This window comes from Corynebacterium vitaeruminis, from assembly GCF_001054325.1.
Classification (GTDB): Bacteria; Actinomycetota; Actinomycetes; order Mycobacteriales; family Mycobacteriaceae; genus Corynebacterium; species Corynebacterium vitaeruminis_A.
The window spans coordinates 1-57,671 of the sequence record NZ_JVVM01000002.1 but is presented as its reverse complement, the minus strand read 5'-3'; the positions used below and the strand labels follow the sequence as shown (position 1 = coordinate 57,671).

The following is a 57,671-nucleotide window of genomic DNA, read 5'->3' as shown; positions in this document are numbered from 1 at the left end:
TGAGCCCGGACGAAGAGCTCACTCGCGAGATGCTCATCGAGAAACCAGAGGGAGAACGCCCCGACCTCGTCGTAGTTGTGGTCGACGCTACGGCTTTGGGGCGTGGTCTCTATATGGCTGCGGAATTGGCGGAACAGCCACAGCGCATCGTTCTGGCCCTGACCAAACTCGATGCGGCTGAGGCCAAGGGCATCGATGTGAATCCGGACGCATTGCAGTCAGCTATGGGTATGCCGGTGGTGGCGCTAGATCCCCGTCGTAAAGCGGGAATGACACGGTTGGCCGACGCAGTAGCAGCAGCTCTGGACGGATGTAGTTCGGTGCTGTCGCCGATTCGTCAGGCGGATGGCGAATCGATTGAAAGCTTGGACGAGGCACGCTTTGCCGCTATCGATGCAGCCGTCGCGGCCTCAACAGGCGGGGTAGAGGATCGCCAGACGTTCTCCGACCGCATTGATAACGTGGTTCTTCATCCGGTGCTCGGACCGATTGTGTTCCTGGCGGTCATGTGGGCAGTCTTCCAAATCACGACCACGGTAGCGGCTCCGCTCCAGGACGGTTTGGAAACCCTTATTACCGGTAACTTCGCAGATTTGGTTACCCGCGGCTTGGAAGCGATGGGATGGAATCATCCGATTGTCACGGGGCTGCTTGTCAACGGCATTATTGGCGGTGTCGGTATGGTACTGACCTTCATTCCGCTGATGGCGCTGATGTTCCTGTGTCTCGCGGTGCTGGAGGATTCAGGATACATGGCGCGTGCGGCCGTGGTGGCCGACCGTTTCATGCGTGCAATTGGGCTTCCGGGCAAGGCATTCATTCCGCTCATTGTCGGCTTTGGTTGTAACGTGCCGGCGATTTCGGCGACACGTGTGTTGAGTAACCCGCGCCATCGTATCTTGACGGCGCTCCTGGTGCCGTTCACTTCCTGCTCGGCACGGTTGACCGTTTATGTCATGTTGGCAGCAGTGTTCTTCCCGGATCACGCGGGCACAGTCGTCTTCGCAATGTACGTAATCTCGATTCTGCTGATTATTCTGACCGGCCTTGCACTGCGTAAGACTCTGTGGCGCACCATGCCATCGGAACCGCTGGTCATTGACCTGCCGACCTACCAGTTGCCGACCGCACGACTGGCACTATCTGTGATGTGGATGCGACTGAAGGGCTTCCTGCAGACCGCTAGTGGAATTATCGTCAGCACCGTTATCGTCGTCTGGTTGTTGATGTCTATCCCGGTTGTCTCTGGACATACGTTTGCCGATGAGGACTTGGCACCACAGGACTCCGCATATGGTGCGGTCAGCACAACTATCGCTCCGGTGTTCAACCCGGCCGGTTTCGGCACATGGTCCCTGACAGGTCCGTTGGTGACGGGCTTTGTGGCCAAGGAAGCCGTCATTTCTACCTGGGCGCAGACCTACGCAGTGGAGGACGTCACCGATTCTGAGTCGAGCGAACAGGCATCCAGCCCCCTGGCGGACAATATTCGACGTGACTTCGACAATGCATCGGATGGGCATGGTCTGGCGGCGGTGTGGGCATACATGATTTTTCTGCTCGCCTACACACCTTGTGTGGCCACACTGGCGGCGCAGCGCCGAGAGATTGGCCTGAAGTGGACCGGCTTCGGCCTAGCTGCGCAGCTGTTTGTCGCATGGGCGCTGGCCGTGGTCGTGTTCCAGGCACTGAAGCTGTTCCTGTAAAACCTCGTAGATTCCTCGTGGTTTCGGTAAGACTGCTAAGTCATATTTGCTAACTAGAAACCCAAGCCAATTAGAAACCCGAGCTAACTAAAAACCAGGCACTGAAAGGAGCTATCGCCATGGGACTCTTTAATGCTGGGAAGAAAGCTACGGTTACTCGTCAGCCTTCGGAGGCGGTTCAGGACGCAATCGCGCAGGGTATTAGCTCCCGACGCAAGATTTGCGAAATCACAGGCCTGCAGCGTGCAACGGTAGACCTCATTCTCGACCGCATGGAACATACCGGCCAATTGCGGCGGGAGTCCCTCGGCGGTATGTGTCCGGGTGGTGGCTGTTCCAACTGTGGAATGTCCGACAGCGGTACGTGCACCGGTGGTAGTTCAAATAGTGGCCCAGTTGCGCTAGTACTGACACGCAGGCCACATTCGGCAGCCTAGTTCTCAGCCTGGGTTCGGTGTTCTCCGCATGCAATGCGGAGAATTTGGCTTGTCATGCGACAATGGCAGCTAGTATGACGAATTTTTCCAACAACTTTGATGAGGTCAGCGACGAAATGTCGCAGCAAGCAAGCACCTCGCACGAGATGGACGATTTTTTCACTGACGCTATCGATGCTGGCAAAGCCACTGATAGTGCCTCGGGGGATGGGTTCGCGGCGAACGTCGGCACGCATGGGGAACCTACTGTCGGTGATTTGGATCTGGAAGCGCGTTCCTCTCTGCGCCGCCTGACCAGGTCAGCAACACATACCGAGTCCGAAGAGGTGATGGTCGAGTACCGTCAGCTCCGACTGGAACGCGTTGTGCTGCTAGGTGTCTGGACATCCGGGACCCTGCAGGAAGCCGAAGTGGCGATGGAAGAACTCGCTGCACTGGCGGAGACCGCAGGTTCGGAAGTTTTAGAGATGGTGCTGCAGCGCCGCGATAAGCCAGATCCTGGTACTTACGTTGGATCTGGCAAGCTTAATGAGCTGCGCGACATTGTGGCCTCCACCGGCGCCGATACGGTCATTTGCGACGGTGAGCTGTCACCTGGCCAATTGGTGGCGCTGGAGGACCGGCTTGATGCCAAGGTCATTGACCGCACCATGCTGATTCTGGATATCTTCGCTCAGCATGCGAAGTCCAAGGAAGGTAAGGCACAGGTCTCCCTGGCACAGATGCAGTACCTGTACACGCGTCTGCGCGGTTGGGGTGGCAACCTGTCACGTCAGGCTGGTGGTCGCGCGGGTTCCAATGGCGGCGTGGGGCTGCGTGGTCCGGGTGAAACCAAAATTGAGACCGACCGTCAGCGACTACGCCAGGATATGGCGCGGGTCCGCAAGGAATTGGCCGGTATGAAGACGGCGCGTGAAATCAAGCGCGCCCGTCGTAAAGCTGGACACCTGCCGCGCGTGGCAATTGTGGGCTACACCAACGCGGGTAAGTCTTCGCTGCTTAATGCACTGACAGGCGCTGGTGTGCTGGTGGAAGACGCGCTGTTCGCAACGCTGGATCCGACGACTCGTCGCACCAAGCTTCGCGACGGACGCACGGTGATTATGACCGATACAGTCGGATTTGTCCGCCACTTGCCGACGCAGCTTATTGAAGCTTTTCGCTCGACCTTGGAAGAAGTACTCGAAGCTGACATCATTATGCACGTCGTCGACGCTTCGGACCCATTCCCGCTCGAGCAGATTAAGGCCGTCAACAAGGTCATCAACGAAATCGCGGAGGAAGAAAAGACTGAGATTCCACCCGAGCTGTTGGTTGTCAACAAGGTGGACAAGGCCGATGGCATCACTCTGGCGCAGCTGCGCCACCAGCTCGATGACGCGGTCTTTGTCTCTGCTCGGACCGGTGAGGGGATCGGTGAACTGGAGACCCGCCTCGAGCTTGCGCTCAATGAGTTGGAATCCCACGTGCAGATGTTGATTCCCTATGACAAGGGAAACATTGTCTCCATGCTGCACGAAGATGCGACCGTGCTTTCGGAGACGTGGACCGAACAAGGAACGCAGATGGACGTGCGTTTGCCCACTAGCCTCGCTGATGAACTGTCGACCTACCACATCGAACCGTAGCGGGAACTGTGGTAGGTATCCACTAGCATTACAACCATGAATTCCTCTTCTGACGCGGAGGCCCAACAGGAAACCTCCGCAACCGCTCCTGCTGAAAACACCGAACGCGGTCGCCTTTTCGGTTGGGATATCCACGGCGATGGTCGAAAGATTGCACCGGGAGCCGTGGTGGCTCCTAACGAACGCCTAGATTGGCCTCGCACGATTGGCATTGGCGCACAGCACGTCATCGCGATGTTTGGTGCAACCCTACTGGTTCCGCTGTTGACAGGGTTCCCCGTCAATACCACGCTGCTGTTCTCCGGTATCGGCACGATTGTCTTTCTGCTGATTACCCGGAATCGCCTGCCTTCATACCTGGGATCGTCGTTTGCCTTCATCGCACCGCTGTCTGCGACGCAGGCGCAGGGCATTGGCGTTCAGCTCGGTGTCGTGCTCTCCGCAGGTATCGCGCTCATGTTGGTCGGCTTCGCAGTAAAGTTCGCCGGCAAGCGTGTCCTCGATGCCGTGATGCCGCCTGTCGTAACCGGCAGTATCGTCGCTCTCATCGGCCTTAACTTAGCTCCCGCTGCCACCGAGAACTTCGCCACCCAACCGTTGGTCGCCTTTGTCACGATGGCATCCATTGTCATCGCCACCGTGGCCGGCCGCGGTATGGTCAGCCGCTTGGGCGTCCTCATCGGCGTGCTGATTGGCTGGATATTTGCCGCTGCCACCGGAAACCTCTCGCCCGAGGCTACGGAGACTGTCAGTAATGCCGCATGGATTGGGCTTCCCGCATTCCATGCGCCGGAGTTCCATTTCAACGCCATGTTGATTGGTTTGCCCGTCATTGTGGTGCTAATTGCGGAGAATGTCGGGCACGTTAAGGCTGTCGCAGCCATGACCGGCCGAAATCTCGATGACATTGCTGGTGATGCGCTTATTGCAGACGGCCTTGCCACCACCATTGCCGGTTCTGCTGGTGGTTCCGGCACCACTACCTACGCTGAGAACATTGGCGTTATGGCTGCTACTCGCGTGTACTCGACTGCCGCCTACTGGGTCGCCGCTTTCACCGCGATTGCACTGGCTTTCATTCCAAAGTTCGGCGCACTGATTCTGACGATCCCCACCGGCGTGCTCGGCGGAGCAACGATGGTGCTCTACGGCTTGATTGGTCTGCTCGGCGTGCGCATCTGGATGGACGAAAAGGTCGATTTTAACAACCCGGTCAATCTCACCGCCGCTGCCACAGCGCTGATTGCGGGTATCGGCAATCTCACCCTCGCCATCGGCTCGCTGACGCTGGAAGGTATTGCTTGGGGTTCGGTCGGCATCATCGTCGGGTACCCAATTTTGAACTGGCTCTACAACCACATCGGCGAGAACCGCTCGTAACCCACGCGCTCGGGGCAGGGGCATGCACGAATGCTTAACGACGAAGCTCTGTGGTCGTAGTCACGATGTTTCGTCGTTAAGCTTTTTGCTTTAATCGCTCAAATCCTGGGCGATGAGCTTTGCAATCTTTTCGACCGCAACCGCGTTGGTGCTGGTCACAGTGACTTCGTCACCGAATTCTGCGCCAAGTGCCATCAGCATCAAGGTTGAGGAGGCATCAGCTGGTTCGTTGTCGGGTTCGGGTGAGTCAATGAGTTCGACCAATATTTCTTCCTGAAAACGGGAGGCACGCTCAGCGATAACTGATGCGGGACGGGCGTGAATACCCACCTTGGAGCCGACGTGGACGTGTTGCGTAACCAAGGGCGGCACCTTGCCTTTCTGCTTATCGATTTCCTCGATGCCGGTTCAGAGCTTAATAGCTTCTCAATGCGCTCGAAGGAACCTTTGGTGAATTTCGACAAATGTGGCATCACGAGAGCGTAGGAGGAGCCAGCTTAAACGCTATAACTACGATTCGACTGAAAGAGCTGCGGTTGATTCTTCTTCGTCGATAACTGTCTTGCGTGGCCACATGCTCTTTGCTGCCACGATAAGAGCCGCTGCCACGATGCTGCCCAAGCCGATTGCAGCGAGCCATGCCATCTGATTGTCAATTGCAAACAGCACGAAGACACCTCCGTGAGGAACGCGCGTGGCAGCGCCCAACGCCAGCGAGGTGCCACCGGTGACAGCTCCACCGACCACAATCGACGGAATCACACGCAGCGGATCGGCGGCCGCGAAAGGAATCGCGCCTTCGGAAATGAACGCTGCACCGAGCACCCAGCCCGCCTTGCCGTTTTGACGCTCCGCCGAACTGAACAGCTTTGGCCGGAGCACAACTGCCAGCGATGTCGCCAACGGCGGTACCATGCCCGCTGCCATCACTGCGGCCATAATCTTCCATGATGCTGGATCTGCTGAGGCGGCGTTTGCGACAGCAAAGAGGTAAGCAGCTTTGTTGACCATTCCGCCCATATCCACGCACATCATTGCGCCGAGGAGACCGCCGAACAAGAACGCCGCTGTCGTATCCAGCGACTGCAGCCACTGCTGCAAAGCCGTCATCAGCCACGCTAACGGCATACCGAGTAGCAGATACATGGTGAGGCCAACGGCCATAGCTCCGAGCATGGGAATCACGACAACCGGCATCAGCGGTTGCAGCCAGTCCGGGACTTTCATTCTCAACAGCAGTGCCACAACTAGGCCTGCTAGAATGCCTGTCACTAGTCCACCGAGGAAACCGGCGCCAACGGTAACTGCAATGGCGCCCCCGATGAAGCCTGGTGCGATGCCGGCTCTGCCAGCCATACCGAAGGCGATATAAGCACTCATCACAGCCACAATGACCTGCATGCCGTGATCGCCAATGGCAAAAAGAGCAGAACCGAGATACAGCCACAGCCCACTTCGATCAATTAGCACGGTGCCGAGATCCTGCGTCGGAACAGCAACCGGCGCATCGAGCCCAATAATCTCCGATGGTTTCAGATTCCGGGTCACCGCATCAGCTACTAGGCCAACCTGATGTCCGCCGACGAGGAATCCCAGCGCAATCAATAACCCGGATGCGGCCACAAACGGCACCATATAGCTGACGCCGGTCATAATCGCGTCACGAATCCAGTGTCCGAAGGATTTCTCACCGCTTAACGACGACCTACGCGCCCTGTTCTTATTAACTACCTGCGGCCCCTCGGATGCAGTGGCTGCGCTGGCGGTGCCAGTTTGCGAATTGGTTTCCTGGCCGTTGTCATCCTTAGGTGCCGACGCCTTGCGGTCGTATCCGCGAACACGCGCTTGTTCTGCAATCGCTTTCGCTTGTTCAATAACCGCAATTGGTTCATTTACCGCCTTCCGAATAGGCACTTTAAGCTGCGGCATATTGTTAAAACGGTTAAGTCCCGTAACTCCGATATCGGCTGCGATTACTAGGACATCGGCACGCTTAATCGCATCTGCAGGGGCTTCCTTCGTACCTGCCGAGCCCTGTGTTTCTACCGTGAGCGCGACATCAGCCATGCTTTGTGCCGCGTCAGTGAGCGCTTCGGCCGCTAAGTACGTGTGGGCGATGCCCGTGGGACATGCCGTAATGGCGACAATACTTGTCTTCGACGAAGGTTTTTTCGCCTTCCGACGAGGTGCCGTGGTGATGTGTTCACTAATAATGCGAGCAGCCTCTTCATCATTTTCAGCGCCTCGGAGGACCGCGCGAAAACCCTTATCTTGGAGTGCTTTGGCGAGGGCGGCGAGAATATCAACGTGGATCGCGCTGTTACTAGCTGGCACACCGATGAAAAAGAGTAGATCGGCTGGCCCGTCGGGTGTAGTAAATTCCGTAGCACTGTTGAAGCGGGCGAAAATTAATGTCGGTTGAGTCCACCCATCATGACGACAATGGGGGATAGCAATCCCGCCTGGTAGACCTGTCGGAGCTTTTTCTTCGCGTTCGAGGGCAGCAGTGACGATGCCCTCGCGGTCTGTTGCGCGGCCGGCTTCTACGGCTTTAGCGATGAGGTAATTTAGAATCTTCTCTTTTTGTGTACCTACATCGAGGTCAAGGAATACCGTCGACTCATCGGCCAACTGTGATGCAATAGCGGAAAAATCAGCCGAAGAAGACATGGTTCTCTAACGTTCCTTATCTAGGTGTCGAAAAGCTAAGCGTCGAGCTGCCATGACTGGCCGGCCTCAGGGTGAACCTGCTCTGGATAGGGGATAGTAGTGCCAGGAAGACTGGTTGCCGCCGCGCCGTAGGCCACGGCGTTGATTAGTGCATCTTGATAGCTATTACCGCGCTCGCGGGACATAACGTAACCGGCCAAAGCGCAGTCTCCAGCGCCAACCGTTGACTGAGCGACAATCGACGGTGAGGTGGCAGCGAAACAACCACCCGACTTCACTGAAAGCACAGCCCCGGCTTCGCCGAGAGTGGCGAGGACTTCGGAAACCCCAAGTTCGTTAAGTGCACGAGCAGCCTGAGCGACGGGGAGATAGTTACCTTCCGCAGCAGCGGCCTCAAGCTTCTCGCCGTCTTCATCAATGATTTGGCCGAGTTCGTAGGCATTTGGCTTCATTAAAAAAGGCTGTACTTTCGGAAAAGCGCGAACGACCTCAGTCAGTGGACCGTCGCTGGTGTCCATAGCGACACGAATATTCGGATTTACCGAATACACGGCTTCGGTGCATTGAACGTAAAAATCCCTGGGGACCCCAGGGGGCAGTGATCCAGCGAAGACTACCCACGTTGCGCGCTTGGCATGATGGATGAGTTTCTCCAGCACGCGCCGACGATGCGCCTTCGTCAATGTCATACCGGGGGAATTGAGCTTTGTCGTCGTCCCATCTGGCTCTGCGAGTGTGAGATTAACTCGAGCTTCATTGGTCGTGTTGATGGCTTCATGGGGGATGCCAGAGACTTCCAGGAGACGAGTAAACTTACCGGAGTCTGAAGCCGGATAGAGCGCAAGGGTTTCCACGCCCGCGTAGTGAAGCGCTTTTGACACATTAATGCCCTTGCCACCGGCCATGTCCTCCGACATTGGTAGACGGAACACACCACCACGCTCGAGCTGTGTATCAAGTCGAGCAAGTCGATCGATCGACGGATTTACAGTCAGCGTCAAGATCATGAGGCCACCACGACCTCAACACCGTGCTCTCTCAGGTCGTTAACGAACTGTTCCGGTGCGGAGGAATCTGTAATCACGACATCGATATCTTCCAATGCTGCAAAGCTGACAAGGAAGTCACGTCCGAGTTTCGTCGAGTCCGCCATGACGATGACCTTGCGCGCGTTCGTAATCATTGCGCGCTTTACCGCTGCTTCCTGGGGATCTGCGGTAGAAAGTCCGTGGTCAATTGTTAGGGCGTTAGAACCGATAAAGGCGACGTCAGCGCGCATAACTGCGAGAGTGCGGAGTGCTGTGTCGCCAGCGACCGCCTGGGTAATGACGCGAACTTGGCCACCGAGGAGTTGAAGCTCAATGCGGTTCGAGCCAGCCAGCGTGATGGCGTTGGGAAGAGAGTTTGTGACCACCGACCAACGGCGGTTATCAGGGGAGTGAACCATCAGCTCTGCAAGAGCCTCAGTGGTTGTTCCGGCATCGAGAAAAATGCCGCCACCGGAGTCAGGGAGGAAATCAGCAGCATGACGCGCAATAGATAGTTTCGCGTCCTTTTGTGCGTTCTTTCGCGCGGCCACTGAAAATTCAACAGTCTGAAAAGAACGAGTAGCTACGGCACCACCGTGTACGCGGTGAACTGCGCCTTCGGCATCCAACTGAGCCAAATCACGGCGAATTGTTTCTGCCGTGACATCGAAAGCTTCCGCAAGATCAGCGACCGTCACGCGCCCTTCGACTGCTGTTAGAGACGCAATCTTTCGGCGGCGTTCCTCTGCGTACATTCCCCGCTCCTTAGCTGTTGAAAAATATCAGCTTTACTACCTGTTTCAAGTATGCCCGTTTGTGTCTGTTTCGGGCAATGAAAATGTGGGAAATTAGAGGCTGCGTAGGACGCTGACGACCTTGCCAAGAATCCTGGCATGTTCCGCGGGCAGTGGATCAAAGGCACGGTTATGGGGCATGAGCCACTTGCCAGCAGCGTCCTCGTGCCATTCCTTGACTGTTGCTTCATCCTCAAAAAGCGCAGCAACGAAGTCACCCTGCTCGACCACTTCTTGGGAACGGACTACCACCCAGTCTCCGTCGAGAATGCCCGCGTCAACCATGGAATCACCCACGACCTTGAGTAGGTACAGCTGGCCAGAGCCCGTAATCTCCATTGGAAGTGCCATGTGACTTTCAATATGCTGCTCCGCCAAAATGGGGTTGCCCGCCGCAATCTGTCCAACGACAGGAACGAAGATTGGCTCAGGCATGTCCTCCGGTATCTCGGGAGTTTGGGTGCCGCCAGTAGCCTTGGGTCCCGGTTTTACCGGGGTAAAAGTCCCAGCGGAGGACTTAGAATCCCTTACGTTTACTGCACGCGGCTTGTGTGGGTCCCGGCGGAGAAAACCCTTCTTCTCCAGTTCCTTCAGCTGGTATGCCACGGACGAGGTGGAATTCAAGCCCACGGCATCTCCAATTTCTCGAATGCTTGGTGGGTAACCGCGAAGGACTACGGCATCCGAAATGACGTCAAGAATGCGACGCTGCCGATCGGTGAGCGTTTTAGCATTCGCTTTCTTCTTTTGAGCCATGGAACATCCCTTCTCAAACTCTTTCGAATGAATCATAACCCAAAACTGTTCGAATCGTCGAGTATCGAACGCTGTGCGTCATGCAATCTTGTGAAAGGATTTCACGTTATATGAGTTCGGGGTAGTGGTGACATGTAAATTCGAAAGTAATTCCGCATAGCGGTAGACATCATTCGAACATGGTGCTATAAATCAGACATGGCAAGTTAGTCGAACAGTCGTTTGATGGAATCATTATGACGGATTTTCCGCATCCGCCCTCGGGCATAGTCTCCACAGCGTCGGGAAACGGTCGTACAACACATATGCTCTCTTGGCCGGAGACGGTGCGAGAGTCAACGTTGGAAAAAGGAGAAAACATAATGTCTACTGTTGCAGCCGCACTGAGTGGTAACAGCGCATCTAATACTGACTTTTCTCAGGGATCCGAGCTCTCGACTCGGTCGACACACAAAACTCCGTTGGTGTGGGGTGAACGTAGTGCGTCTCGCACACAGCACACTGTTCGGCCCGGTCAGCGCGCACGTATTGCAGAGCGCAACCACAGTGTGACTTCGTTGGCGCGTGTGCGGTTAGATAGGTCGCGGCCCAGTCATGCCTCGGTTGACTACGGTCAGCCGTCCCTGTCCATCAGCAAGGCGCAGCAGCCCATTCGCCGTGATGTATCTGCAGGCGCTAACCTGACTCGGTTGATGGCGGTATGGGCACTGGGCATCGGGGCTTTCTTTGGAATTTTTGGCAGCGTGGTCTTCGAACAGGGACAGAGTGAGGCTGTCGAAAACAACTTCACGCCTACGTACGCTTCCTACTCCGCGCAATAATCGTTCCAACTTGCAGCTTTGAGGCTAGACGTAGACTGAGAAGCGTGCATTGCCAGTTTTGTCATCATGATCAGACACGAGTCTTGGACTCACGGTTAATAGATAACGGTATGGGAATCCGCCGGCGCAGGGAATGCCTGAATTGCGGTAAACGTTTTTCCACGATTGAACGCTCGCAGTTGATGGTCGTTAAGCGGGATGGAATTCCGGAGGAATTCAACCGCGAAAAAGTTATTCAGGGCGTTCGCCGCGCGTGCCAGGGGCGTGAAGTATCAGAGTCTCAGCTCAAGAAACTCGCACAAAAAGTGGAGGAGAGCCTTCGCGAAAAAGGCACGCCCCGAGTGGACTCAAACGATATCGGCCTTGCCATCCTTGAACCTCTGAAAGAATTGGACGAGGTCGGCTATCTTCGTTTCGCTTCGGTGTACAAGTCCTTTTCCTCTGCGGATGACTTTGCCGAGGAAATCTCAAGCATGCGCAAGGGCAAAGAGCCAGAAGTCAGCGGCAATGAGACAGAAAAGAACTAGCGCAATTTATCCACACGCTTTTTTACTCGGGTTAGGGATACACTCTGTGAGGTTCCCAAACGCTGAGCAAAAAGACTGACGCGTAGTTCTTCGATAAGCCACTGAATATCCCGCACCTCGGCAGAATGAGCACGTGCTTTAGGCAGTTGCTCAAGTTTTGCTGCCAAGTATTCCCGAGCCTCAGTCACCTCATCTTCACGATCCGCATCACGGTCCGGATCGCGGTTCATTTCCTCAAGGCGGATCTCCATCGCTTGTAGGTAACGTGGCAAATTACGCAGGTGTTGCCAGCCGTGCTTGGCCACGGCCCCCTTGGGGAACATGAACTCCAGCTGACGACGCATATCGTCAATAGCGTCGCCTTCCCACTTGTTCAGCTGATTAGTCACCGAGACATAGCGTGGCATTGCCTGAGCAATGCCGACGACCAATTGGCGCACTTCTGAGGCGACACCAGAACGAACCTGTTCAAGTAGCTTGTCGAATTCCTTCGGATCACGTACCGGGCCACCAGCAGCCATCATACGGTCGCGGATTACGGCGACGCGGCAGTCCTCGACAAGCCCATCGGCGCCACCATGTGGCCATGCATCCACGCCAACGCGTTGCTGCAGAGGAAGACCTTTAGTCATTTGTGCACCGTTTACCGGGCACTCCCGCAATAACATCGTCAAATTTGTGGTCGCCAACGCCGCCTCGGCCTGAGCCTTAGTTGGTTTGACCTCGACGGCCACGCCATCCTTAGTGGTCACCAGCGTCGGATACATTGTGACGGATTGCCCATCGACGGTGCTCTTGACGGTCTCAGCGACAGCGCCCAAATTGTCTGAAGTCCACTTCTTCACAGCTTCGTGAGCTGCAGATTTTGCACGCTTCGAAACAGCAGTCGAGACAGTCGCAGCATGCTTGGCGCGAAGCGCCGCGAGATCCCGGCTCTGATCGACAATATTCCCGTGTCGGTCCACAACTGCGTAGTTAAAGCGCAGGTGTGCTGGCAGCTTCGACGGGTCAAAGTCTCCACCATTGATGCCGGAGCCTCCAATTCGTCGTAAAGCATCAGCAAAGACATCGACGAAGCGCCCGGAGTACGGGGTCATTGTCTCTAGCGCGCGGCGGGCGAAGTCTGGCGCGGGAACAACGGACTTGCGCAAAGCCTTCGGCAGAGTGCGAATGTAGGCTTCTGCCAGCTCAGCGCGAAGACCTGGCACTTGCCAGTCGAAGCCGTCTTCACGCAGACCTGCCAGGAGGGGAACGGGGACACGGAGCGTAACGCCGTCATCAGGGGCGCCCGGCTCGAACTTATAGGACAGCGAGAAGTCGACTGAGCCCTGTTGCCACATCTCGGGGAAAGCGTTGTCATCGATGTCTCCGGCTTCGGGGTTGAGCAGCTTATTCGGATCGAAATCGAGGAGATTCGGTTGCTTCGGTTTAGTCTTCTTCCACCAGCGGTCAAAATTGGCGGCCGTTGTAATAGAGGCGGGCAGCTTGGAGTCGTAGAACGCGTAGAGCACGTCGTCATCGACGACAATGCCGCGCGAACGCTGCTTTTCCTCGATCTTCTCGGCTTCGGCCAGTTTGTCCTGATTGTTCTTGAAGAACTCGTGATGAGTGTTCCACTCGCCGTCGACAAGTGCGGAGCGGATGAAGATAGAGCGCGCGGCGTCCGCATCGACGCGGTGATAAGGCACCAAGCGGTCAACGACTACGGGAACGCCATAGAGCGTGGACTTCTGGTAAGCCATCGCCGCACCGCGCTTAGCCGACCAGTGGGGTTCCGAGTACTGGTGTTTCAGCAGGTGAGGAGCTACCTTCTCTACCCACTGAGGCTGAATAGTGCCGACATTGCGCGCAAAAGTGCGCGAGGTCTCGACGATTTCCGCAGCCATCACCCAGCGAGGTGGTTTCTTTGCCAACGCGGACGAGGGGTGAATGAGGAATCTAGTGTTGCGAGTGCCGGTGAATTCCTTGCCCTCACCCTCGCGAGTACCAATCATGGACAAAAGGCCTGGTAGCAGCGACTTTGCAACTTCGTCGAGATTGTCGACACCGCTGGTTGAGCTGCGGGCCGAAAGACTCCAGCCCAGCTCAGCCGTTGCCTGATGCAGCTGACGCACCAAGTCCTGCCACTCACGAACACGGAGATAGTGGAGGTATTCGCGCTTGCACAGCTTGCGGAACTGGTTGCCGCTGAGCTCACGGCGCTTTTCCTCCAGGTACTCCCAGAGTTTCAGAAGGGAGTTGAAGTCGCTGGTGGTGTCTTTAAATCGGGCATGCAGCTGATCTGCCTGAGCCTGGAACTCAAGTGGACGTTCGCGGACATCCTGCAGCGACAAAGCAGCGACGATGACGGTCACAGCACCAAGCGTGGTGTTTTCGTAGCCCTCAACCAGCATGCGGGCAAGCCGCGGGTCGACTGGAATCCGGGCAATCTGTCGGCCAATATCGGTCAGCTCGGGAGCACCAGAGCTGGAGCCAGAACCAGATGTACGTCCTCTTCCAGAACCCGACGCCGTGGTAATAGCCTGAAGCTCGGTAAGCAGGTTGATGCCATCGCGCACTGCCTTGTGCTCTGGTGGCTGGACAAAGGGGAAGTCCTCAATCGCGCCAAGCCGCAGCGAAATCATTTGCAGCACAACCGATGCGAGATTGGTGCGCAGAATCTCCGGATCCGTAAACTCCGGGCGAGAGAGAAAATCCTCTTCGCTGTAGAGACGAATCGCCACACCATCAGCCACGCGACCACAGCGGCCCGAGCGCTGATTAGCGGACGCCTGACTGATGTCCTCGACTGGCAAGCGCTGCACCTTCGTGCGGGTGGAGTAGCGCGAAATGCGCGCGGTGCCAGTATCGACGACGTACTCGATACCCGGCACCGTCAGCGACGTCTCGGCGATATTGGTCGCCAGCACAATGCGGCGCCCGGAGTGCGGGGTGAAGATTCGATGCTGCTCTGCATTAGATAGCCGACCGAACAGCGGGACGGCGTCTACACCCTTCCAGTGTTTACCCTCGATGGCTTCGGCAGCTTCCCGAATCTCTCGCTCACCCGAAAAGAACACCAGGATATCGCCGTCACCAAGCCGCATGAGCTCTTCACACGCAGCAATAACACCATCGATTTGCTCGATGGCGACTTCCTTTTCCTGACCATTTTTCGCAACGACGGTCTGCACCAGTGGGCGATAGCGAATTTCCACCGGGTAGGTGCGTCCTGACACCTCGATGATGGGCGCAGGGTGCTCGTCGTCAGGCGCGAAATGACAGGCGAATCGTTCCGGATCAATCGTCGCCGAGGTGATGATGACCTTCAGATCTGGGCGCTGCGGCAGAATATGCTTCAAATATCCCAGCAGGAAGTCGATGTTGAGGCTGCGTTCGTGCGCCTCGTCGATGATAATCGTGTCGTACTCACGCAATAGGCGGTCGCGGCCAATTTCGGCCAGCAGGATACCGTCGGTCATCAGTTTGATGCAGGTATCCTTGCCGACACGGTCATCGAAACGCACCGCATAGCCGACGTGCTGACCAATCTTTTCGCCCAGCTCATGAGCAATTCGCTCCGCCACCGAACGCGCCGCAATACGACGGGGCTGCGTATGGCCAATCTTGCCGCGCACACCGCGTCCCAGTTCTAGGCATATCTTCGGGATTTGGGTAGTTTTACCAGAGCCAGTCTCACCAGCAATAATGACGACCTGATTGTTCTCAATCGCCTCTGCAATATCGTCGCGGCGGGCGGACACCGGCAACTGCGCCGGGTAGGTGATGCGAGGAATCGCTTTACGACGCTCTTCCAACCGCTCCAGCGCAAAGTCGAGGTCTGCGGAGATGGCAGACAGCGCCTTCGGCGCGGATGCTCGCTTCAGCCGACGACGGAAGGACTGAGCCTCTCGGATCGGTAGTTGATCAGCGAGCTGGTAGAGCTCCTTCTTACGCGCGTCTTTAACGGGCTTGCCAGAGCGCTGCGGTCTGGCGGAAGTTCGGTTTCCAGAATTGCGGTTTCCGGACTGGTGACGTGGAGCTGGTTTCTCAGAACGGCTAGGAGTAGTCATGGTTGCCTACTAGATTAGCTGTGTCTGTGTAGACAACCCACATCTACGTCGATTGCGCGGTGCTCGAGCTAGATCGGGGCAGTGAGGGGCAGCCTACTTCGCTGCGGCGATCTCTTCTGCAACTTCCTTGCAGTCCTCGCGGCCACAGTGCTGAGTCTCGGTGTGCTCCCAACAGTCGTCGCAGATAAGCACCTGACGGCGGCACGTGTCTTCGTTGATGCAGTTCTGGAAGGTGTTTGTGGGCTTGCCGCAGTGGACGCAATGGCCGAGTTGCACGTAGTCCTCGTCTTCGATGCCATCGCCGAACTCCATGTGCATGCGCTTGTCGAAGACATAGAGTGAGCCTTCCCACAGACCCTTATTGCCAAACTTTTCGCCGTAGCGGACGATACCGCCGTCGATTTGGTAGACCTCTTCGAAACCGCGGTTCTTCATCAATGCGGAGAGAATTTCGCAGCGAATACCGCCGGTGCAGTAGGAAATGACGGGCTTGTCCTTCATCCAGTCGTATTTGCCGGATTCCAGCTCGTCGATAAAGTCGTGCGTGGTCTTTACATCCGGGACGACGGCGTTTTTGAACTTGCCAATTTCGGCTTCCATGGCGTTGCGGCCGTCGAAGAAGATGACATCGTCGCCGCGCTCTTCGACGAGTTTATTGACCTCTTCTGGCTTCAAATGTGTGCCGCCGCCAATGACACCATCGGTATTGACTTTGAGCTCGCCCGGAGCACCAAAGGCGACGATTTCGTCGCGAACCTTGACGGAGAGCTTTGGAAAGTCATCAGCACCGCCTTCGCTCCACTTAAACTGCATGGAGTGAAAAGCGGGGTATTGCTTGGTTTTCTTGATGTACCTCTTGCATGCATCGAGATCACCGCCGACGGTGCCGTTGATGCCGTGCTCGGACACCAGAATGCGGCCTTTGAGTCCTAACGATTCGCAGAGATCGCGCTGCCACAGCATGATGGCACGCGGATCGGACAGTGGGGCGAACTGGTAGTACAGAAGAATCTTGCTGATGCTCACGGGGACTATTCTAGTCGGCGCACGCAGTTATCCTATTTTGGCCGTGAGCTGCTGGTCTGGCTCAGTGCTTCTGGTAGAGAGCCTTCTTCTGGTACTTAGGCTCCGAAGTCACTAAGACACCGAGGTTGCGGAAGATTGTTTCGTCCACGCTGCCGAGAATAGTGGTGGTGTGGACATCGCAGTTACGCAGGTTCTTCAGCTCCGCGAGGGCGGCGCGGGCATCGTCGCTGGTTGCCGCAGACACGGAAAGGGCGATGAGAACCTCGTCGGTATGCAAGCGCGGGTTGCGGCTGCCCAGATGGTGCGTTTTGAGCGTCTGAATTGGCTCGATGGCAGCAGGGGAGAGCAGGTGCAAGTCTGGGTCGATGTTGGCCAGCTTCTTGAGAGCGTTAAGTAGCATCGCTGCCGAGCAGCCAAGCAGCGCAGAGGTCTTGCCAGTGATGATTGTGCCGTCATGCAATTCGATTGCGCTGCCCGGCGCGCCAGTGGCTTTCTCAACTTCAAGCGCAGGTGCCACAACGCGGCGGGCGGCTGTCGACACGTTGGCCTTGCTCATAATCATGGCAATGCGCTGTGAAACTTCGTCGTCTGCGCTGTTCTTGTGCTCGTCGACAAGCGCCTTGTAGTAACGGCGAACGATTTCCTGGTTAGATGCCTCGCGGCACACTTCGTCATCATCGATGCAGTAACCGGCCATATTGACGCCCATGTCGGTCGGCGACTTGTACGGTGACTCGCCTGCGAGTTTCTCCAGCAGCGTGCGCAGCAGCGGGAAGACCTCGACATCGCGGTTATAGCTGGTGACATTGGTGTCGTAGGCGGCCAAATGAAATGGATCGATGAGGTTGATGTCATCGAGATCTGCTGTTGCCGCCTCATAGGCGAGGTTTACCGGGTGTTCGAGTGCCAGATTCCAGATGGGGAAGGTCTCGAACTTCGCGTAACCAGAGCGAATCCCGTGTTTGTGGTCATGGTAAATCTGCGACAGGCAGGTCGCCAGCTTTCCGGAGCCTGGGCCCGGCGCTGTGACGACCACCAAGTCGCGGGTGGTTTGCACCCATTCATTGATTCCAAAGCCGGCCTCGCTGACAATCTTTTCCGTGTTCGTCGGGTAGCCCTCGATATTGCGATGGCGGACTACGTTCAACCCGAGTCGCTGCAGGCGTTCAAGGAAGTTGTTTGCCAGGGTGTTGTCGTCGGAAAGCTGCGTGACGACGACGCTGCCGACTACAAACCCGCGCTCACGGAAGACATCGACGAGGCGCAGCACATCGTCTTCATAGGTGATGTCGAGGTCAGCGCGAACCTTGTGGCGTTCCAAATCCTTGGCATTGATGCACACCATGATTTCCAAATCGTCTTTGAGCCGGTCGAGCATAGCGATTTTATTGTCAGGCGTGAAGCCGGGAAGCACACGCGAGGCATGCATATCGTCAAAGAGCTTGCCGCCCATTTCGAGATAGAGCTTGCCGCCTTCACCTGCGATGTCTGCGCGCCGCTTCTTAATGTGAGCGGATTGCATTTCGATGTACTTCTCGCGGTTAAAACCGACAGCCTGAGCCATGGTGCCCTTTCTGAAGTTGTGTCTGTGGGGGAGCGCGCTAGGGACTGCGAAATTCTACTGTGTCCATGGTAGTGATACTGCATTGTGAATGTCGTATCGGTTACTACTGTCGGAGAAAAATCTTTGGAAAGTTCGGCTTATTAGGCCACGCGCAGGGGATTGTCTGATTAAAGTCCTAATCATTGCTATCCAAAAAGAAATATGAAGAGGATGTGACATGCTCGATCCCCAGATGGCATCGTCGAATTCGGCAGAACCAACCGTACGCGCCCCGTACCAAGTGGGCAGGCGAGGCTTTCTCGTCGGTGCAACTGCCGTCTCAGCTGCGGGTATGATGCCTGCCGTAAGTGGTGCACCGAAGGCAAACGCTGCTCCTGCAAATGGGAGTTCTGCTGCGACGGGGAATTCGACCACGAATTTGAATGTCGGACGGGGAATGGCCGACATGACAGGCGAGCCGCTTGGTGCTGGCATGAACGGGTATGCGGTCATGGATCAGACCACCTCGGGTCTGCGCTTGCGCCAGATGGCACGTGCATTCATTTTCGGCGATGACAACGACAACCGTGTCGTCCACGTCACCGCAGATATGGGGCTCATGTTCCAGTCCATCCAGATGGAGGTTCTGCGACGCCTCCGGGCTCTCTTCGGAGAGCTCTACCATGAGGGAAATGTGCTTATCTGTGCCTCCCACACGCACGTTGCGCCGGGCGGCACATCGGGTCATCTCATGGTCGATCTGACTACTCTCGGATTCCGTCCCGTCACCTTCGAAGCTGTAGTCGTCGGTGTGGTCAAGGCTATTGAACGTGCACACGCTGATTATCAGCCGTCGACTATTCACCTGACCAAGGGGATTGCTAAGGATGCAGGTATCAACCGCTCTTTGCAGGCATTCAAGCGTAATCCGGAAGAAGAGCTGCGTCGCTTCCCCGACGGAGTCAACCCGGAAAGCCATACACTGCACGTGAGTCGCGGTGGCCGCGAAGTCGGATTCATTAACTGGTACGGAATTCATCCCACCACCTTCGGCCCCGAGCACACCATCATCGACGGCGACAACAAGGGCTACGCGGCTTGGAAGGTCGAGGTCGACCGTGGCGTCACCCACCGTGAGCCGGCCGATGCCCCTTTCGTCGCTGCATTCACCATGTCGTGCCCGGGTGACATCAGCCCGAACATGGGGCTCGTGCCAAATTCGGGCCCAGGCAACGGAGACGAAGCAGAATCCGCCCGCATTCTCGGTCAGCGTCAGATTGATGCCACCCAAGGCCAGACCATTGCACTGCCAGGAGGCGGTATCTCTGCCGTCCACAAGTGGGTCAACCTTGGCGATGTCGACATCGACGGCCAATTCACGCCCGACGGCCAGCCGCACCGCACTGGACCTGCAATCCTCGGTGCGGCCTTCGCAGCCAGCAGCCAGGAGGATGGCGGTGGAGAACCCGCCCTCGGGTTCAACGAAGGCGAGCGCGGCGGTACGCCGTGGGTGCACCAGCTCAATAATGTAGTGCTGCCGAAGAACATCCGGGAGATTCAGGGCGACAAAGAGTGCCTGCTGCCAGTCGGCTACATCGATGGTCTTCTCCAGCAGACCCACATGTTCTCCATCACCCGCATCGGTGGCTTCACCTTGATCACCAATGGCCTTGAGCCCACCACAATGTCGGGCTACCGCATGCGTCAGCACGTCGCTGAAGTCCTCGGCGTGCCAATCGATACCGTCATCTGCCAGGGCTACACCAACAGCTATGGCCACTACGTCGCTACCCCAGAGGAATACGACCAGCAGGACTACGAGGGCGGCGCAACGGCCTTCGGCAAATACACGCTCAGTGCGATGATTTCCATCTATCACGATCTCGCTCACGCGCTTGCCGACGGCATGACTGTCGACCCGGGAAGCGCTGCAGGTGACCTCACTGGCATCATCCCGCCGTCGCCAGCAGGGGGAAAAATTATCGATTCTGCACCAACGGGTAAGAGCTTTGGTGACGTGCTTGAATCCACGGCAAGCGTCACGATAGGGCGGAAGGCTATTGCTCAATTCGTGGCGGCTAACCCGAATAACGACCTGCGACTGGAAGACGGCTACCTACTTATTAAGAACAACCGAGGTGAAATCGTCTCCGACGACTGGGATCAGGCAACTGTCATTGAATTTGCCAAGGACGGTGTCTACACAACAGCCAAGGTCACCTGGGAGACCGGAGGAGTCGCGCCGGGCAAGTATGACATCATCGTGCGTGGTAGCGCGTTGGGTGTCGGTGATTCATTGAACGAATTCGAGGGCGTCGCTTCGGTGGAGCTCGTGTGAGAACGTACAAGTAAATACGTCCAAGCGCACACTGTGACTAATACTTTGGACCTTTAAAAACTCATCAAAGGCTAGCCTCACGTATAGTCCGTTGTGCGCATTAGGCGTATCTATCCGTCAATTTGGTAGGAGTAATTTGGTTCATGAGCAACCCAAACGATCCATATAGCCACGGCGATCCTTACGGTGACGGCGCTCGGGACGATGAGTCTAAGGACTACGATTCCCAAAGCCATAATTCTCACAGCAATGGTCCACAGGACTACGACCCCTACGGGGTCGACTCGGACGCGCAACGTCGTCCGCGTGGGCCAGAGGATTCGCCCCATTGGAATCAGGCTTACGGCCGTGAACAGGCATATGGCGAAATTCCGACCTACGGTACTGGTGAGCCGGGTGATAGCTATGGTGGTCAGCCCTATGGTGCGGCATCGAGCTACTGGCAGCAACAGTCCGGAGAAAATTCTGCAGCCGGAGTACTTGCCCCTGGAGTCAGCATGCCAGGTGGTGATGAGCCACCGGTGAAGCCCGTGGCACAGGGTCCGGCGAAGGTAGACATTGGAAGTGCGTTTTCTGCGGCGTTCCGTAGCTTAAACAGTAATTTTGCCTCTTGGCTTGGCATCATGCTGACGTTCTTCGCCGTACTAGTCGCCCTGATTGTTGGTGCAGCGGCAATTCTCTTTGCCTCTGGTGACGTCGATCCGGAATTTGAGCCGAACTATCCAGGCGATGTTCCGTTTGAGGATCTAGGGTCAATGTTCGCGACTGTCGGCGCGATGGCACTACTATTTGCCGTGGGCATGTTCGCGATGCAGGTATTTATGATGCGCGGCGCATTTGAAGCCATTGATGGTCGAGTACCGAAATACGGCACTTTCTTCCGTGTCAGCCGGTGGGGGTCTCTTATCGGGGTTTACATCGTCACCTTCTTGGTGGGGCTGCTCGTCATGCTTCCAGGAATGGTACTTTTCATCGCTGGTGCAGCTCTGTCAGCCAATGGCAGTGAGGCTGCTGCGGCGATGATTCCAGTGGGCTACGTGGTTTTGTTGGTGATGTCGATATTCATCATGCCAATCACGGCGACTATGCCGCTTCTTGTTTTTGACGGTCGAGCGACTGCATTAGAGGCACCGGTCGTCGCGTGGCGCCTGGTGAAGCCTCAGTACTGGACGATGCTCGTTGCATTCATTCTGACATCGATCATTTCTTCTGCTGGTGCACTGCTCTTCTACATCGGCATGCTGTACACAATGCCACTGGCTGTCTTGGTTCAGGTTCACATCTACCGTCAGCTCATTGGCGGCCGTCGAGTTGTTAATGAATCGCAGGAAAACCCGGGCTATTACCCTCCACAGCGATAGTTGTAAACAGCAATAAGAGCCGCAAAGGGAAGAGCGCCCGAGGAACCAGTACAAATTGGTTCCTCGGGCGCTCTTGCTTCAGCAGGAAAACACGTTTGGGAGTGTCCGGCCATCAAGGCCGAGCTAAGGCACCGAATATTTAGCGGGTAGCCTCAGCGAAGACAGCCTGTGCAACACCAGAGACGGTGCCTGCAATCTTCACAGCTTCCCAGACCTGCTCCTTGGTCAGACCAGCATCGCGGACGACCTTCGCGTGGGAGGTTACGCATGCTTCACAGCCGTTGATGGCAGAAACTGCCAGAGACCACAGCTCGAAGTCTTCCTTCTCGACACCAGGATTGGAGATGATGTTCATGCGCAGGCCGAACTTGACCTGTGCGTAGTCATCACCGAGCATGTGGCGAGTGCGGTAAGCGACGTTGTTCATGCCCATAACGGTGGCCGCACCAAGCGCAGACTCGAAAGCCTCGTCAGACAAGTGCTCCTTGGCTTCCTCAGCAATCTCGGAGAAAACGGTCTCGTTGCGGGTTGCAGCAGCGGATGCAAGCAGAGTACCCCACAGCTGCTGCTCGGAGAGTTCCGTAGACCGGGTGAGAGTGCCAAGGTTCAGCTTCATGTCCTTGGCGTACTCCGGAAGACCGGAACGAAGGTTGTCAATGCTCATAAGGGTTACTTCAGCTCCTGCTTCAGAACATCCATCTTGTCGATGTTCTTGGTCGGGTCATTCTTCTGCCAGTTACATGCGCAGACCTCTTCAGACTGAAGAGCATCGAGAACACGCAGAACCTCGTCAACGTTACGGCCGACAGCGTCCGGGGTAACGGAAACGAACTGGATGATGCCGTCCGGGTCGATGATGAAGGTTGCGCGGTCTGCAACACCGTCAGCGTTTTCGACACCGAGTGCGCGCATCAGGTCGTGGCGGATGTCGGAGAACATCGGGAACGGAATGTCCAGCAGCTCTTCGTGGGTTGCACGCCAGTTGAAGTGAGAGAACTCGTTGTCGCCGGAGCCACCGAGAATAACGGTGTCGCGATCCTCGAATTCCTCGTTCAGCTTGCCGAAAGCAGCAATCTCAGTCGGGCAGACAAAGGTGAAGTCCTTCGGGTAGAAGAAGACAACCTTCCACTTACCTTCGTAGGACTCGTTGGTCACCTGCTCGAAGTAGTCATCCGGAGAAGAAGCGTTTGCATCACGCAGGTTGCCGCCCTTGAGCGCGGTGAGAGAAAACTCGGGGAACTTGTCGCCAACAGTCAAAATTGCCATGGAATCCTCCTGAATGTATTCCTTCTGGGGTCACTGACCATTATGCCTATGGATCCACAAAGCGTCAAGAGGAAAAAGTTAATAAGCTCGTGTAGGCTTATAGGTATGCGTAATAGAGATTATCGGCCCACTTTGCCTCAGTTACGTGCCTTTGTCGCGATTGCCGATACCGGTCACTTCGGTCAAGCCGCTGCCCGCCTCGGTATTTCACAGCCCAGCCTGTCACAAGCTCTTTCCACCCTTGAGCAGGGACTGGGGGTGCAGCTTGTGGAGCGGTCGACTCGCCGAGTGTTGGTGACGCCACTCGGTCGCGGTCTGATCCCATATGCACGCCAAGCATCTGAAATCGTTGACGAGATTGTCGCTCGCGCCTCTGGCCGTACAGATGATTTGTCCGGGCCGCTGTCCATTGGTGTTATCCCTACGGTTGCTCCTTACGTGCTGCCCAACTTCCTCCGGTTGGTTCGTGATGAGTTGCCAAATCTGAAGCCTCGGATCGTCGAGGAACCGACCGAGCGCCTCGTCGAATCACTTCGCTCCGGCACTATTGATGCCGCCATCATGGCACTGCCGTCCGATGTGCCCTCATTCGAGGAGATTTACCTCTATGACGAAGAGTTTTATATCGTCGTCCCCGAGGATCATCCGCTGGCCGGTAAGGAGGACGTCAAGCTCGAGGCCATCAGGGACTTGGACTTGCTCCTGCTTGACGACGGCCATTGCCTGCGCGACCAGGTCTTGGATATCTGCCGTAAGGTCGATGCTCTCCACGGTGAGGCCTCCAGCATGGAAACCCGGGCGGCATCTCTATCGACTGTTGTGCAGTGCGTCGCCGGTGGGTTGGGGCAGTCGCTTGTACCGGAATCAGCTGTCAAGATTGAAGCTAACCGACCGGGTCTGGCCGTTGCGCGCTTTGAAGGCCCGACACGTCCGGGGCGCACCATTGGGCTGGTTCACCGGGCATCCTCGGTACGCGGTGGCGAGTTCAATCGGATTGCCGAACTGGTACGGCAGGCATACAAGGACGCTGTTGCCTAAATTTTTCGTGGCGGAAGTAAGTACTAGCCCACGAAACAAGCAGAAACCGGGCTGGAACCACCAGCCCGGTTTTTGCGTCTAGCCCTGAACAATCCGCAGCGATGCCAACCTGACCTCGCCGTATTCATCAGATGCAGCCAAGTCAACGTCCGCTTCAAAGCGCCAACCGTGGTCGCCCGCGGGATCGTCGAGTATCTGAATCACACGCCACATTCCCTCATCAGCCTTGCGGTCAATCGAAATCATATCGCCGCCGCGAGCCTTCGCATCGATGCCGATGTCGTCGTATTCATCGAAATAGTCATCCATCGCAGCAGGCCAATCTGGTGCCTCATCGAGGTAATTGTCCAGGTCGGCCAGCTCATCCTCCTTTTCAAAGGCAAAGAGCTGTACGTGGCGGAACATAAGGTTGCGCACCATCCGGGTAAATGCACGCTCGTTGCCGGTAAGGGGCCGCGACTCGTCGTTGCCGAAAGCTGCTTCCTTGAGGGTTTCCTCGTCCAATGGCTTGTCTGGATCGGCCATCTGGGCCCATTCATCAACCAGAGAGTTGTCCACCTGAACGACGAGCTCGCCGAGCCATTCCACAATGTCGCGCAATTCCTCGTTAGCGGCTTCCGGTGGGAGGGTATGACGCAGGGTGCGCCAGGCATCGGTGAGGTAGCGCAGGAAAATTCCCTCGGAGCGGGCGATCCCGTACTCGGATACCACATCCGAGAACGTCATGGCCTTTTCCACCATTTCGCGTACTACCGACTTGGGTGACAGCGAAAATTCACGCACCCACGGGTGGCCTTGAGCATAGGTGTCGAACGCGCCCTCCAACTCGTCGGCAAGCGGCATTGGCCACGTGATGTCTTCGACGATATTCATACGCTCGGTGTAATCGACGCCCTCGGCCTTGAGCGCGGCGATTTCCTCACCGCGAGCCTTTTTCTGCTGCGCGATGAGCAGTGGGCGAGGGTCCTCGAGAATCGACTCGAAGACGCTGATGACATCGAGTGCGTAGTTCGGGCTGTCCTTATCCAGCAGTTCGAGCGCGGCGATGGCAAAAGGCGACAGCGGCTGATTGAGCGCGAAGTCACGCTGCAGCTCCATTGTCAGTTCGGGGCGGCAGTCATCGCCCTCGCCATGCGTGACGACGATCCCCGCGTTGACCAAACCGCGGTAGAGCTCAATCGCGGTCAGAATGGCTTCATTTTGCTGATGGCGGGTGTCATGGTTGGTGCGCAGCAGATGACGCATATGTTCATAGGTATCGCCACCACGGGCAATGACGTTGAGCAGCATACCGTTGGTAACTGCAAAGCGGCTGGTTAGCGGTTCTGGTGGCTGAGAAACAATTTTGTCGAAAGTCTTTTCCGACCATGTCACTTCGCCCTTGGGAACGGACTTCAGTCGCAACTTCTTCAGTTTGGCCTCATCCTGGCCCGCACGGCGACGCAGCTTGGCGTTTTCAATCTCGTGTTCAGGCGCTTCGACAACTACGGTGCCCTCGGTGTCGTAGCCAGCACGGCCGGCGCGTCCAGCAATCTGGTGGAACTCGCGTGACTTGAGAATTCGGCTACGACGACCATCGAACTTTGCCAAGCCGGTAATCAACACCGTACGAATAGGCACGTTGATGCCCACACCGAGGGTATCCGTGCCACAGATGACCTTCAGCAGGCCGGTCTGCGAGAGGCGCTCAACTAGACGACGGTACTTCGGTAGCATTCCCGCGTGGTGCACGCCGATGCCCTGGCGCACCAATTTTGAAAGAACTCGACCAAACGCTGTCGTAAACCGGAAATCACCAATCTCTTCGCGAATCCGCTCCTTTTCCTCCTTCGTCAGCAGCTTCAAGCCGGTCAATGCTTGCGCCTGCTCAGCCGCTTGACGCTGGGAGAAAAAGACAATGTAGATTGGGGCTTTGCCAGATTCCAACAGCTCTGCGAGCGTGTCATGAACTGGCGTGTAGACATAGTGGAAATCCAACGGCACCGGGCGCGTCGTACCCGTGACGAGGTTTACGTCGAGCCCTGTGCGTTCCTTCAGATCCGTCTCAAACTTCGAAGTATCGCCGAGAGTGGCGGACATCAACAGGAATTGGCAACGGGAAAGCTCGAGCAGTGGCACCTGCCATGCCCAGCCTCGATCAGGGTCAGCATAGAAGTGGAATTCATCCATGACCACCTGGTCAATATCGGCATCGGCGCCGTCGCGCAGAGCGATATTAGCAACAATTTCCGCAGTTGCGCAGATGATGGGGGCGCCGCCGTTGACGGTGGCGTCGCCGGTCATCATACCGACGTTCTCAGCGCCAAAAACCTCGCAGAGGGCGAAAAACTTCTCGCTGACCAAGGCCTTGATTGGCGCCGTGTAAAAGCTGCGCTGACCGCGGGCGAGCGCGCAGAAATGGGCGGCGATAGCCACCATCGACTTGCCCGACCCCGTCGGGGTGGCAAGGATGACATGGTCGCCACCAGCCAGGCCAATAGCGGCCTCTTCCTGCGCCGGGTAGAGCGTGATGCCCTGATTCCTGGTCCAGGCAATGAACGAGTCCATAATCGCATCGTCGAAAAGGGACTCAGGAACCTCGGCTAGGTCGGGAAGCATTTCAGATAGTGACACGCTTCCCACCCTAGCGGTAACCCCGGATTAGAAGCGGAACCAGGGCTTCCAGCCGCGCCGACGACGACGCTTTTCCGGTTCACCGGATTCTCCGCTTTCGGCCTGATCTTCCTGCGGCTGTTCAGGCTCAGGCTGTTCGGCATCAGATTGCTCAATCTCAGCCTGGGCATCCTCGGACTGTCCCGCCGAAAGCTGCTCAGCTTCTTCCGAGTGCGCGTCAGTGTCCTCCGGTGTAGTTGCCGAGGAATCGGCGTTGGCCGGGGGCTGCGCCTCGTCGTCAAGCGAGGAAGAATCCTCTACTGGACGCAGCGGTTGAGAAGCGAGGAACTTCTCGAACTCAGCGCCAATCTCGTCGGCGGACGGCATCTCACCGTCGGGTCCGAGCAGAGGGGACGTTTCCAGCTCTTGACGACGTTGAGCTTCCTGGTCGTATTGTTCCTCGAGAAGATTGACCAGCTGAGAAACCTCGCCGGAATCATTCGTCTGCGTATTGAGCAGCTCCGCCACCCGTGCAGATTCCTTCTCCAACGCCTCAAGCGGAAGCTCAAGCTTGGCGAGTCTTGCTACCTCCTGCAACAGCCGCAGTGATGCTAGCGGATACTCAGAGGCCGCGACATAGTGTGGCACCTGCGCGGTGAAGCCGAAGGCATCACAACCGCGGTTCGCGAGTTCATACTCAATGTTCAGGCTCGCAGCACCCGGAACCGTGACGCGGTTGCCCCAAGTATGCATATCACTCAGTTTCCGCTTATCTGTGCCGTGGGCAATGATGCCCAGCGGGCGGGTGTGCGGAACCGTCATCGGCGCCGAGTAAAGCGACACAGTCCGACCGACATCGTAGCGCTCCGCCAAATCTGCAACGGCAGTCGAGAAGGTCTCCCACCGCATGTCTGGCTCAGGGCCAGAAAGCAGTAAGAACGGCTTTCCGACGTTGTCGCGAACGACATTGAGCGACAGGTTCAAATCGGATACATCCACAATCTGGTCGTGGTTCATCGTCACAGCGGGACGGCGGGAACGATAATCAATCAGCTCGTCGATAGAAAAGTTCACCAAAGGGCGGTGCTCGAGAGCATCCAAGAGGAAACTAGCCGATTCCGAAACGGCATTACCGGCATCTGCATAACCGCTGAGCGCAATGACCAGGGTCAGATGCCCCTCGCTTCCCGTTACGTCAGGAACCGGGAAAACTACCTCGTACATATTGTCCTGAGGCTTGTCGGTCGGATCATTCACGTTCGACTACCTCCTGCATCACATTTTTCATCATCTGAAGTAAGCAACCAGGATACCGCAGAAAATATTCCAGTTATCCACAAGTTGAAAGTAGTCCACAGCTAGGCCGGTTTTTAGGGGCGTGGATAAGCAGGCCTGACGTGGGTTCGATAACAATGAGAGCCACCAGGCGGCGAGTGCACTTCATGCCGCCGGGCTAATCCGATGGGGGAAAAGGGGAAAAGAATCAATGGGGAACAAAGAAAACTTTGGTACTGGGCCGAGGCCTGAGATTGAGCCGAGTGTCTTTCTGACGAACCTGCCGGGAATCGTTGGATTCTATCCACGGGGGCAGGTAGTGATTGCGGCGTTGTACCGTCAGCAGGTCGAAGATCTCATCGATGGCAAGGTCGAGTTTGATCCGGCAGCGCATGCTGGCCCGATGCTGATCAAGGACGTGGCGTCGATGGAGAGCAACCCCGACATGGTGCGGGCAGCTGCGGACTTCCTGCTCGACGAAGGGTGCACTCACGCAGATGTGTTTATCATCGACGAGTCATGGGGGATTGAAAAAGACTCCACGCCGATTGCAGGTTGGCTGCGAGAAGGTGGCCTACATGATGTGCGGTTGGCTGGTGTGGCAACTATTGCCGCAGGTGAAGTTGTCACGGACGAGCAGGGAGAGATCGTCGGCATTGTCGGTGACAGCCTGATGACCGAGAATGCGAATCTGATTGCTCGGCAAGGAGAGCAGATTTTCAAGACCTATAAAGAGTATCGCGACTACTTTCGCGGTGGCCAGTTTCGTGACAGCAACGACCGAGTTCTCATCGAAAAACTGCGGGAGCGAGCGAAAGCCGTCGAACAGCCGCGGAAGCTCAAAATTGGTGCGGACAATCCCGCGCTCATTGAGCACTTCGACCTGCTACAAACCGCAGTGGAAAACGTGGCCGATGGTGTCATGGATGCACATGAGGCAGTGCGTGATGAAACCGCAGGTTATGCCATTGCTGCGGCACTGACCAACGTCACTTTGCGGGACATGTCCATGATTTTCATTACTACGCAGCTGGCGCAACCAATGGGAGAAATCTGGCGCGAGGCGGCAATAGTCCATCGCGGAAACTTGCGTGCAAATGCATTAGCTTGTTTTGCTATCGCAAAATTCGCGGCTGGCCTGGAAAACTATGCCCAGACAGCGCTCGATGAGGCAGCGGGAGAGCAACCGAATCATTCGCTGACACAGTTGTTGGAAATTGCGGTCGCCAATCAAATCGTGCCGAGGTGTGTCGGCACAATTCTTGGCGCAGCACAAGAAGTACTGCGCAGGGTATACAAGGTGAAAATGCCTCGTATCGATTAGCGCACCTCAAACGGTGCTGCAGTGACTAACGGTGCGCAGAGTGGGCTCGGTCGCCGAGATTCTTGGTGTACTCCCATGCATCGGCAACGATGGTCTCCAGCTCTGTGTGGTTGGGTTTCCATCGGAGCTCATCCATTGCGCGCTGAGATGAGGCAATAAGGGTTGCCGGATCGCCAGCTCTGCGCGGTGCATCCTCAGCGGGGATTGGGTGACCGGTGATCTTACGGCAGGTCTCGATGACCTGGCGAACCGAAAAACCATCTCCGGAACCGAGGTTAAAGATGCGGTGTGTACCCGGCTTGTTGGACTCCAGTGCCAAGACATGCGCATCCGCGAGGTCCTTGATGTGGATGTAATCGCGGACCGCGGTGCCGTCGGCAGTCGGCCAATCATTGCCAAAGACCATGATCTTGTCGCGGTGACCAAGAGCAACCTGCAGTACCAGTGGAATAAGGTGAGTTTCCACCTTACGGTTTTCGCCAAAGCCGCCCCAGGCACCCGCAACATTGAAGTAACGAAGGCTGGTAGCGCCGATGTTGTAAGCCTTGGCGTAAGAGGCAATGGCGTAGTCCATGGCCAGCTTAGTGACACCGTACGGGTTCGTTGGTGCAGTTGGCATGTCTTCGGTGATCGGTGTCTTCTCTGGTTCGCCGTAGGTCGCAGCTGTCGAAGAGAACACCAGGTTATTCGTACCGGTGTCACGCATAGCGTCGAGTAGCTTCAGGGTCTGGCCCACATTGTTGTGCCAGTAATCAGAAGGAACCTCAACGGACTCGCCGACAAGTGATTTCGCAGCGAAATGAACTACGCCGTCGAAGCTGTCGGAGGACAAAACCTCGTAAGCCTTATCTGCCACGTCACCTTCAACTAGAGTCGCGCCCTCCGGCACCGCATCGCGGTTGCCGACAGAGAAGTTGTCCAGGATGGTGACATCATGGCCAAGAGAAATCAATACTGCTGAGCAAACGCTGCCGACGTAGCCGGCTCCACCAGTAACTAGGAGTTTCATTTGATAATCACCATGATTGCGTGAGACAGAGTATCAGGAATGTCTAGAGAATGATCACCACGGGCGAGCGTCACGCGACCGGCGGCAACCTCGGCCAGCGCCTCGGTGCCTGGCATAATTCCGGCCTTGTGGAGACGCTTCATGTAGCTCTGCTCAACCTGTAAAATCTCGTTAATCTGAACGACCTCAATGGTGTACTCACCGGGGTTTAGGTCGGACAGTCGGCGAACGTTTTCCAGATGTTCAGGTGACTGAGTGCCACCGAGGTCTTCCAAACCGGGAATTGGGTTACCGAAGGGGGAGCGTGTGTAAGAGTCGAGCACGTCGAGAAGTTTGCGCTCGACCTCGTCGCTCATAACGTGCTCCCAGCGGCAGGCCTCATCGTGGACCTTGTCCCACTCCAGGCCAATGACGTCAGTAAGCAGACGCTCAGCTAGGCGGTGCTTGCGCATGACGGCCGTGGCCAGCCTGCGACCTTCGTCGGAAAGCTGCAAGCTGCGATCTGGAGCAACTACGAGAAGGCCATCGCGTTCCATGCGTGCAACGGTTTGGCTTACGGTCGGCCCCGACTGCTCAAGGCGTTCGGCAATGCGAGCACGCAAAGGGATGATGCCCTCTTCTTCGAGTTCGAAAATCGTACGTAAGTACATTTCCGTGGTGTCGACCAAATCCCTCACGGTTTTCCTCCGATAACACAGTCTTAAAAGTTTTCACTCAAGTATTAGGATAGCCACACTTGCGTTAGAAAGATGTTAGGGCTCGCAAATTCAGTGGCTTTGGCGCTGATGAGGCGGCGAGAAGCGTGATTCGAGGTGCGCTCCTGATGGGGAAGAGACTGTTCGCGTTGTCGGAAAAGGTCGACTCGCAAACGAAAATGCCGACCGCCACTGTGGGAAACTCCCGCAGGGGGTCGGCATTGAAGTCCAGCTCTAACTCAGTGCAAAGAGTGGGAACCTTATTGCTGTCACCGTCATGCGGTGTTAGTTGGCGTACTCACGCAGCTTGTCAGCGCGCTCGCCCTCACGCAGCTTGGCCATAACTTCCCGTTCAATTTGACGGACGCGCTCACGAGACAGACCAAAGTGGCGACCAATCTGATCTAGCGTGCGCGGCAGGCCATCGTCGAGACCGTAGCGGAGCTTAATAACTTCCTGCTCTCGAATCTCGAGCGTAGAGAGCACCTTACGGACATCGTGGTGGCGCAGGGAAGCGACAACTGCCTCCTCGGCATCGGTTGCCTCCGAGTCCTCGATGAAGTCACCCAGCGGGGCTTCCTCATCAGTACCCACTGGCATGTCCAAGCTCACCGGGTCGCGGGACTGACGTAGCAGCATCTCAATCTTGGCCTCCGGAATGCCGGATTCTTCTGCCAGCTCCTCATTTGTAGCCTCGCGGCCGAGCTGCTGGTAGAGCTCACGCTTGATGCGGGAAATCTTGTTGACCTGCTCGACCAAATGGACGGGGAGGCGAATAGTACGCGATTGATCAGCCATGCCGCGGGTAATAGCTTGGCGAATCCACCAGGTTGCGTAGGTAGAGAACTTAAAGCCCTTGGTGTAGTCGAACTTTTCCATCGCGCGGATTAGCCCCAAGTTGCCCTCCTGGATTAGATCCAGCAGCGGCATACCGCGGTTGGTGTAGCGCTTTGCCAGGGAAACGACGAGGCGGAGGTTGGCTTCCAGTAGGTGGGCGCGAGCGGCCTGGCCTTCCTTCGCCAAAATCTTGACATCGCGCTTCTTCGCACGGGTCATTTTTGCGCCGGTCTGCAGCAAATGCTCGGCGTATACACCGGCCTCGATGCGCTTAGAAAGTTCCACCTCTTCTTCAGCGCTGAGAAGAGCAGTCTTTCCGATGCCGTTCAAATACACACGAACCAAATCGGCGGACGGGTTAGAGTTATTGCCAGTGCGACGTCCCTTGTCCCGTGGCTGACCTTCCAGTTCGTCATTTTGAATATCGGCACTCTTCATGAATCTGCCTCCTGGATATTTAAGTGGACTCAATAACTACAACGCACGGAGTTACGAAAATGTTCCCGTGAAAGAGGATGAATGTCAATAGGGTAATTTTGGCATGCAAATATAATGTTAAGAAAAACTGAGGTCACTAGCATTCCACGAGAACTGTAAAGGGCCCATCGTTGACCGATGCGACCTCCATCATTGCCCCAAATTGGCCTGTTTCTACTGTCAAGCCCCGATTCCGCAAATTATCAACAATTTTTTCAATGACGGGTTCGGCCTCGGACCCCGGCGCTGCATCGACCCACGATGGCCGCCGTCCCTTCTTCGTCGCCCCCATCAACGTGAATTGGCTAACGACGAGCACAGGGGCGCCAGCATCGACAGCGCTGAGTTCGCCGTCCAGGATGCGCAGCTCCGCAATTTTGCGGGCCATCGTTTCCCACGCATCGGCAGCGTCCTCGCGGCCAACGCCTACAAGTGCCAAAATAGCGCCGGTGTCACCTCCGTCAACGTGGCCGACGACGGAGCCGTCGACGGTGACTGATGCAGATTTAACTCGGGTGAGAACTGCCTTCATTTAATTCGTATCCTCCAAAAGCTCAGCGGGAAGAACCAGACCGTGGCGAACTAGGTCAACGACGATGGGTACTAGGGCGTCCTTGACCGCAGGAACTTCGGACTCGTCAAAGGCACCGAACATGGACATGATGTCGATGACGGAACCGAGCGCCGCCTCGGGATGTAGTGCGCCCAGAATGGTTGCCACGGACTCATCGATGGAGTGTGTCCAGGCAGGGCCGTCAGTGCGCGAGATGCGAGTGTCGAACTCGGCGAAGCCTTGACCACTGTCGACGTCGGCAAGCGAAACCCGTTCGATGGCGACGCCGGGGCGCACTGCAAAGGAAGCTTCGAGGATGGTGTCAGCAGTTTGTGCGCGAAGCCATTCGGCGCGGCCGAGATACTCATCCGCTTCGGCGGCGAAGGGAGCTGCCAAAGGCTGGGGCATTTCCTCGCACACGGCGGAGGTGGGGCCGTTAATGCGCTGAACCGTGATATAGCCGAACCCGATGCCGGTCACGCCGCTGTTGCGGAAATGTTCCAGCCAGGCGCGCGAGCGCGTGCAGCCTTCTTGGCTGCGAGGGTCGATGGACTCGTCGCGAAGCCAGGTACCAATGTATTCCGCTGGCGAAGCGACATCCCGCTGTGTTACCCACACCTCAAGCCCCTCAGCAGGGAGCCAAGAGGCGATGCGCTGCTGCCAACTTTCGCCCTCGATATGAGCCCAGGCGCCGAGTAGGTGCGCCGTGCCGCCATCGGTGAGGTGGTCGGCCAGACCACGAAGCATCAGCTCGGTAGCGCCGTCGAGATTCAGCCCTGAGTCACGGTAAACATGCTTCACGTTCGGCAGCCCCACGACAAAAGGTGGGTTAGCCACAATTCGGTCGAATTTTTGGCCCGATACCGGTTCAAACCAGGAACCTTCGCGCGCTTCTGTCTGGTCAAAACCATTAGCTGCGAAAGTAGCTTGGGCAAAAAGCAGCGCCCGGTTATGTACATCCGTCGCCACAATCGACTTCGCGTCTGCCTGGGCGAGGCTCTGGATACCGCAGCCGGCACCGAGATCGAGTACGGAGTCCACCGCTGAGGTCGGGGAGATATCTAGGAGGGAACGGGAAGCCCGTCCTACACCCAGGACATGGTCCGGTCCGGGAACGTGGTCGCTCATAGAGGCATCGCGGTCGGAAAAGACAATACGGTCTACGCCCGCAAACTCAATGGGACGCACATCGATGCACACCCGCGCGTTGGAGGTGGTGCCAGCAAGTACGCCGCTGTCCAGCAACTTAGCCGTCAGGTCAGCCCCAAATAGTTTCTGTGCATCGGTGGAATCGCCCAAAATAAGCAGGCGCAACGTGTCGACAGTGTCAGCAGAAACACCTTCGGTCTCGGTAAGCAGAACGTCCACGATGCCGGGTTCACCACGGTCCAGCGCAGCCAAGCCTTCCGTACCTAGGACGCGCCGCAGCGACGCACTGGAAAACTCGAGGCGCCTAAGCTCAGTGGCGAATTCTTCCGCACAGTCGACAAAAGCTCGAAGCTGGTGGTCACTCGGTGGTGTGAAGGTGGAAGGGGAAAAGGTCATCGTGGGCACTACCTTCGTCGTAAAGCGGGGCGGAGGGGCTAGTTAGAGGAGCTTGACGACGGATCGTCGTCTTCCGGCATATCGATGACATTGGCGTCATCGAAGGTCTTTGAACTGGTCTTGTCATCCGACTGCGGCGGTACGTCGGTGTCCTTGACGCTGGCAGCAGAACCGAGCGCACGCATTTCCGCTTCCTTGAGGGCCTGCTGGCGTTGTTGCTCATCCCACCTGCGGTTCTGCTCGCGCACGACCCCTGGCTTGTAGACACGGGGTTTGCGCCTGTCTGCGGGCTCGCCGACACCATTGGCGATGACAACCGCGATCCAAGGCATGGGTACGGAGACAACCATGAGAATGGCCGCAATCCACGGCAAATCCCACCACATATAAAAAGCCCCGGAGAGAAGTAGCAGCGGAATGCGAGACCACTGCAGGACCGCGTAGACGTGGCGGCGGTGGTCATAATTGCGAATCCGAGAGCCGCGGGCGTCGGTAATTAACGCCGCGTCCTTCTTACGTCGCCGGGTACTTCCGCGCTTCGGCGGCGCGGAGCTGCGACGGTCATTGATTCGCGCCATGGTTGTCTAGCATACGCCTGTGGCGTGTGCCCGTCTCAACTGGCTGTGCCCCCTGCAGCCGACTGCGTGCGTAGGCAGAGCGGAGTCGTTGATAGTGGCAATAGACAGCAGCCAGCAGAGGCCCGCACCTGGGGCACTAGGCATAATTTGACCGATGGGGCACAATTGGACTTTGTGAGCACTCCATTGAAGACGACCAAGACGATTGAACGCACTGATACCCGCGTCGATGAGTCGACGAGGGACGACACCCCGAAGTTCTTCCATTACGTCAAGAAGGACCAGATCGTGAATTCCGCGGTCAACGGCTCCTACGTCGTTGCTCTGTGCGGTGAAACGTTCCCGGTCAAGAAGTCGGCCAAGCCGGGTTCGCCGGTATGCCCTGACTGCGAGCGGATTTACAAGTCCCTGCGTCGCAAGTGAGCGGGCTTCGTAAATGGCAGCAGGAGGCCCTCGACAAGTACCTGACAACTAACCCCAAGGACTTCCTTGCGGTGGCTACACCGGGCGCGGGTAAGACCACCTTCGCCCTGCGCATCGCCAGTGAGTTGCTGTCGCGCCGAATTGTCGAGCGCATCATTGTCGTAGTTCCCACCGAGCACCTAAAGGTGCAGTGGGCTGCTTCCGCTGCTCGTTCGGGGATTGCGTTGGATCCCAAGTTCTCCAACGCCAAGGGCGTTGTCAACCCTTCCTACCAAGGAATCGTTGTGACGTACGCCCAAGTCGCCGTGCATCCCTTCAAGCACCATGCCGTAGCCACCGCTCGGCCGACATTAGTGATTCTGGACGAGGTGCACCACGGCGGCGATGCCAAGAGCTGGGGCGACGGTATTTGCGAGGCCTACGGCGATGTCGAGCGCCGCCTGTGCCTAACCGGTACACCGTTTCGCTCCGACGACGCGGCAATTCCGTTTGTGCGCTACTCGCCGGACGGGGACGGTTATTCGCGCTCCGTCGCCGATTACACGTACGGCTATTCCAATGCGCTTGCCGACGGCGTCGTGCGTCCGGTGGTCTTCCTGGCTTACTCCGGTGAAGCCCGCTGGCGTGACAGCGCGGGCGATGAGTTTGCCGCGCGCCTCGGTACTGTGATGAGCCCGGAGGAGACCACGAGAGCCTGGCGCACCGCGCTCGATCCGAAGGGCGAATGGATGCCGTCGGTGCTGCGGGCAGCGCACACCCGTCTCTCGCAGATGAGGCAGCATATTCCGGACGCAGGTGGCTTAGTTATCGCCTCAGACGCAGCGACTGCGCGTGCATACAAACGCATTCTCGAACAAATCGCCTCTACGCCGGTGGCGCTGGTGCTCTCAGACGAGCCTGGCTCGTCGGAACGCATTAAGACCTTTTCCGAGTCCACTGACGAGTGGATGGTGGCCGTGCGCATGGTTTCCGAAGGCGTTGACGTGCCGAGGCTTGCCGTCGGCGTGTACGCGACTAGCTCGTCGACGCCGCTTTTCTTCGCGCAGGCTATCGGTCGATTTGTGCGAAGCCGCATGCCAGGGGAGACGGCTTCTGTTTTTCTGCCATCGATCCCAGTACTACTTGATTTGGCCTCTCAGATGGAGGTGCAACGCAATCACGTCCTCGGCAAGCCGGATCGGCCTTCGGAAGGCTGGGAAGATGACTTGGTCGCTGAGGCCAATCGCCGCAAGGATGAGCCCGACGAACTACTGCCCGCGTACGAATCCATCGGTGCGGATGCTGAACTCGACTACCTGATTTACGACGGGTCTTCTTACGGCACCGCAACCATCGCCGGTTCCGCCGAAGAGGCTGACTACCTGGGCTTGCCAGGGCTTCTCGACGCTGATCAGATGCGGCTCTTGCTGCGTCAGCGGCAAGATGAACAACTTAAGGCTGCTAGTGCCCGTGAGAAGGAAGCTCGAGAGGAGGCGAGGGAGTCGTCGTCAAGCGGAGGCGATGCCGGCGCGGTGCACCGCATCGAGGGCTCGGCCTATCCGAGACCGCAAAAGGTGGCCAGTGAGGTATTGCCGAAGTTGCGGAAGGAACTCAATACCTTGGTGTCAATGACAGCGGCGCGAACTGGCAAGCCTCACGGACAGGTTCATAACGAGGTTCGACGCGCCTGCGGTGGTCCGCCGACCGCTCTGTGTACGGAGGAACAGCTGCGCGATCGCATTAGCTACCTGCGCAATTGGTAGGGTTTCAAGCTATCTGAGCAATCTATCGGACAGATGATGGTGGAGAGAAAAATGTCGGCAAGCAGTAATCGGGCAAAGACCTCAGAATCGGCTGGCGGGGGTTTGTCGGCTGTCGCCGGTAATGAGGGCCGGACTATCGGGGTATTGGCGCTTATCTTTGGCGTCGGTGGACTCTTGATGTCCTGGATGATTGTTGGTGGCATCCTCGGTGTCGTTGGCATTGTTCTGGGCATAATCGCGATGGCGAAGGCAATGAGCGCGAAGAAACGCGTACAGGCTGCTGGGGGAGAAGCAGCTATCAGCGGTTCGTTCGGCTTGGGCATTGTTGGCATTGTGACGGGTATTGCTGCCGTCGTGGTGTCGCTGATGTTGTACTCGTCGACATCTGATGCGATGTCGAAGTGCGAGAAATTCGAGCGCACCTCGGCAGAATATGCGGAGTGCATCTCTAAGCAGATGGGTACTGATCAGCCGAAGGAATAAGCGGAATGACTGCGACCGCGGTAGCTATGGGTGTCTCGTTCGAGGGCAGAACTTCTGGTTAACGCTAGTTGCGCAGCTATGAAATGAGTTAACCCCGTTATTCACCCCCGAAGTCCAACTGCCTGCAGTTTCGGTCGGGGGTTTCTTAGTGAAATCTCATGTTCGGCCGAGTGTTGGTAATGATATTGGTGTCAGAAAGTACCCACATTTGGCATCCCCTACATGCGGTAAACTGTGACCATGCGTGCAAAAACAGGATGTCTGCTGATTGATTTTTATAGGAGCGTGAACCGTGGCGGCGACATCGACGCGCGACAACTCCCCGGAACTGTCACCCGGCCAACAAGACCGTGGTTACCTCAGCCGGGAACTTTTCCGAAAGCGCACCGGTCTGGGACTCGGTATCATTCTGTCTCTGCTCGTGTACTTCATCATGCCGGCGGAGCTCGATCACAACCTGCGTGCAACGGCTGGTGTAGCAGTGCTCATGGCCGTGTGGTGGATGTCCGAGGCAATCCCGATTGCTGTGACGGCGCTGCTACCACTGGCGCTGTTCCCGATTCTCAACCTGGCTGAGATTAAGGAGTTCTCGGGCAAGTACACCGACCCGACCATCTTCCTCTTTATGGGGGGCTTCCTGTTGGCGCTGGCAATGCAGCGCTGGAACTTGCACAAGCGCGTTGCGCTGTGGGTTCTGGTGGTTATGGGGTCGTCACCGAAGATGCTGATTCTTGGCTTCATGGTGGCCACCGGATTCCTGTCTATGTGGGTATCCAACACGGCTACAGCGGTGATGATGCTGCCAATCGGTGTATCCGTTCTGAGCCTGATCGTCCGCATGTTGCACGATGAGAAGGTGGCAGCGAAGGCTGCGGGCTCTCCGGGGGCGGCAGGAGAATCGGTTACCGAAACCCCTGGCGGAGAGGCACTCGAAGAGGCGGAGGAGTCGTCGTCAAGCTATGACCCGATGCCTAAGTCGAACTTCGGTATCGCGCTGATGCTGGGTATTGCGTACTCGGCATCGATTGGTTCGCTGGGCACGATTATCGGTACACCGCCGAACGCCATGCTGGCGGCCTACATGGCGGAGCAGGGTGTCAATATCGGATTTGGCCAGTGGATGCTGTTGGGTGTCCCGGTGGCGATTGTGCTCATGTTCTGTGCCTGGTTCCTGTTGACGAACGTGCTTTTCAAGCCGGAGATTACGCACATTCCGGGCGGCCGTGAGCTGATGCGTGATGAGCTCAAGCGCCTCGGTCGTATGTCTGCTGGAGAGCGCCGCGTGCTTATGGTGTTTATCGCAGCTGCGCTGGCGTGGGTCTTCGTTCCGGTCCTGCTGCCCGACACCAAGATCGCCGATGCGGTGATTGCTATGACCGTGGGTATCGCACTGTTCATCATTCCCGGCGGCCCTGATGGAGTGAAGCTGATGCGCTGGGAAAATGCGTTAGAGCTGCCCTGGGGCGTGCTGCTACTGTTCGGTGGTGGCCTGGCACTGTCCTCGCAGTTCGGTGCCTCTGGGTTGTCGGACTGGATTGGCGACCAACTGGCTACCCTTGGTTGGATGCCAGTGGCTGCACTCGTGGTTGTCGTCGGCGCAGTTGTGCTGTTCCTGACCGAGTTCACCTCGAACACCGCGACGGCCGCGACCTTCCTGCCGTTGGTTGGTGCCATGGCAATCGGGTTGGGCCACGACCAGATGATCTTCGCAGTTCCGGTTGCTCTGGCGGCTACATCGGCGTTCATGATGCCGGTTGCAACACCGCCGAACGCCATCGCCTACGGCTCCGGCTACGTCAGCATGGACAACATGGTCAAGGCCGGCGTTTGGCTGAACATCATCGCGCTGATTGTGATTTCCGTGGCTTCGCTGACACTGCTGCAGTGGGTATTCGGCGTCGTGTACTAGCGGGGTATTCAATAGCCGGTAGCGGATGGTGGGGCACTACGTTGGAGCCCCACCGGACTGTTTCGCCTAGCGTTGCTTAGATTCCCCCTCGCCCCGTTCCACTGTGGTGGTCCGGGGCTTTGGGCTGCAAATGTGAAACTGTGTGAGTTTATAGCACTTTCAGGCAATTTTTCGGCCCAATTTTGCTATAAGCGCGGTCACTAACTCGTATTGTCCTGCCGTCGCCCGCCATAAATGCAGTCACTAACCCGATAGCCCTGCCCCCCCTAAAGAGAATCGGGCCCGAATAAGGTGTGAAACCTCATTCAAGCCCGATTTTTGGGTTTAGCTGTTAGCCCCACGAACTGCTCCAAGTGAAAGCGTTACTCCAAGTAGTCGCGCAGCACCTGCGAACGCGATGGGTGACGCAGCTTGGACATCGTCTTGGACTCAATCTGACGGATGCGCTCGCGCGTCACACCGTAGACCTGGCCAATCTCGTCGAGAGTACGTGGCATGCCGTCGGTAAGGCCAAAGCGCAGACGGACGACACCGGCTTCACGTTCGGAGAGTGTCTCTAGGACGTCGCCAAGCTGATCTTGGAGGAGCGTGAAGCTGACGGCGTCAACGGCGATGACTGCCTCGGAGTCCTCAATGAAGTCACCGAGCTGAGAGTCGCCCTCGTCACCGATGGTCTGGTCCAGCGAAATCGGCTCACGAGCGTACTGCTGAATCTCGAGAACCTTTTCCTCGGTGATATCCATCTCCTTAGCGAGCTCTTCCGGGGTGGGCTCTCGGCCCAGATCCTGGAGCAGCTCACGTTGAATACGGCCGAGCTTATTAATGACCTCGACCATGTGAACCGGAATACGAATGGTTCGAGCCTGGTCAGCCATTGCACGCGTGATGGCCTGGCGAATCCACCACGTTGCGTAAGTGGAGAACTTGTAGCCCTTGGTGTAGTCGAATTTCTCGACAGCGCGAATCAGGCCGAGGTTGCCCTCTTGAATAAGGTCAAGGAAAGCCATGCCGCGGCCGGTGTAGCGCTTCGCCAGAGAAACCACGAGACGGAGATTGGCCTCCAGCAGATGGTTCTTAGCACGCTGGCCATCACGAGAAATTTCGCGCAAGTCGCGCTTCTGCGCGTAGGCGATGCGCTCGCCGGCCTCCTTGGCCTCGTCAATCTTGAACTGCGCGTACAGTCCGGCTTCGATGCGCTTAGCCAGGCTAACCTCTTCCTCGGCGGTCAGCAGTGCGACCTTACCGATCTGCTTGAGGTAGGCGCGGACGGAGTCAGCGGACGCAGTGAGAGCAGCATCCTTGCGGGCTTGACGCAGACGAGCTGATTCGTCCTCGTTCCAGACCTCATCGCCCTCGTCCTCGTCGTCCTCTTCTTCGTCGTCCTCTTCATCATCGTCGAGGTCGTCGTCTTCGAGGTCGTCGTCATCCAGATCATCATGAAGATTGTCGTCTTCGAGATCATCATCCAGATCCGGGTCGTAGTCCCGCTCTTGCTCCAGGTCGTGGTCGAGATCCTCGTCCTCGAGCTCCTCGTTCTCAGTAGCGTCGAGAGCCTGAGCGTCCTTCGCCTTAGCCGCAGCAGCCTTAGCTGCAGTGGCCTTTGCGGCCGTTGCCCGCTTAGGTGCCTTCTTGGCAGCGGCCTTACGCGTGGTCTTCTTAGCTGCCGACTTCTTGGCTGCCTTCTTCACGGTCTTTTTGGCAGCTGTCTTCTTAGCGGTAGTCTTTTTCGCCGCCGTCTTTTTAGCAGCTGTCTTTTTGGCAGCAGTTTTCTTCGCAGCAGTCTTCTTTGCCACGGTCTTCTTCACTGCCTTCTTAATGGCCTTCTTTACAGCCTTCTTTGCAGGAGTAGCTGAACCGGTGCCACTCCCGGTGGATTGGTCCTGAGCTTGCCCCAGTTCGTTGCCTGCCACGAACGCCCTTTCACGATGTACGTTGTGTGCGCCGCCAATGTCGCCGCCAGCTCCTCTCGGATAGAGAGAAGCTCAACGCGCCAGTGGTGCGCCTTTACTTCGTCTATAGCCAACTAGCCGAATGGGAAACATTCGGAGCTGACCTTTTCGTGCCACGGTCATCAGTGTTGCTTTTCTGGCTCCTAGCGAAGAAGTAATCGGTGAAAACCCTCATCTAAGCGGTGTGCTTGAATTCGATTTCCCAATCCTCCTCGAGCCTGTTGATTATTCAACCTTGCCGTGAGTCAACTTCTTATTGTAAACCAATTCTGAAAATCGCCGCCACGGGGCATGGCTTCCACTATGTGTCAAGCCCGCCACCCTGGCAGCAATCCCCATACTAAGAATGCGCCTGCTTAAGGGTAAAGCCCCTGTTCAGCTGCAAAGGCCGCCCCGGCAATACCCGCATTATTATCCAGACTTGCGGGGACAACTGGAGCCTTACATGTCAACAGCGGAATCCACTTTTCGTGCTCGCGACTGATTCCGCCGCCGACGATAATCCTCGACGGCCAAAACAGTGCCTCATACGTCTTTAAGACCTTGCTAACTCGCTCAGCCCACTCTTCGAAGCCGAGTGCTTCGACATCTTTAACTCGTGCCGATGCAAAGTGCTCGGCCTCCATGCCATCAATGATGAGGTGACCCAACTCCGAATTGGGGTAGAGCAGTCCGTCATGAATAAGCGCGGAGCCGATTCCGGTGCCGAAAGTCAGCAGCAGTACCGCGCCGGTCTTGTTATCGGGATCGCCGAACTGGACTTCAGCAAGGCCGGCAGCGTCAGCGTCGTTAAGCACGTGCGCCTTATTGTTGGGCAGGTGCTTAGCGAAGAGCTCTTGGCAGTTTGTATCGACCCATGAATCGTCAATATTGGCAGCCAGCAGTGCTATTTGGTTCTGGACGACGGAAGGAATGGTGATGCCTACATCGGAATCCCACTGCGCAATGTCCACAATTTCCGCAATGGTCTTCGCAACCGCTTCCGGAGTCGCCGGCTGCGGCGTGAAAATCTTGATGCGGTCGCCAATGAGCTGCCCAGTATCAAGGTTCACGCGACCACCCTTGATTCCCGAGCCTCCGACATCGATGCCAAATCCAATTCGTTGTCCCATAGCTGAAATTGTACGAAACGCACACAATGGGAGCATGAGCAATAATTCGCATAGCACCGAGAAAACCGCTAACACCGCAGGTAATGAGCTATTTATTGCGCAGAGTAATCCGGGGTCCGCGCGCCCCAGCGGCAGTGAATTGCGTGCTCGTGCGGTACTCATCGCACGCGCAGCCTCGGCGCATATCGTCCGCCGCCGTGCCGAACTCGGCTCCGACGGGGTTTTAGCCAGCTCCGAAACTAAGACCTCCGCCGTGGACCCTGTCACAATCGTCGACCGCGAATCCGAGGAGCTCATTCGTGCGCTCATCAAGACTTTTAGCAGCACCGATTGCATTGTGGGCGAAGAAGGAGGGCTTGACGACGGCGCCAGTTCCCCAGCGCAGACGGCCGACGAGGGCGAAGCGGTGACCTGGATTGTAGACCCCATCGACGGTACGGTGAATTTCCTCTACGGTCTGCCCAACTTTGCCGTAAGTATCGCCTGCGCCGTAGGCCATGAAGTAGTGGCCGGAGCGGTAGTAAATGTCGCCTCAGGCGAGATTTATAGCGCAGCAAAGGGAGAGGGCGCTCAGGTTTCTCGGTGGGACGGTACGGTGCAGGCGCTTAATTGTTCACCAACGGCCGAGCTGGAGAAAACCCTTGTGGCAACGGGATTCAGCTATTCCGCTAGCCTCCGGCAGGTGCAGGGTCGTATAGCGTCGCAGTTGCTGGGGGAGTGTCGAGATATTCGTCGCATGGGATCGGCGGCGCTGGATCTGTGCATGGTGGCGCACGGTCGTGTTGATGCGTATTACGAGCACGACATCAAGATTTGGGACTATGCAGCAGGTGCGCTGATTGCGGCTGAAGCAGGAGCAAAGCTTAGGGTTCCTGAATTCACTCAGTGTGCCCACGCTGCTGGCCGGCCGGAGGGAGACCCACTCGATTACGTTGTCAGCGCGGCGAGTCCTGGAGTAGCCGATGCGTTCTTCGATGCGTTGGATGGCGCGGTCGCGCAGGCTCGGCCTTAGGGCATCGGCCTAGGAGCAGGTGCTGGAGCGCAAGGAAGCCAGCCCCTCGAGGTCAGCCTGCTCACCACGGTTTAAGGCGGCCATCGTCTCCTCTGCTTGGCTGGCTACGTCGAGCTCCTTGAATCCCCCACCTAACGACACATCGACAGTTGCATCTGGGCGGCCATCGTGGATGAGCTCGAAACAGGGGAAGAGGGCGTGAAGCGCTGCAGCGTGGCCACTGAACTCCTGGCCGAAACGCAGCTGGCCGAAGCAACTGAGATCCTGGTTCTCCACAATCGGGTCGTTGCCGTAAGGAACCTGCTCATCGAGAACGAAATCGAGCTGTCGCAACTGTTCGGCGACGGTCGTGGCCTGGCCGACTTTGCCGTTCGCGTTATAAACGCGCACATGGACATCAGATGGTGGAACGACGTGTTCACCAATCAGAGTGGTTGAGGAAACAGGGGTACCAGCTGAGGGGAGGGAACAGGACACCGGGTAACTAGTCGGCTGGCTGCGGAAAGCCAGTACCCACGACGTCGCGGTAATTGCTATAGCGACCACGGAAAGCACCACGTAGGGAACAATTTTTCGTCGATGTGATGCTCTTGAGGTGCTTGCGGGGCCTGAACTCATAGTCATCATGTTATCTTCTTCTCGGCTAATCGACCTAGAAACCTATGGTGACCTGCAGAGATGACAGATTGCGTGAATTGCCTTAATATCCGCTGAGAAAGACGCTGGAGAATACGACATGTCAATCGTCTCAAGGCGTTGTATTGTCCGAGAAAAGTCAGTTCACAATGTCTAGAAAAGGTCCAGAAAGAAGGTTTGGGACATGGCTGTAAACTACGATGCCCCGCGTACTCGTGAAACCGAAGAGCTGGAGACCGATTCCCTCGAGGGCCTTCAGGCTGCATCTGCCGAAAAGGAAATCGACGATACCGACGACGGTGAAATTGTCGAGCCGTTCGAGTTGCCGGTAGCCGACATCGCGGGTGAAGAATTCGATATGGACGTTGCCCCGAAGGGCGCGGACGAATTCACCTGTGGCTCCTGTTTCATGGTGATGCACCGCTCGATGATTGCGGTCGATAACGGTGATGGGTTCCCCATCTGCCAGGACTGTGCTTAGTCCCCGTTCAACCCGCACAAGTTCCTGGCAAAAGGAAAAACCGCCGCTAGCGCGATTACGGCGATGGCGCTGGGGCCGTCGTCAAGCGTGTAGCGGCGGGGAAAGATTGCGACCTAGCGGTCGAAGAGGCTGTCAAGCAGTGCCTCTGGACGGCGGGTGGAGACCAGCCAATAGGGGGTGGGGTCGTCTGGATCGTCCAAAACGAGCAGCACCATCGTGGGAATCCACGTGTGCGTAACCAGGAAAGCTGCCGGATCGAGCTGACGGCCCAATGCATTGCGTTGCGCGGACTTCGGGACCACCAGGGATTTGGCAACAACCGATGCCGGCAGAACTGCCGTGTCGGCGTGGAGCCAGTGCTCACCTGTGCTATCCACTTCCACAGACACCGTGGTCTTCGACATAGTCAAAAGCACCCACACGCCTACAGCCAGACAGATAATGCCGCCGATAACAAGCCAAATCGGTGAACGATTAAAGCCAATCTGGGCCGTACACACGAAAACAGCAGCAGCGCCGAGTGCCCAGAACCACCAGGGAACCCAGAGCTTTTCGGAATAGACAATCGATGAATCTCCACTCGAGCTCATTGGCATTGCCGCACCATCAGAGACGGGTGCCGAGCTGTCGTCGCGACGAGGCTGCAGGTTATCTTTTCCACTCACGATTATTCATTCTAGGGCACGGCTATGCTCGGTACTGACAAGGCCGAAGAGCGGTTCTTAGAAGACGCGACAGTGAAGGACATACAAGGTCATGACTTATGCCCCGGTACGAGTGAAAAAGCTCGATAAGGATGCAGTGATTCCGCAACGTGCGCATGCTGATGATGCCGGAGTGGATCTGAGCTCCGTGGAGGATGTCGTCCTAGCACCGGGGCAGCGGGCGCTCGTAGGTACAGGTATTGCTATTGCATTGCCGGCAGGCACGGTGGGGTTGGTTCATCCGCGCTCCGGCTTGGCCTTTAAAAAGGGGCTATCCATCGTGAACGCCCCCGGCACAATTGATGCCGGCTATCGCGGTGAAATCAAAGTTTGCCTAATCAACTTGGACCCGAACAATGCGGTGGAGATTGTCAAGGGCGATCGAATTGCCCAGTTGGTCGTGCAAAAAGTGGAGCTCTGCCCGATGGTCGAAGTCGACGAGCTCGATGAAACGGAACGTGGTGCTGGCGGCCACGGGTCGACTGGGGTATCAACCACTCTCTAAAACGTCTCTGACAGCGCGAGAACCCCGCCAAGTGTGGTTCAATGCGTGAAGAGCTCAATACAGCGTTTACAAAAGCTTTTCCTTTTTCAAAAATTTCTTTTAGCGAGGTGTCAATAAACCACCATGTGGCCATTTGGAAAGAAGAACCAGTCAGAAGACCCAACTGCTGAGGCTGAGGCTGCTACCACCGAGTCTGCGGCGCCAGCTCCGGAGGACGCTGCCGAAACCGTGCAGGACGACGCGCCGGAGACCACCGCGGAGAATGCACCGGCAAACGGCCCGTTCGATATCAACAGCGCTAGCCCGACGCAGTTTGATTTCTCCGACTTCGCGAAGGCCAGCCTAAACCTCGGTTCGATGCTGCTGCCCATTCCTCACGTGGGAGATATTCAGGTGGAGATGGGGCCGACAGGTCCGACCATGCTGCACGTCGCCACTCAGCACGGCCGCGTAACTCCTGTAGCATTTGCTGCTCCGACTTCGGGTGGCCTCTGGGAGGAGTCCGCACAGGAAATCAAGGACGGCCTTGAGTCGGATGGTCTCGATGTCCACGTCGAGCAGGGGCCGTGGGGTTCTGAAGTCGTAGGCCGCACCTCCGACATGGAAATGCGCATCATCGGCGCCGATGGCCCGCGTTGGATGCTTCGCATGACGGCCTCCGGTCCGGCTGATCAGGCGGAGGAACTTGCGGACCTCGCCCGTGGCGTCCTCGCCCGTAGCTTCGTCTCTCGCGGTGAGAACCCGATGCCGGCAGGCCAGCCGCTTCCGGTCACTCTGCCGGCCCAGATGGCCGAGCAGATTCGTCAGGCATACCAGCAGCAGACCCAGGCTGCTCAAGCTGAAGGTGAGCCTGGACAGGTGCCAGGAGCTACCGGCATCAACCCCGATGGTTCCACTAACTGATCAGAGCGCAGGGTCAGCAGGGAAAATCTCGTTGCCAGACTGGTAAGAAGGCCACCTACAGGCAACACTGTGCCGTGCACGCCGCCGTCACCCGACGGCGGCTTTTCTGTCCCCAGCGGGTAGTATCACACTGCGTGAACATCGAAGTGACTATTGACCGCCCCGCTGCCGGCGGAGAATTCATTGCCAGCTATGACGGCCGCATCGGTTTCGTCACCGGTGGCATCCCCGGCGAACGCGTTGTTGTCGAGATCGCCAATCCAGATGCCAAGCTGTGGCGCGGCAATGTCGTTGAGGTTCTGGATGCCTCAGAGCACCGTATTTTTCAGAGCTGCGATGCAGCTCAACAGGGCGCAGGGTGCTGCGACTGGGGTTTTATTGACCCGGAGTACGCTGCGGGTCTCAAGGTTGACGTTTTAAGCGATTGCCTGCGCCGTCTTGGCCGTTTTAACGATGACGAGCTGCCAGCTATCGATGTCCTCCCACTGGCGCCCACTTCCCACTGGCGAACACGCGTGCGTCTCGGTGTGGATTCCCAGGGGCGGGCCGGTCTGCGTCGTTCTCGTTCCCACGAGCTCGTCATCGGCTCCGAGTGCGCCCAGACGGTACCCAATCTCATCGCTGGCTTTACGACGGCCGGAACTATCCCCGTAGCTGAGCCCGCTCGCGGTAGAGGGCGCAAGACGCCGAAGCCGGGAGAACTCCATGTGGCAATGGATGCAGCGGGTAACCGAAGCGCTGTGTACGTCTCCGGCAGTGGCCGGAACCGAAAGCAAACAGTGATTGAAGGTGAGTCAACCACACAGCACACTGTTCACGGCATTACCTTTGATGTTCCGACTACCGGTTTCTGGCAAGCCCATCGCCATGCTCCTGAGTTCTATGGCTCGCGCATCATTAACCTGTTGGCCGGCCAGTCCTTCTCCTGTGCTTGGGATCTCTACGGCGGAGCAGGCGTTCTGGCGGCGGCACTGCGCAAGCTAGTGGACGCTGAGGGCTCAATTCTCTCTGTCGAGGGTTTTGCCACAGCAGCGGCGGCAGGACGTAAGGCCTTCACTGCTGCCGACCACAGGGGGAATGCGTCGCCATCGGCACCAGTCCGATTCGTTACCGGGGATGTCACCAAGGTTGTGCGCCGCGAAACCGCTAATAAGGACACCCCAAATCCGGACATCGTCGTTCTCGACCCTCCGCGCACCGGCACTGGCAAGGACGCCATTGCCGCAATTGCGGAGGCCACGCCACGCGTGGTGGTTCACTTCGGCTGCGATCCGGCGACTTTCGCCCGAGATGCTCGGTACTGGGCTGACCACGGCTACCGGTTCAAGCACATCGAGGTCGTAGACGCATTTGGTCTAACCCATCACTTTGAAACCATCGCGGTGCTGGAGCGGGCGTAGCTAGAGCGGGTTCCGCATGGGCGCAAGAACATAGGCACCGATGACGTCGGCAAGCAAATGTGCCTGCCATGGGCGGAAACCCTGCTCACTGAGGTGGGCGGAGATTTCCGTAACGGCTGGCAGGCCGGCCGCGTAGTTGTTGTGGTGGCGGAATGCGAATGAGCCGAGTGTGCGACTGTGAATCCACCAAACCATTTCACGTGTCTGCGCGGAGGTGATGAGAGTGTCTTTGCGCAGGTGAATGTGTGTACAGGTGTTGTCGATGGTGGCTTGTGCAGTTTCGTAAAGTGCGGCGGCCTGCGGAGCATGTTCCGCCCAGCGCCGAAATTGCGGCATCTCGTTTCGAGAGGGCTTTTGGAGCTTTGGCCACGATGACTTGGGTTCCTGTCGGGCTTCATTGATGACCCTCAGCCAAGCGTCCGCGGCACCGCGACGGCGCCGCGGAAATCCACGGATAGCGGTTAACTCACTCTGCGTACCGGGAAGTTGTTCTGCGATTGTGCGTAAAACACTGTGACCCATGATGTGAGTCGGGGAGACATCACGTTCTTTGGCGATTTCATCACGCTCAGTCCACAGCGCGCGGGCGACGTGGAGCTGTTCGGAAGTACGCAACTTTCCTATGCCTTTAAGCCCCTGCCACGATTGCCCGACGTGTAGACCATCGAGGTATTTGCGGTGTATGGCGAGTTCGCGTTCACATTCCTGTTCCAGCCATTCCAGGCGGTCGAGTTCAGCGAGCGCCTGAGACAGAACCTCGGCGAGTTCGATGAGCAGCTCGACATCCAGTGCTGCGTAGTCCAGCCAATCCGCTGGGAGTGGGCGAGTAGACCAATCCTCGCGACCGTGCCCCTTGGCCAGTCCAACACCCAGGATTTTCTCCGTTAAAGCCGCTAAGTTGACTCGCTCGAGACCGAGGAGCCTGCCCGCCAGCTCAGTGTCAATGACCTTGGCGGGGTAGAGGCCCAAGGCTGCAAGGCAGGGAAGGTCAGAATGCGCTGCGTGAATGATCCAGGTCAGGTCGTTGATTGAGGAACCGAGGTAGGCCATTGCCTCGCGACCGTATTCGGGATCTATGAGAAAGGTACCGGCTCCGCGGCGACGAAGTTGGAGTAGGAATGCGCGGTCGTCATAGCGATACGCCGAAGCGCGTTCAGTATCGACTGCGAGCCAACCGTGTCCTTTGGCCAGCTGCTCACTGGCGGCGATGATGTCGTCGACATCGGAGAGCACGCGTGGAGTTCCCTCGATAGGGGCAAGTCTTACTTCCACGTCGGGACTTGTTTCCACGTCGGAGCTCATCACACGCCTTTTCGGTCGTCGGTATCAGCAGTTGCCGGTATCAGCCCAGAAGGGATACGCCGACGGGCGGCAGACCAGCGACGTTCGCCAACACTTGAGCGAAGGATTCAACATGAGTGCGCAGGTCGGTGCCACGAGCCGTCCACGATGCACGCATTTCCAGCTGAAAGGCCTGTGGCTTGCCGCCAATCTCGCCATAGCGGACAGAGTTTGTGGTCGTAACCGTGCCACCCAAGTTAGAAAGCTCGGCGTTGTTCTCAGCCAGAGCCTCAGTGAGCCATTGCCAGGCAACCTGGGGAAGTAATGGGTCTTCTGCGAGGGATGCGTCCATATCTGCCTGGATGTATGCAACCAAGCGCATATCGCCGTCCCAGGTTTCCTCACTGCGAGGGTCGTGGAGCAAAATTAAACGACCAAAGGCATCGTCATCCGAGGACTCGGGGACAATATCAGCTTCGGGCTGCGTGACCTCAAGCGAGACAGCGTGGCTAAAAGGTGCCAGCTTCTGCGGTGGCCGAACGGTGCCCAGAGCAATCTCAGGTCGCAGCTCAGCGGAGTGCATTGACTCGACCGCGGCGCGGAAGTTCTGTGGCGTTGAATCGGTTCCATTCACGCGCCTGAACTTATCTATATGTCGCGCGCGTTAGTGGGAGGCGCGCCGAAAAGAGCGGAAAGCGACCGAGAGGTTCCTCAAAGTGCACAGCAGGGCGAGCAATTTCGCTGTTCTTACTACCCCACATATCAATTTTTAAGGTAGGTGGGGCATGATTGTCCGTATGAACAATCGTCGCACTTTGACTGATGCCCCGATTCTTGATGCAGCCTACGGTCGCACTCCTTCGCGCCGTCCGGTCTGGTTTATGCGGCAAGCAGGTCGTTCGCTGCCTGAATACCGTGAAGTTCGCAAGGACATCGGTATGTTGGACTCCTGCTTCCGTCCGGAGCTGCTTGCTGAGATTACGATGCAGCCAGTACGTAGGCACGACGTTGATGCTGCGATTCTGTTTTCCGATATCGTCGTCCCATTGAAGGCAGCGGGCGTCAACCTAGATATTGTTCCCGGTCGCGGTCCGGTAATGGATGCTCCGGTGCGCTCGGAAGCAGACATCAAGACTCTGCCGGAGGTCACAGAGGATCAGCTCGCTCCTGTGGCCGAAGGAATCGGCCTCATTTTGCAAGAGCTGACTGATTCCCAGGCGCTTATTGGTTTCGCTGGCGCTCCGTTCACCTTGGCGTCGTACCTGATTGAAGGCGGCCCGTCTCGCAATCACGAGCGCACTAAAGCGCTCATGCACTCGGATCCCGAATTGTGGAATCACCTGATGCAGAAAATCACCCCCATGGTGATTACTTTCCTGCGCGCGCAGATTGCGGCTGGTGTGGACGCTGTCCAGCTCTTCGACTCCTGGGCTGGCTACCTCACCGAGCGTGATTATCGCCGTTTTGTGTTGCCGTACTCGAAGGAGATCTTCCAGTCCGTTGCCGATGCCGGAATACCGCGTATTCACTTCGGTGTGGGCACCGGGGAGCTTCTGGGTGCTATGGCTGAAGCCGGCCCAGAAGTCATGGGCGTGGACTGGCGCGTGCCGCTGGACGTTGCGGCCAACCGCATTCGTGCCACGCTTTCCGACGTCAACCGAGGCGCAGACCCGTCGCAGAACAGCCTTGCACTGCAGGGCAACCTCGACCCGGCCATTCTGTTTGCCGGTGAAGCTGCCATGACCCAAGAGATTCAGCGCATCTGCGCCGAGGCTGACCGCGCAATTAAGCGTGGTGATGCCCGTGGACATATCTTCAACCTGGGGCACGGGGTGCTGCCGCATACCGATGCGGACGCGATTACGCGTGCCGTTGAAATCATTCACGCAACGTAGAAGCTGACGCAACAAGTGTAAGAGCGGACACTAGTTCACTTCCAACAAGTCATATCGACAGTGTCCACTTGGAATACGGGCATAGAGAAAGCGTACGAAATATCGTGGTTATACAACCTTTTACCATTGCCGTTGTCGGTGGCGGTATCTCCGGTTTGACCGCAGCGTATGAGTTGCGGAAGAAAATGGGTCCCGCCACTCGAATCATTGTTATCGAGTCCAGTTCGCAGGTGGGCGGCAAGCTGAAGACTCGACCAGGAGCTAACGGCCCTCTTGAGGCAGGCGCCGAGGCGTACCTGGCATTCCGCCACGATGCCACCGAGTTCTTCAACGAACTCGGGTTGGCAGATCAGCTTGTCGCCCCTTCGGGGCTGCCTTCCAAGCTCTACATTGGCGGTGAACTTAAGGACCTTCCGCGCAATACCGTTACCGGTATTCCAGGAAGTTCAGAGGGCTTGGACTATCTCCTCAGCGAGGAAACTCTCGCCAAGATTGATGCCGAGTCGGATCCTAAGCTCACTCCAGCCCTGCACTGGGTGTTGGGCGACGACATGAATGTCGGCCAGCTGGTCGCTGCGCGTCTCGGCGAAGAGGTCGTCGACCGCATCGTCTCCCCGCTACTCGGGGGAGTCTACTCAACCACCGCATACGATCTCGGGCTCCGTGCGACCATCCCTCAGCTAGCAGCAAAGCTCGACGAAATGGCTAGTGTCGGTGACCACGTCAGTCTTACCGGCGCTGTTCAGCGTGTTCTGGAGGCTCGTAAGCAGGCGCACCAGGCGCGCCTGAGCAGTGAAGACGTGACAGATTCGACAAAGACGAAGCGACCGGTGGTCTTCCAGACGTTCCGCGATGGCTTCGAGGTTCTCTACAACACGCTTGTCGACGAATCGGGAGTAGAACTCCTCCTGTCGACGAAGGCCACCGGTCTGCGGCAGACTGACAATGGCTTTGAGGTGACCGTGGAACTGCCGTCGGAAAGCGGAACGAGCATCAGCACTATTGACGTCGACGGTGTTGTGTTGGCGGCACCCTCTGCAACCACTTCGGAGCTCTTGAGCAATCTTGCGCCAGAGGCGGCGGAGCTCATTGGCGGGGTAGACACGTCGAACTCGGCAGTGGTCGGTATGTGTTTCGACTCGTCGGAAGGGTTGCCAGAGATCAACGGTGTGCTGTGCGAGATTGGCGCGGACCTGTCTGCGAAGGCTTTCACTGTGTCGTCTCGAAAATGGCCACATATTGGCGAGCGCTACGGTGCCGTTGTGAGGGCGAGCTTCGGTCGTTTTGATGATGACTCGCACGTGCATCGCAGCGACGAGGACCTCCTCGCCCGGGCGAAGGCAGACTTGGCTAAGGCGACTGGCTTTGATGCCGAACCGACAGCGGTTTTCGTCCAACGTTGGTGGGCGGGAATTCCGCGCTTCGGTATGGGGCACGGGAGCTTGATGGATTTTGCTCGCCAGGACTTGGAAGAGGTGCCAAAGCTCGCCGCAACGGGTGCATGGCTCAGCGGTCCCGGTATTCCGGAGTGTATTTCCAACGCCAAGGCTGCGGCCGACAAGGTCGTTACGGAATTGGGATAACACTGCGAGTGACACTGAAATTCGGTGCTGAGTGGGGAACTGGCGCCGAACCATTGAATTTTTGAACAGACTTTTCAACCGAACTAGGAGAGAACTGATGACCAAGCTCGATTACAAGAAGCTCAACGACACCATCCGTTACACCATGTGGTCTACCTTCAAGGTGACCCCGGGCGCACTCGGAGAAAACCGCGAAGAGGCAGTGGCTAAGACCAAGGAATTCCTGGCTCGTTACGAAGACACTGACCTGATTATCCGCGGTTTCTACGACGTTTCGGCCATGCGTGCTGAAGCCGACTTCATGTTCTGGATTCACGCGGAGAAGCTGGAGGATCTGCAGGCCTTCTACAACGCCTTCCTGCGCGAAACTCCGCTGGGACAGGCTTCTACTCCGCACTGGTCTAATGCTGCGTTGCACCGTCCGGCTGAGTTCAACAAGTCGCACCTGCCGTCATTCATCATGGGCGAAGAACCGGGCCGATGGATTGCGGTTTACCCGTTCGTCCGTTCCTACGACTGGTACCTGCTGGAGCCGACCGAGCGTCGCCGTATCCTCGCCGAGCACGGAATGGCAGGTCGCGACTACCCGGATGTGCGTGCCAATACTGTCCCGGCATTCGCACTCGGCGACTACGAGTGGATTCTCGCGTTCGAGGGGCCGGAGCTTGACCGCATTGTCGACTTGATGTGGAAGATGCGCTACACCGAGGCTCGCCTGCACGTCCGCGAAGAGATCCCGTTCCACACGGGGCGTCGTGTGGATGACATCGCGGAGATTATTAACGTTCTGCCGTAGTTCTCGCAATCCACTAGACACCCAACAGCGCCACTGGTTAAAAACCCTGTCAACTTTCGGGGTACTACCAGCGGCGCTGTTGTCCTATTTGTTTATTCAGTGCTCTCATCCGGTTCCAGTGTGAGTGAAATTGAATTGATGCAATACCGCAGGTCGGTTGGAGTATTGTAGCCCTCTCCCTCGAAGACGTGGCCGAGGTGGGACTTGCAACGACTGCACAGAACCTCAGTGCGGACCATGCCGAGGCTCGCGTCTCGCCGCTCAATAATGCGGTCTCCTGCAAGGGGAGAAAAGAAAGATGGCCAACCGCAGTGAGAGTGGAACTTTTCGCTCGAGCGGAACAGTTCGTAACCACAAGCCCGGCAGCGGTAGACACCTTGAGTTTCAGTATCGGTGTATTCACCGGTGAAGGCGCGTTCAGTACCTGCCTGACGCAGCACCTGGTACTCGGCGGCATTGAGTCGCTTGCGCCATTCTTCTTCGCTCAGATTCCAATCTTCGCTGTGCGAATCAACCATTATGGGTAGCCTCCTCAGACTTGAGATCAGATTCCTGATTAAACTTCCCGCCTGCGATCTTCCACTCACCCAGCCAGCTGAAGCCGGATGCAAAGCTACGTCCATTGACGGCATCCACAATGGTCATCCGAACGAGTGCGGCCGTGATGGAGAGGATAAGAACGCCCCATCCAATGCCGCCGATTGCAACCGTGAACCACGGGAAAAAGAGGTCATCCTCATCAATCCACCAATTAGCGTAGAAGAAACAGAGTACGACCCCGAGTCCTGCGCCCCAATTCAACATGACAGTCGAACCAATATTTCCTTCATTGTCGCGATCCAGAACCAATGGGCGAAGCACGGTGAGAACCATTGGCAAGAGCATCATCGAGTAGTACTGCTGTCCCAGACTGGAAAGAAAGAACGCGCCGGTGAATAGAACTCCGGAAGTCGTTGCAATCCAGAACTTCTCATCCCTTTCGAGCCAGCGAAGAAGGAGCACGACAGATACCAAGACAAAAATGCCGAAAAAGATCCGCCACAGTAAAATCAGTGTCGGATGGGCACCCAGCCAAACAAGCTGCCCAGTCAGTGAAGCATTTGCAAAGTCACGGACAATTCCCAGGTAGGGGATAGTGATATCTAGGTAGTCACGTGGTTGGACCATGAGCGGCCACGCAATGACATTGGCTGCAATTACCACCCCGATACTGATCAGTACCGTAGAGAACTGCCTGCGCATGAACGGTAGGAACAGCATTGGCAAGAATACGGGTTTGATGGTGATTGCGATACCGATAATCAGGCCGGCCAAGATATTGCGTCGTTCGGTCAGTGCAATAAAAAACAGCACCAAGGCTAGGAACAGTGAACCGTTGACATTCGTAAAATCAAGGGTGTTGGTAACGGGTTCCGTGAGGTAGAGCAGTGCTATCGACGCTGGGATGATGGGACCCGAGCGCGCAATACCAAGCCACCTGAGTAGCAACACAATTGCCGCAATGATTGCAGCTGACTGAAATACCGCAAACCAGATTCGCCCAGATTCAAGTGAGCCGAACAAATCAATCGGGGCTAAAAGTAGAGTAGCGCCTGGCGAATACAGATAGTGCGGATCGGCTGTTACGTAGTCTTCCGAATAAACGGGTACCTGCGATACGAATCGATTAATTGCCGACCAGACCGTCGTAAAGTCATCTGTGCCAGAAACGTCCTTCGGTAAAACCCAGGTGCGGTGAAAAATCACCACAGCTGCGATAGGCCACAAGAAAGCGCTGAGTCCTCGCGACACGTGCCGAGACAGAGGGTGTGGAGCCACCGAAGGTGTTTCTGGCGTGTCCTTGGACGTTTGCGTTAATGCCGTTGCGCTTGCGCTCACGTCGATTTTTGGTTTACTCACAATACTCCACCCTACTGGGTGAAGCTGCGGGAATAGTGTAGGAAGATGTGTGAGTCGGCACGCAAGATATCCCGCACTTCAAAAGCCTGTGGGTTCGTCGAGTTCGAGTCCTCATCAGCGTCGTTTTCGCCGAAAGTTAGGGGGCCGTTACCCACCCATGTCGGTGACAACGTCAGGAACACTTCGTCAACGCACCCTTGCTGCAACGCCTCTCGATACATCGTCGGACCACCCTCTACGACAATGTCGCGGTAGCCGTGCTCGGCCAGCCACGTTATCGCCGCACCTACCGAGGGGGTAGGGAGCTTGACGACGAGCGCCCCGGCTGACTCCATCTTTCTAACTTTGTTCTCGTGCGCAGCTGTTTCCTCTTCATCATTAAAAGCATCTTCAGTCGGGGTGAAGATTATCGGAGGATTCGCTTCTGCGTTTGTAAAAAAGTCGGACTCTACGTCCAAGTCCAAGGAACGCGAGAGCGTGGACATTGCCACATGCTCAGAGCGACCAAGCTTTTGACGAACGGCCTCTAGGTGCTCCGGTATCTCAACTGGGCCGTAGTCTTCTGCGACAATGGTGCCCGTGCCGACGAAAATGACGTCGGCAAGCGCACGAAGCGTGTTGAAAATTGTGGCGTCGGTGTCATTGCCAAGCTGTCCTGAGGTGCCTTCGATGGCGCCACGTCCGTCCATACTGGTGACGGCGATGGCGGTAACTGTGGGAATGGCGGGGGGCTCCGCCGCTGAATCATCTGTCGTTTGTGCTGGTCGGGAAAGAAAGCGAAGAATTTCATCGGTAGATGGGTTTGCGGATGTGAGTGTAGCCATACCGCCGAGGTTAAGCTCACGATTGCAGAGTAGGCAAGGCCTGGCTTATAAGGGCAGTGCTATAATCGTTGTTGTTTACGAGGGTTTTACCTATAGTGAAGGTATGCGACTCACAGATACCCTTGAAAAGGCATTCAACGACCAGATCACTATGGAGCTCACCGCTTCGCACGTCTACCGTCAGCTCGCTATCGAGCTGGACCTGCTGGATCTCTCCGGTATGGCAGAGTGGATGCGTGCACAGGCGGAGGAAGAAATCGATCACGCCAATCAGTTCATCAACCACCTTGACGCTCGCGACAATCGCCCGCAGATTGGCGCCGTCGAGGCGCCGGAGGTGAAGGTCACATCCGCTATCGATGCATTCCGCATTGCGCTCGAGCACGAGGAGAAGGTTTCGGCATCTATCCGTAACCTGCGCAACCTTGCTGACAGCGAAGGTGACATCGACTCTCGTCCGCTGCTGGATAGCTTCGTAGTTGAGCAGATTGAGGAAGAGGACACCGTCCGCGGCATCATCGGTCGCCTGGAGATTCTGGGTGACAATGGCGCTGGCCTGCTGCGCCTGGACAAGGAGCTCGGCGCTCGCAACGCAGCGTAACCTCGAGTTCAATTCACAAATTTGATAGAAAAGACCGCTCCAGAGCTAAGTGCCTGGGGCGGTCTCTTCTATTCAGCTGAAACATCTATTGACGGAACTGGCGTCCAATCAAAACAAAGTTCGTGGAAAGGAAGATTCACTGTTTCCAGGTGGTAGCGCACGTTTCTGGTGTGTTTCGCGTGTGATTGACGAAAAACTCCCTTGTGGAGGACCACAAGGGAGTAACTTGAGCGGATGACGGGACTCGAACCCGCGACCCTAACCTTGGCAAGGTTAT

50 protein-coding genes (1 of these 50 running past the window's edge) are annotated in these 57,671 nt (G+C 56.9%); 23 read left to right on the top strand and 27 right to left on the bottom strand.

The window, feature by feature from the left end; all coding sequences use genetic code 11:
- The 4 genes from feoB to ADA16_RS00660 form a co-directional block, all read left to right on the top strand.
- A protein-coding gene (gene feoB / locus ADA16_RS00670; RefSeq protein ID WP_048758391.1) for a ferrous iron transport protein B crosses the window boundary here: on the top strand, window positions 1-1,706 show its 3' portion. The gene continues 280 nt to the left of window position 1, outside the view; 1,706 of the gene's 1,986 nt are visible here — the last part of the coding sequence; the start codon falls outside the window, past its left edge; its stop codon occupies window positions 1,704-1,706.
- A 119-nt stretch (window positions 1,707-1,825) separates the two neighbouring features.
- Window positions 1,826-2,143 carry a FeoC-like transcriptional regulator gene (locus ADA16_RS11080; RefSeq protein ID WP_076772076.1) on the top strand — a complete coding sequence of 106 codons (318 nt, stop codon included), beginning with the start codon at window positions 1,826-1,828 and terminating at the stop codon, window positions 2,141-2,143.
- A 74-nt stretch (window positions 2,144-2,217) separates the two neighbouring features.
- Window positions 2,218-3,771 (top strand): GTPase HflX, encoded by a 1,554-nt coding sequence (hflX, locus tag ADA16_RS00665; protein ID WP_048758390.1) that lies wholly within the window; start codon window positions 2,218-2,220, stop codon window positions 3,769-3,771.
- Between the two features lie 36 nt (window positions 3,772-3,807).
- Window positions 3,808-5,151 carry a uracil-xanthine permease family protein gene (locus tag ADA16_RS00660; RefSeq protein WP_239659285.1) on the top strand — a complete coding sequence of 448 codons (1,344 nt, stop codon included), beginning with the start codon at window positions 3,808-3,810 and terminating at the stop codon, window positions 5,149-5,151.
- Window positions 5,152-5,241: 90 nt separating this feature from the next.
- Here the strand turns inward: ADA16_RS00660 and ADA16_RS00655 are convergent, their stop codons facing one another.
- The 5 genes from ADA16_RS00655 to lexA form a co-directional block, all read right to left on the bottom strand.
- Window positions 5,242-5,514, bottom strand: coding sequence for an HPr family phosphocarrier protein (locus ADA16_RS00655; protein WP_048758427.1), 273 nt, complete (start codon window positions 5,512-5,514; stop codon window positions 5,242-5,244).
- 147 nt (window positions 5,515-5,661) lie between these two features.
- On the bottom strand, window positions 5,662-7,821 hold the full coding sequence (locus tag ADA16_RS00650; protein WP_048758389.1) for a PTS fructose transporter subunit IIABC: 2,160 nt from the start codon (window positions 7,819-7,821) through the stop codon (window positions 5,662-5,664).
- 35 nt (window positions 7,822-7,856) lie between these two features.
- Window positions 7,857-8,828: a 1-phosphofructokinase family hexose kinase gene (locus ADA16_RS00645; RefSeq protein ID WP_048758388.1), complete on the bottom strand. Its 972-nt coding sequence runs from the start codon at window positions 8,826-8,828 to the stop codon at window positions 7,857-7,859.
- Window positions 8,825-9,604 (bottom strand): DeoR/GlpR family DNA-binding transcription regulator, encoded by a 780-nt coding sequence (locus tag ADA16_RS00640; RefSeq protein ID WP_048758387.1) that lies wholly within the window; start codon window positions 9,602-9,604, stop codon window positions 8,825-8,827. The genes ADA16_RS00645 and ADA16_RS00640 overlap by 4 nt, the downstream gene beginning before the upstream one ends.
- A 93-nt stretch (window positions 9,605-9,697) precedes the next feature.
- On the bottom strand, window positions 9,698-10,399 hold the full coding sequence (lexA, locus tag ADA16_RS00635) for a transcriptional repressor LexA (protein ID WP_048758386.1): 702 nt from the start codon (window positions 10,397-10,399) through the stop codon (window positions 9,698-9,700).
- A gap of 362 nt (window positions 10,400-10,761) precedes the next feature.
- Between lexA and ADA16_RS00630 the strand changes: the two genes are divergently transcribed.
- Together ADA16_RS00630 and nrdR are read left to right on the top strand one after the other, a co-directional pair.
- Entirely contained in the window at window positions 10,762-11,220 is a 459-nt protein-coding gene (locus tag ADA16_RS00630; protein ID WP_048758385.1) for a hypothetical protein, read from the top strand.
- A 44-nt stretch (window positions 11,221-11,264) separates the two neighbouring features.
- Window positions 11,265-11,747 carry a transcriptional regulator NrdR gene (nrdR, locus tag ADA16_RS00625; protein ID WP_048758384.1) on the top strand — a complete coding sequence of 161 codons (483 nt, stop codon included), beginning with the start codon at window positions 11,265-11,267 and terminating at the stop codon, window positions 11,745-11,747.
- Here nrdR and hrpA read toward each other — a convergent pair.
- The 3 genes from hrpA to ADA16_RS00610 all read right to left on the bottom strand — a co-directional run bounded on the left by hrpA (window position 11,744) and on the right by ADA16_RS00610 (window position 18,389).
- A complete protein-coding gene (gene hrpA / locus ADA16_RS00620; protein ID WP_048758383.1) occupies window positions 11,744-15,799 on the bottom strand; it encodes an ATP-dependent RNA helicase HrpA in 4,056 nt (1,351 codons plus the stop codon). The two genes, nrdR and hrpA, sit on opposite strands and share 4 nt — an antisense overlap.
- Window positions 15,800-15,892: 93 nt before the next feature.
- Complete coding sequence (locus ADA16_RS00615) at window positions 15,893-16,825, bottom strand: rhodanese-related sulfurtransferase (RefSeq protein ID WP_048758382.1); 933 nt, start codon at window positions 16,823-16,825, stop codon at window positions 15,893-15,895.
- 61 nt (window positions 16,826-16,886) lie between these two features.
- Window positions 16,887-18,389: a DUF1846 domain-containing protein gene (locus ADA16_RS00610; protein ID WP_048758381.1), complete on the bottom strand. Its 1,503-nt coding sequence runs from the start codon at window positions 18,387-18,389 to the stop codon at window positions 16,887-16,889.
- 217 nt (window positions 18,390-18,606) lie between these two features.
- Here ADA16_RS00610 and ADA16_RS00605 point away from each other — a divergent pair, with 217 nt between their 5' ends.
- Window positions 18,607-20,706: a neutral/alkaline non-lysosomal ceramidase N-terminal domain-containing protein gene (locus tag ADA16_RS00605; protein ID WP_048758380.1), complete on the top strand. Its 2,100-nt coding sequence runs from the start codon at window positions 18,607-18,609 to the stop codon at window positions 20,704-20,706.
- A gap of 143 nt (window positions 20,707-20,849) precedes the next feature.
- A complete protein-coding gene (locus ADA16_RS00600) occupies window positions 20,850-22,067 on the top strand; it encodes a hypothetical protein (RefSeq protein WP_048758379.1) in 1,218 nt (405 codons plus the stop codon).
- Between the two features lie 139 nt (window positions 22,068-22,206).
- On the opposite strand, the gene ADA16_RS00595 is transcribed toward ADA16_RS00600, so the two are convergent.
- Window positions 22,207-22,731: a carboxymuconolactone decarboxylase family protein gene (locus ADA16_RS00595; RefSeq protein WP_016422636.1), complete on the bottom strand. Its 525-nt coding sequence runs from the start codon at window positions 22,729-22,731 to the stop codon at window positions 22,207-22,209.
- Window positions 22,732-22,736: 5 nt separating this feature from the next.
- Complete coding sequence (locus tag ADA16_RS00590) at window positions 22,737-23,333, bottom strand: peroxiredoxin (protein WP_016422637.1); 597 nt, start codon at window positions 23,331-23,333, stop codon at window positions 22,737-22,739.
- 105 nt (window positions 23,334-23,438) lie between these two features.
- On the opposite strand from ADA16_RS00590, the gene ADA16_RS00585 reads away from it, so the two are divergent.
- Window positions 23,439-24,371: a hydrogen peroxide-inducible genes activator gene (locus tag ADA16_RS00585; protein ID WP_048758378.1), complete on the top strand. Its 933-nt coding sequence runs from the start codon at window positions 23,439-23,441 to the stop codon at window positions 24,369-24,371.
- Window positions 24,372-24,449: 78 nt separating this feature from the next.
- Here ADA16_RS00585 and ADA16_RS00580 read toward each other — a convergent pair whose 3' ends face one another.
- Together ADA16_RS00580 and ADA16_RS00575 are read right to left on the bottom strand one after the other, a co-directional pair.
- Complete coding sequence (locus ADA16_RS00580) at window positions 24,450-26,969, bottom strand: DEAD/DEAH box helicase (protein ID WP_152680704.1); 2,520 nt, start codon at window positions 26,967-26,969, stop codon at window positions 24,450-24,452.
- Window positions 26,970-27,011: 42 nt separating this feature from the next.
- The gene (locus ADA16_RS00575) at window positions 27,012-28,220 is read right to left on the bottom strand and encodes a PAC2 family protein (protein WP_048758376.1); all 1,209 of its coding nucleotides are present in this window, start codon (window positions 28,218-28,220) and stop codon (window positions 27,012-27,014) included.
- A gap of 229 nt (window positions 28,221-28,449) precedes the next feature.
- On the opposite strand from ADA16_RS00575, the gene ADA16_RS00570 reads away from it, so the two are divergent.
- The gene (locus ADA16_RS00570) at window positions 28,450-29,562 is read left to right on the top strand and encodes a DUF4192 domain-containing protein (protein ID WP_048758375.1); all 1,113 of its coding nucleotides are present in this window, start codon (window positions 28,450-28,452) and stop codon (window positions 29,560-29,562) included.
- 25 nt (window positions 29,563-29,587) lie between these two features.
- Here the strand turns inward: ADA16_RS00570 and galE are convergent, their stop codons facing one another.
- The 6 genes from galE to ADA16_RS00540 form a co-directional block, all read right to left on the bottom strand.
- Window positions 29,588-30,571: a UDP-glucose 4-epimerase GalE gene (gene galE, locus ADA16_RS00565; RefSeq protein ID WP_048758374.1), complete on the bottom strand. Its 984-nt coding sequence runs from the start codon at window positions 30,569-30,571 to the stop codon at window positions 29,588-29,590.
- The gene (locus tag ADA16_RS00560) at window positions 30,568-31,248 is read right to left on the bottom strand and encodes a metal-dependent transcriptional regulator (RefSeq protein ID WP_048758373.1); all 681 of its coding nucleotides are present in this window, start codon (window positions 31,246-31,248) and stop codon (window positions 30,568-30,570) included. The genes galE and ADA16_RS00560 overlap by 4 nt, the downstream gene beginning before the upstream one ends.
- A 303-nt stretch (window positions 31,249-31,551) precedes the next feature.
- On the bottom strand, window positions 31,552-32,541 hold the full coding sequence (locus ADA16_RS00555) for a sigma-70 family RNA polymerase sigma factor (protein WP_048758372.1): 990 nt from the start codon (window positions 32,539-32,541) through the stop codon (window positions 31,552-31,554).
- Window positions 32,542-32,677: 136 nt separating this feature from the next.
- Window positions 32,678-33,112, bottom strand: a complete 435-nt coding sequence (gene dtd, locus ADA16_RS00550) for a D-aminoacyl-tRNA deacylase (RefSeq protein ID WP_048758371.1) — start codon at window positions 33,110-33,112, stop codon at window positions 32,678-32,680.
- Window positions 33,113-34,678 carry a N5-glutamine methyltransferase family protein gene (locus tag ADA16_RS00545; protein WP_048758370.1) on the bottom strand — a complete coding sequence of 522 codons (1,566 nt, stop codon included), beginning with the start codon at window positions 34,676-34,678 and terminating at the stop codon, window positions 33,113-33,115. It lies immediately after the preceding gene.
- Window positions 34,679-34,716: 38 nt separating this feature from the next.
- Window positions 34,717-35,256, bottom strand: a complete 540-nt coding sequence (locus tag ADA16_RS00540; protein ID WP_048758369.1) for a DUF3099 domain-containing protein — start codon at window positions 35,254-35,256, stop codon at window positions 34,717-34,719.
- 174 nt (window positions 35,257-35,430) lie between these two features.
- Here ADA16_RS00540 and ADA16_RS00535 point away from each other — a divergent pair, with 174 nt between their 5' ends.
- From ADA16_RS00535 to ADA16_RS00520, 4 genes are all read left to right on the top strand, one after another.
- Window positions 35,431-35,679 (top strand): DUF3039 domain-containing protein, encoded by a 249-nt coding sequence (locus tag ADA16_RS00535; protein ID WP_005509477.1) that lies wholly within the window; start codon window positions 35,431-35,433, stop codon window positions 35,677-35,679.
- The gene (locus ADA16_RS00530; RefSeq protein ID WP_048758368.1) at window positions 35,676-37,421 is read left to right on the top strand and encodes a DEAD/DEAH box helicase; all 1,746 of its coding nucleotides are present in this window, start codon (window positions 35,676-35,678) and stop codon (window positions 37,419-37,421) included. The genes ADA16_RS00535 and ADA16_RS00530 overlap by 4 nt, the downstream gene beginning before the upstream one ends.
- A 51-nt stretch (window positions 37,422-37,472) precedes the next feature.
- On the top strand, window positions 37,473-37,904 hold the full coding sequence (locus ADA16_RS00525; protein WP_048758367.1) for a hypothetical protein: 432 nt from the start codon (window positions 37,473-37,475) through the stop codon (window positions 37,902-37,904).
- Window positions 37,905-38,196: 292 nt separating this feature from the next.
- A complete protein-coding gene (locus tag ADA16_RS00520; protein WP_048758366.1) occupies window positions 38,197-39,813 on the top strand; it encodes an SLC13 family permease in 1,617 nt (538 codons plus the stop codon).
- Window positions 39,814-40,175: 362 nt separating this feature from the next.
- Here ADA16_RS00520 and ADA16_RS00515 read toward each other — a convergent pair whose 3' ends face one another.
- A complete protein-coding gene (locus tag ADA16_RS00515) occupies window positions 40,176-41,723 on the bottom strand; it encodes an RNA polymerase sigma factor (protein ID WP_048758365.1) in 1,548 nt (515 codons plus the stop codon).
- Window positions 41,724-42,118: 395 nt separating this feature from the next.
- Entirely contained in the window at window positions 42,119-42,874 is a 756-nt protein-coding gene (gene ppgK / locus ADA16_RS00510) for a polyphosphate--glucose phosphotransferase (protein WP_048758426.1), read from the bottom strand.
- Between the two features lie 34 nt (window positions 42,875-42,908).
- Between ppgK and ADA16_RS00505 the strand changes: the two genes are divergently transcribed.
- The gene (locus ADA16_RS00505; RefSeq protein WP_053084281.1) at window positions 42,909-43,886 is read left to right on the top strand and encodes an inositol monophosphatase family protein; all 978 of its coding nucleotides are present in this window, start codon (window positions 42,909-42,911) and stop codon (window positions 43,884-43,886) included.
- Window positions 43,887-43,895: 9 nt separating this feature from the next.
- On the opposite strand, the gene ADA16_RS00500 is transcribed toward ADA16_RS00505, so the two are convergent.
- Complete coding sequence (locus tag ADA16_RS00500; protein WP_161797579.1) at window positions 43,896-44,504, bottom strand: LytR C-terminal domain-containing protein; 609 nt, start codon at window positions 44,502-44,504, stop codon at window positions 43,896-43,898.
- Between the two features lie 202 nt (window positions 44,505-44,706).
- Between ADA16_RS00500 and ADA16_RS00495 the strand changes: the two genes are divergently transcribed.
- Complete coding sequence (locus ADA16_RS00495) at window positions 44,707-45,003, top strand: DUF4193 domain-containing protein (protein WP_048758363.1); 297 nt, start codon at window positions 44,707-44,709, stop codon at window positions 45,001-45,003.
- A gap of 113 nt (window positions 45,004-45,116) precedes the next feature.
- Here the strand turns inward: ADA16_RS00495 and ADA16_RS00490 are convergent, their stop codons facing one another.
- Window positions 45,117-45,593: a DUF3093 domain-containing protein gene (locus tag ADA16_RS00490; protein ID WP_048758424.1), complete on the bottom strand. Its 477-nt coding sequence runs from the start codon at window positions 45,591-45,593 to the stop codon at window positions 45,117-45,119.
- A 166-nt stretch (window positions 45,594-45,759) separates the two neighbouring features.
- On the opposite strand from ADA16_RS00490, the gene dut reads away from it, so the two are divergent.
- The 3 genes from dut (at window position 45,760) to ADA16_RS00475 (ending at window position 48,515) form a co-directional block, all read left to right on the top strand.
- Window positions 45,760-46,212, top strand: coding sequence for a dUTP diphosphatase (dut, locus tag ADA16_RS00485; protein ID WP_048758362.1), 453 nt, complete (start codon window positions 45,760-45,762; stop codon window positions 46,210-46,212).
- Between the two features lie 123 nt (window positions 46,213-46,335).
- Entirely contained in the window at window positions 46,336-47,115 is a 780-nt protein-coding gene (locus ADA16_RS00480; protein ID WP_048758361.1) for a DUF3710 domain-containing protein, read from the top strand.
- Window positions 47,116-47,249: 134 nt separating this feature from the next.
- The gene (locus ADA16_RS00475) at window positions 47,250-48,515 is read left to right on the top strand and encodes a class I SAM-dependent RNA methyltransferase (protein WP_048758360.1); all 1,266 of its coding nucleotides are present in this window, start codon (window positions 47,250-47,252) and stop codon (window positions 48,513-48,515) included.
- Here the strand turns inward: ADA16_RS00475 and ADA16_RS00470 are convergent, their stop codons facing one another.
- Window positions 48,516-49,805 carry an HRDC domain-containing protein gene (locus ADA16_RS00470; protein WP_239659284.1) on the bottom strand — a complete coding sequence of 430 codons (1,290 nt, stop codon included), beginning with the start codon at window positions 49,803-49,805 and terminating at the stop codon, window positions 48,516-48,518. It lies immediately after the preceding gene.
- A gap of 52 nt (window positions 49,806-49,857) precedes the next feature.
- Window positions 49,858-50,430 carry a DUF3000 domain-containing protein gene (locus tag ADA16_RS00465; protein ID WP_082150614.1) on the bottom strand — a complete coding sequence of 191 codons (573 nt, stop codon included), beginning with the start codon at window positions 50,428-50,430 and terminating at the stop codon, window positions 49,858-49,860.
- Between the two features lie 151 nt (window positions 50,431-50,581).
- Between ADA16_RS00465 and hemE the strand changes: the two genes are divergently transcribed.
- The 3 genes from hemE (at window position 50,582) to hemQ (ending at window position 54,070) form a co-directional block, all read left to right on the top strand.
- On the top strand, window positions 50,582-51,691 hold the full coding sequence (hemE, locus tag ADA16_RS00460) for a uroporphyrinogen decarboxylase (RefSeq protein ID WP_048758357.1): 1,110 nt from the start codon (window positions 50,582-50,584) through the stop codon (window positions 51,689-51,691).
- Window positions 51,692-51,795: 104 nt separating this feature from the next.
- Window positions 51,796-53,274: a protoporphyrinogen oxidase gene (gene hemG / locus ADA16_RS00455; RefSeq protein WP_048758356.1), complete on the top strand. Its 1,479-nt coding sequence runs from the start codon at window positions 51,796-51,798 to the stop codon at window positions 53,272-53,274.
- A 97-nt stretch (window positions 53,275-53,371) separates the two neighbouring features.
- Window positions 53,372-54,070 carry a hydrogen peroxide-dependent heme synthase gene (gene hemQ, locus ADA16_RS00450; RefSeq protein WP_016422664.1) on the top strand — a complete coding sequence of 233 codons (699 nt, stop codon included), beginning with the start codon at window positions 53,372-53,374 and terminating at the stop codon, window positions 54,068-54,070.
- Window positions 54,071-54,162: 92 nt separating this feature from the next.
- Here the strand turns inward: hemQ and msrB are convergent, their stop codons facing one another.
- From msrB to ADA16_RS00435, 3 genes are read right to left on the bottom strand one after another with little or no spacing between them, the layout of a single operon-like run.
- The gene (gene msrB / locus ADA16_RS00445; RefSeq protein WP_048758355.1) at window positions 54,163-54,588 is read right to left on the bottom strand and encodes a peptide-methionine (R)-S-oxide reductase MsrB; all 426 of its coding nucleotides are present in this window, start codon (window positions 54,586-54,588) and stop codon (window positions 54,163-54,165) included.
- On the bottom strand, window positions 54,581-55,969 hold the full coding sequence (locus tag ADA16_RS00440) for a glycosyltransferase family 87 protein (protein ID WP_239659283.1): 1,389 nt from the start codon (window positions 55,967-55,969) through the stop codon (window positions 54,581-54,583). The genes msrB and ADA16_RS00440 overlap by 8 nt, the downstream gene beginning before the upstream one ends.
- A gap of 11 nt (window positions 55,970-55,980) precedes the next feature.
- Window positions 55,981-56,793, bottom strand: a complete 813-nt coding sequence (locus tag ADA16_RS00435; RefSeq protein ID WP_048758353.1) for a dihydrofolate reductase family protein — start codon at window positions 56,791-56,793, stop codon at window positions 55,981-55,983.
- A gap of 103 nt (window positions 56,794-56,896) precedes the next feature.
- Between ADA16_RS00435 and ADA16_RS00430 the strand changes: the two genes are divergently transcribed.
- Window positions 56,897-57,394 carry a ferritin gene (locus tag ADA16_RS00430; protein WP_048758352.1) on the top strand — a complete coding sequence of 166 codons (498 nt, stop codon included), beginning with the start codon at window positions 56,897-56,899 and terminating at the stop codon, window positions 57,392-57,394.
- The last annotated feature ends 277 nt before the right edge of the window (window positions 57,395-57,671 follow it).

What these genes read in the sequence shown, in the direction of transcription:
- ADA16_RS00570 (WP_048758375.1), top strand. Translation starts at nt 28,450, where the DNA reads ATGGGGAACAAAGAAAACTTTGGTACTGGGCCGAGGCCTGAGATTGAG.
- ADA16_RS00650 (WP_048758389.1), bottom strand. Translation starts at nt 7,821, where the DNA reads ATGTCTTCTTCGGCTGATTTTTCCGCTATTGCATCACAGTTGGCCGAT.
- ADA16_RS00480 (WP_048758361.1), top strand. Translation starts at nt 46,336, where the DNA reads ATGTGGCCATTTGGAAAGAAGAACCAGTCAGAAGACCCAACTGCTGAG.
- ADA16_RS00630 (WP_048758385.1), top strand. Translation starts at nt 10,762, where the DNA reads ATGTCTACTGTTGCAGCCGCACTGAGTGGTAACAGCGCATCTAATACT.
- ADA16_RS00660 (WP_239659285.1), top strand. Translation starts at nt 3,808, where the DNA reads ATGAATTCCTCTTCTGACGCGGAGGCCCAACAGGAAACCTCCGCAACC.
- ADA16_RS00640 (WP_048758387.1), bottom strand. Translation starts at nt 9,604, where the DNA reads ATGTACGCAGAGGAACGCCGCCGAAAGATTGCGTCTCTAACAGCAGTC.
- ADA16_RS00605 (WP_048758380.1), top strand. Translation starts at nt 18,607, where the DNA reads ATGCTCGATCCCCAGATGGCATCGTCGAATTCGGCAGAACCAACCGTA.
- ADA16_RS00540 (WP_048758369.1), bottom strand. Translation starts at nt 35,256, where the DNA reads ATGGCGCGAATCAATGACCGTCGCAGCTCCGCGCCGCCGAAGCGCGGA.
- hemE (WP_048758357.1), top strand. Translation starts at nt 50,582, where the DNA reads ATGATTGTCCGTATGAACAATCGTCGCACTTTGACTGATGCCCCGATT.
- ADA16_RS00580 (WP_152680704.1), bottom strand. Translation starts at nt 26,969, where the DNA reads ATGCTTCCCGACCTAGCCGAGGTTCCTGAGTCCCTTTTCGACGATGCG.
- ADA16_RS00595 (WP_016422636.1), bottom strand. Translation starts at nt 22,731, where the DNA reads ATGAGCATTGACAACCTTCGTTCCGGTCTTCCGGAGTACGCCAAGGAC.
- ADA16_RS00430 (WP_048758352.1), top strand. Translation starts at nt 56,897, where the DNA reads ATGCGACTCACAGATACCCTTGAAAAGGCATTCAACGACCAGATCACT.
- ADA16_RS00490 (WP_048758424.1), bottom strand. Translation starts at nt 45,593, where the DNA reads ATGAGCTCGAGTGGAGATTCATCGATTGTCTATTCCGAAAAGCTCTGG.
- ADA16_RS00590 (WP_016422637.1), bottom strand. Translation starts at nt 23,333, where the DNA reads ATGGCAATTTTGACTGTTGGCGACAAGTTCCCCGAGTTTTCTCTCACC.
- dtd (WP_048758371.1), bottom strand. Translation starts at nt 33,112, where the DNA reads ATGAAGGCAGTTCTCACCCGAGTTAAATCTGCATCAGTCACCGTCGAC.
- hemQ (WP_016422664.1), top strand. Translation starts at nt 53,372, where the DNA reads ATGACCAAGCTCGATTACAAGAAGCTCAACGACACCATCCGTTACACC.
- ADA16_RS00435 (WP_048758353.1), bottom strand. Translation starts at nt 56,793, where the DNA reads ATGGCTACACTCACATCCGCAAACCCATCTACCGATGAAATTCTTCGC.
- ADA16_RS00500 (WP_161797579.1), bottom strand. Translation starts at nt 44,504, where the DNA reads ATGAGTTCAGGCCCCGCAAGCACCTCAAGAGCATCACATCGACGAAAA.
- dut (WP_048758362.1), top strand. Translation starts at nt 45,760, where the DNA reads ATGACTTATGCCCCGGTACGAGTGAAAAAGCTCGATAAGGATGCAGTG.
- ADA16_RS00525 (WP_048758367.1), top strand. Translation starts at nt 37,473, where the DNA reads ATGTCGGCAAGCAGTAATCGGGCAAAGACCTCAGAATCGGCTGGCGGG.
- hrpA (WP_048758383.1), bottom strand. Translation starts at nt 15,799, where the DNA reads ATGACTACTCCTAGCCGTTCTGAGAAACCAGCTCCACGTCACCAGTCC.
- ADA16_RS00600 (WP_048758379.1), top strand. Translation starts at nt 20,850, where the DNA reads ATGAGCAACCCAAACGATCCATATAGCCACGGCGATCCTTACGGTGAC.
- ADA16_RS00555 (WP_048758372.1), bottom strand. Translation starts at nt 32,541, where the DNA reads ATGAAGAGTGCCGATATTCAAAATGACGAACTGGAAGGTCAGCCACGG.
- hflX (WP_048758390.1), top strand. Translation starts at nt 2,218, where the DNA reads ATGACGAATTTTTCCAACAACTTTGATGAGGTCAGCGACGAAATGTCG.
- ADA16_RS00610 (WP_048758381.1), bottom strand. Translation starts at nt 18,389, where the DNA reads ATGGCTCAGGCTGTCGGTTTTAACCGCGAGAAGTACATCGAAATGCAA.
- galE (WP_048758374.1), bottom strand. Translation starts at nt 30,571, where the DNA reads ATGAAACTCCTAGTTACTGGTGGAGCCGGCTACGTCGGCAGCGTTTGC.
- ADA16_RS00585 (WP_048758378.1), top strand. Translation starts at nt 23,439, where the DNA reads ATGCGTAATAGAGATTATCGGCCCACTTTGCCTCAGTTACGTGCCTTT.
- ADA16_RS11080 (WP_076772076.1), top strand. Translation starts at nt 1,826, where the DNA reads ATGGGACTCTTTAATGCTGGGAAGAAAGCTACGGTTACTCGTCAGCCT.
- ADA16_RS00645 (WP_048758388.1), bottom strand. Translation starts at nt 8,828, where the DNA reads ATGATCTTGACGCTGACTGTAAATCCGTCGATCGATCGACTTGCTCGA.
- ppgK (WP_048758426.1), bottom strand. Translation starts at nt 42,874, where the DNA reads ATGGGACAACGAATTGGATTTGGCATCGATGTCGGAGGCTCGGGAATC.
- ADA16_RS00545 (WP_048758370.1), bottom strand. Translation starts at nt 34,678, where the DNA reads ATGACCTTTTCCCCTTCCACCTTCACACCACCGAGTGACCACCAGCTT.
- lexA (WP_048758386.1), bottom strand. Translation starts at nt 10,399, where the DNA reads ATGGCTCAAAAGAAGAAAGCGAATGCTAAAACGCTCACCGATCGGCAG.
- ADA16_RS00505 (WP_053084281.1), top strand. Translation starts at nt 42,909, where the DNA reads ATGAGCAATAATTCGCATAGCACCGAGAAAACCGCTAACACCGCAGGT.
- msrB (WP_048758355.1), bottom strand. Translation starts at nt 54,588, where the DNA reads ATGGTTGATTCGCACAGCGAAGATTGGAATCTGAGCGAAGAAGAATGG.
- ADA16_RS00495 (WP_048758363.1), top strand. Translation starts at nt 44,707, where the DNA reads ATGGCTGTAAACTACGATGCCCCGCGTACTCGTGAAACCGAAGAGCTG.